Genomic DNA, 57,671 nt, shown 5'->3' on the forward strand with positions numbered 1-57,671 from the left:
GTTCGCAGAGCGGTTCGCTGAAGACGTCCGAAGGGGCCATGCTAGAGGAATTGGAGGCGTTGCGAAGCACGTTGGATGTTTCGTCGGCGTCAGAGAAGTTTGAGTTCTTTATCTATCACGACGCAACGAGCGGGACCTATCGCAAATTCAAATTGTGTTCGACAGTGCAGTTTGAAATGGATTTGTCGAATCAGAATTTGTTCACCTATTCGTTGGTGGTGCATGCGGAGAATCCGGTGTTGTATACGACGGCGCCTGGGGCTTGAGTGATAGTGGGCAGGGGGAGAAGTGGCCGGTGGCGAGTGGCCGGTGGGCAGTAGGTAGTAGGCAGTGGGCAGTGGGCAGTGGGCAGTGGGGGCGGGGGAGACCTTCGGTCGGGGGCTGTGCGGGGTCGGGAGACCCGCGCACAACGTAGACCCGTGCACAACGGCGACCGGCGTACGACGGCGCGTTTGATTTTTGGTTGCAAATCTCAGGCCTGTCCCCTCACGCCTCACGCCTCTTACAAAGGAACGTGACATGGGTTATCAGCGGCGGATTGTGCATTATCGTCCGGGGCCGGGTGATTTTCAGGCGGTGATTTCTGATCGTGCGATTGCTGGGTGTTGGTTTGAATTACATCGGCAAGGTGGCTGCGGGGCGGGGGAATTGCGGCTGAAGGATCGATTCGTGGATCGCGCGGGGATCGAGATCGGGGATTGGATCTCGATGGCGTATCAGACAGGTGACCGTTGGTACTTGGGGCGCGTTGAAGAACGCGTGGCGACGAGTCCGGCGGAGATCTCGTTTCGCTTGCAAGGGATGAGTGTGGAATTGGGTGAGGTGTTTCCCGGCGGATTCTCACCGGACCGCGCTGATGGCGTGCCTCCGCATCGTTATGCCCGGACCGATCTGTTTCCCAATGACCCGGACCGTTCGCTAGAAACGGTCGATGCGGTGAGTCAGCCGGATGAATTTGTGACGTTGTTGCTGCAACAATACGTGGTTCCGCGGACGCATATTTCACTCGATGCGGCGATGATCGATGCGGTGAATTTGGCCGACGGAGTGACGACGGCCAAGTTTCGGGGGGAGGAGAGTGTGCGTTCGATTCTCAAAGAAGAGGCGGTTCGAGCGTTTAATGCGTCGTGGGGCGTGGATGCTTGGGGGCGGTTTTTCTTTTTGCAAAAACGGACGTCGGTGATTGCCACGTTTCAAGAGGGGGTGGATGTTGTTGCGTTGGAAGAGTCCCGCGATCGGGATTTGTTGTACAACCGCGTGATGCTGACCGGCGGGTATATCTATGACGAGCAGTTGGGGTCGGACATTTTTATGCGGGGCTATTATCGCTGGCGGGGCAACTACATTCAGCCGGCAAGTCGGGATCAACATGGAGAGCGGCGGATACGGATTTGGATTCCTTGGATCCGGACGGAATCGGATTCGCGTCAGTTTGTGAAAGAGTTTTTCCGCGTATATGCGCAGCCGACGAGCCGGTATTTCGTTGAGGTGGCGGATCAGCACGTGCTGCCGGTGCCGTGGGGCGGTCGTATTCTGATCAAGGACCACAGCGGGGCGGAATTGATATCGGCGATGGTGGAAACGATCCGGGTGCAATTTGATCATGCGCCCCGTTTTCGGTTGGAAATCGGACCGGAAGATCCGCACACGCATTGGCCAGAACCGCCGCACGATGAGCGGTGGGAGATTCCGGGGAACCAAAATCAAAATGGTGGGCATGGAGGGAGCGAGCTTTCGTTTGATAGCAGCGACGTCGGTCCTGATTCGACCGATGCGAGTTCGTCGTCGGTGTCGGGCAGTTCCAGTTTCGGGGTGTCGAGCAGTTTGGAGTCCAGCGAACTGTCTGGGGGCGAATCGGTCGTGGAAACCGAAGGTGGAGGCAGCAGTGGGGACGAAAGCGAATCGGGCGGCGGGGAAAGTGGTTCGTCGGATTCGGGAGTGTCCAGCGGGGAGGAATCGAGCGGAGCGTCGGAGAGCGGGGAGAGCAGTGGCGGTGGGGAAAGTGGTTCTGGCGGCGAGAACAGTTCCAGTAGCGCGAATGACACGTGTGTCGAAAAAACAGCAACCGATTCGGACACCGTTGATGATGGTGGCGATGAGGAGTGGGAAAGGTTGGGTGGTGGCAGAGGTGAGGTGTCGCTGGGTCAAAACGACTCTGCCCAAACTCTGCGTTGTTTTGATTTCAATTTTTCGTTGCCATCGGGCAAGACTGTGGTGGGAATCACGGTGACGTACAACCTCGAGTGTTCGAACAACGCTGCCAACGATGTCGTGGGGGGCGAGGTGACTGTGACCAGCGGCAGTAAGTCGGGGACGAAGAGCTTGTTTGTGGGTGACGGTGTGTGGCCGGACAGCGAAACGGATGAGATCGTAGGCAGCGAAGGGGATACGTGGGGCGAATCCTGGACAACGGATGATTTCAATGCGTTTGGATTGCAGGTCGATTTGTCTGCAGTCGAACATTTGGGCAATGCGAACACTCGTACGGCGGAGGTCAATTCGGTGAAGCTCAAGGTCTGTTATGAAGAGTGACTGGGATGGCCAGTTAGCGGCGCGGAGTTGTATTCACAAACTCGCGGTGGGTTATTCAACCAGAGGATAGATAACCGATGACGACGTTGTTCTATCGACTGACGACCGACGGCCGGCAACTCCCTGCGGCGTTGGATGATGCATACTCCGGACCGGTGGCGTCGGCGTGTTGGTTGATTGGGGGCGGTCCGTCGTTGGCGGAGTTGCCGCACCGTTTGATCGATGAGTCTCCGGTGCCCAAGATGTCGGTGAATCTATCGGGGACACGCATACTGCGGCCGAATTTTTGGACCTCGTACGATCCATCGGCTCGGTTTCATCGGTCGGTGTATCTTGATCCGGGAATTTTGAAGTTCGTGCATCGGCGGCGGGCCATGGATCTGGTGCCGGAGACGACCTATAAAGTTTGCGAATGTCCGGGGACCTATTTTTTTGAGCGGGATGGCCAACGGGGGTTTCATCAATTTTTGTCGCCGACGTTCCCCGGTATTGTCGATTGGGCTGATTCGATGGTGCAGGCGATCGATATTTTGTATCGCTTGGGATTTCGGATGATCTATCTGGCCGGTTGCGAGATGCGTGTGCGATTGTCGGATGCACAGTTGCAATGTGCGGCAGCGGCGGGAATCGAATTTGCACCGGGGGAGTTGTTGCGCGATTTTCTGGGGCGGGCGGAGCAGGCGGGGGTGGATTGCGACACGTTCGATGCCTTGCCGGCGGGGCCGCACTATCACTTTGACGAGCAGAAGCATGTGCGGGCAGCGGCGAATACTGATGCGCATTATTTTCGCATCGCGCAATATCTGCGGTTGTCGCGACGGTCGTTGGCGTTGGCGGGGTTGCAGTTGATTTCCGTGACGCCCGGCAGTCGTCTGAATGACTATTTTCCGTATCGCACAGTCGAGGAGGCCTGCGGGCAGATCGCTCAGGTGGTGGGGGATCCACGAACCGAACCGGTGCGCGGGTTGTATCGACAGATGGATGCGCGACAACCGGCTGAGGTGGGACCGATGCGGGACTTCAAACCACACAATTGGAAGGCTCCACGCGTGGCGCAGGTTGAGAAGCCGGTTCCCGCGGATGGGGAATTGGTGGTGGAGGCGGAAGGTTATCAACAAGCGGCAGGCAACGCTCGTCAGGCAGCCCAACAACGACTGCGCGGCGCGCTGGATGCGGTGGGGGATGCGGAACCGGCGCTGCAGGAAATGGGATAACACAAAATTCACGATGCCCGATACGACCATCATCATCCCGCAGCGAGGACATGCGGATTTGACACGGGACTGTTTGACCAGTTTGCGCGAACAGGACCGTGCGGCTTGGTCGGTCGTTGTTGTGGATGACGGGAGTCCGCAGGCAGCGACGGGGTTAACCGTGGAGGATGTTTCTCCCGGACAATTGATTCTGCAACCGCACCGTGGGGTCTCGGCGGCTTGGAACCGTGGAGCGGCCGCGTCTGGGACGCAGTTTCTGGTGTTTTTGAATAACGACACGATTTCCACGGGTCCGTGGGTCGACGAATTGGTGCGGCCGTTGCGACAGAGGGAGTGTGTTTTGACCGGAGTCGCGATGCGCGCCGAGCGGGCGTTGCCCGAATCGCTGTTGGACCAGTTGGCGATGCGGACCTTTCTGGCAGGTTGGTGTTTTGCGATTTCCGCTTCGGTATTTCGCGAGCTGGGGGGCTTTGACGAGTCGCTGCGCGTGTATTGGTCGGATACCGATTTGCAGTTGCGGGCGGCATTGCAGATGAGGTGTGATTCCCGAGAGGTGCTGCGGGATGTAGCCGGGCTACCGTTGGTGCATTTGGGGCATCGCACAGCGCATGACGGTCGCTGTTTGCCGCGGCAGCGCGAGCAATGGTGCACGGATCGCCAGGGGTTTATTGCGAAGTGGCAGCAGCGACTTGCGGGTGGTGTGTTGGGGCCTTGACTAATTTTTCGTTCGGTTTTGATATCCTCTCTTTCGGACCGGGAGCAATGCTGTGCGCATGTTGCAGGTGTGTAATGTGGGGCGGATTATGGGGGGGACGGCGGCGTGCGCGTGGACGGTGGTCCGCAGTTTGCCGGAGTTTCAACACACGGTTGTGTTTCTGAGCCGCGTGGCTGCGGAGACCCGGGTGGAGTTTGGTGATTGTGAAATCGAACAATGGGACAAAGTGACAGCCGAGCGCGTGCGTCGCAGCGGCGCCGATGTGGTTTTGTTGCACAATACCTCCGCCCGTCGCGTGGAAGGTCCTTTACCTGTGGCGACGTTGCTGTATCAGCATTCGCGCATCACGCCGGCGGCGAGCGACTTACGTGTTTTTTGTTCGCGGTGGCTGGCGGAGTGTTGTGGCGCTGGGGCGGAGACCGTATTGCATCAAGCGGTGCCAACACCCGGTGGGCGGGAGCGGCAATTCGACACGCGCGCGTTGCGGGGCAGACCGGTGGTGGGACGATTGTGTACGCCGGCGCTGCGGAAGTGGCCGGAGTTGTTGGTGGGGTTTTATGTGGAACTGGCGCAGCGGCATCCGGAGGTCGCCTGGGAGTTCGTGGGCTGTCCGGACAAGCTACAAGATCCGCTGCGCACCGCTTGCGCGGGGCAGGCCCAGTTTTTTGAAGCGGCGTGGTCGGCTCGTGAACGTTTGTGGCATTGGGATGCGTTGTTGTACCACCATCCGACGCTGACCGAGTCGTTTGGGCGAACGGCGGCCGAAGCACTGCGGGCCGGTTGCATTCCGATTGTGGATCGTCGTGGGGGATTTCAGGAACAGCTTGTCGAGGGCTGCGGCCATTTGTGTACGGGGATTGAAGAATTCAGTAGCGCGATCGCAACGTTATCCGATCCGGGCGAAAAGTTACGTCAATCACGCCGTTGCCGTGCGCATGGTGATCGGGAGTTTTCGTTGCAGCAATTTCGGGACGAGTTGTTTACGCGGTTGAGGGCGTTGGCTGTTGGGGAAACGGTGTACTAAGTTCTCAGCGGCTGAAATTTGGTGTGTGATTGATGATGCAACATCAAAATTCAGAACGAGGGTGCCACTGGCTTTGCCAGTATTTCGCAATTCTCGCAGACATTTGCCTTTGCACTGGCAAAGCCAGTGGCACCCGTGCACCCGTGAAAATTAAAAAAAATGGGTTTTGCTACGAGTTGTTATTCCGTGGACAAATGCATTACCGTAGAGCCGCGCTCTCTGATTTTACAAAACTGTTTTTTTCGGCACTCTGCCCACTGACCACTCTGCGGAATCAATCACAACCATGGAGCAGGATTCGGATCGCAATTCGTTTCTCGCGATGGCGGCCCTTTTTGAAGGAGGGTTGGTTGTCGTTGCGCTGGCGTTGGGATGGGTGTTTGGTGTGCCGCCGCTGGAGAGTTTGGTCTGGGATCCCTGGGCGGTCTTGTGGGGTTTGGTCGGTGTGGTCCCGCTGTACGCCGGTTTTATTATTTTTGACCGCTATCCCGTCGGGCCGCTGCGGACGATTAAGGAGACGCTGAACGATCTGCTGGGACCGATCTTTGCCCGCTGTAGCAAAGCCGATTTGGCTGTGGTTGCGATCTTGGCCGGGGTGGGCGAAGAGGTTTTGTTTCGCGGCTTGCTGCTGCCATTGACCGGGGGCGGGTCGTTTGTGATCGGATTGCTAATCAGCAGCCTGTTGTTTGGATTGGCGCACGCAGTCACCACGACCTATGTGATTTTAGCGGCGGTGGCCGGATTGTTTTTCGGTTTGCAATGGCATTATACGGGGAATTTGTTGGCGCCGATCATCTCGCATGCGGTCTATGATTATTTAGCATTTGTGAAGATTGCCCGCGATTTCCGCGCGTCGCCGCTGGAATTGCCGCCTCAAATTCTCGATGGGGACTCCTACGAAGACTGACGCTAAACCGCTCTGGCTGATTATTTTTGAGCGGACCAGTTTTGAGAGAGCGGCTTTTTCTGCAGGAATTGGCTATCTCAAAACTGCTCGGGCTGTGGGCGATCGTCCGGAGTTGGCAGGCTGGAGTGTGTTGCCGGTGATTGCCCTTGCCAGTCTGTGGAATGCCTCTTAGAATCCGCCGCGCATTGAGATCGGTAGGAAGCGAGCCCAAAGCTGCAGGGGCGCGAACACCGATTGCAACTGTCGAGTGAATTTCCGATCACGATTTAATTTCTCCGATCGAATTCGGGTGAAACGTATAACACGGCCGCCCGCTCAAGGACGACTTCGCAACCTCCGCATGAAGCAACCACGCGACACTACGACTGATCACCCCTCAGTAACCCAAAATGAAGGTTGGCGATTACCTTGGTTGGGTGATTCGCGTTGGTTATTGCCGTTGTTGATGATCGTCACCTTGGGGCTTCGATTGGTGTTGGTCAATGCGAACGATGTCATCAGCCGCGACGGCCTGAATTACGTCGGCTGGGCGCATATGATCGAATCGGGCAACGTCGAAAAAATTCCCGATAAATATCTGCTCAACCCCTACCCACTGTTGATCGTGCTGGTTGCCCGCACGGGAATCAATCATGTCTTGGCGGGTCAATTGATTAGCGCCGTTGCGGCGACTTTGGCCTTACTGCCGCTCTATTGGTATTGCCGGTCAGCCTTTGGGCGGCGCGTCGCCGAAATGGCGGCGCTCATCTACACAGTGCATCCCACCATGGCGCACGTGAGTAGCGAAGTATTGCGTGAAGGTTTGTACTGGCTGTTTGGGTTTTCAGCGATCGCTGTATTTTGGTCAGCGGTGCAACACAATAGTTGGTGGCGTTTTCTGCTGGGAGGCGTGCTGTGCATTGTCGCCACAATGACCCGTGTAGAAGGCATCCTTCTTTTTGTGTTGGCCGGGATGTGGTGGACGGCTCATGTCTGGCCGGAGCGGCGGCGGTTGTTTTCGAAACTTTGGAAACCCGCGCTGACCGTTTCGCTATTGTTCGCTGCGGTCGTGACCACAGCTGTGACGGTGATTCCGGCCGAAGATTGGGGGAAATGGCAGTTGGTGGCCATGGCCCGCGATTATTCTGAAAAGCATCAATCCGCGAATGCCGGATTGACGCCGGCTGATGGTCCGGAAGCCTGGGGTATGATGAAACCGCGGCGGGGCTTAAAACATCTAGCGGAAAGTTTGCCCGCCTACCAGAATAAACAGACGCGTCTGGTGGACTTGGCGAAGGATCATCTCTGGTGGGTCTACATCGCCGACCTGTCCTACCATGTGACCAAGGCTTTTGAATTTCCGACGTTGATCTGTTTGTTCATTGGATTGTACTGGGGAGGGTCCCGGTTTTGGCGCAACGAACGGGATTGGCCGTTGGTGCTGCAATCGCTGCTGGTGCTAGGAATTTTGTTGCACCATCTGGCCACCGAACATGTGATCTCGTCACGTTACGCCTTTGCCTTGATTCCCTTTGTGTTGCCGTGGACCTGTTTGGGATTCTTTCAATTCACCGATTGGCTAGGCGTGCAGATGGAGCAGGTCAATCGCGGAGCCTTGGTGCGCACGGCGACCTGCACCATTGTTTGCTGCCTGGCAGTGACATCGGTCGGCCGCTCGTTCCATTACCTGCGGGACGGGAAGGCATTGGAACGGGAATTGGGTGAGCTGGTTCGCAAGACGAGCGGCAAAAAAACAAACATCGCTTGCACACAGAAATGGCGCCGCGTTCCCTTTTATGCCAAGTCGGAATACACAAAGCTGGTTGTCCCTCCTCGAGCGGATCTGAATATTTGGCTCAAAGAAAACATCGGATGGCTGCGTAGGAACAACGTGGAGTTTTTGTTGTTAGAACGCGACTACACCTTTTTTGCCGGCGTACGCAACCGGAAATTGGCGCCATCCAGCGAACTGCAACTGCTGTTTGAGAATGATCCGCGATTTCACAAAATGTGGATCTATCGCGTGGCCCAACCAACAGATCAGGTCGCCAAAGGCGCCCAGCCCGGTCGCCGAAAGCAGTAGCTGCCTGGCGGCTACTGAGCGATCCTCAACGGCATCGTTCCCAGCGCCCCTGTCTCCCCGTCAAGGTGATAGAAAAAGGGCTTGCCGGTCAACGGATCGTTCGGAATCGGTACCGCTTTGATCTCCGACAGCTTGTCCGGAAGCACTCCGTCGTTTTTCGCGGTATACATACGGATGGCTTCGAATGCTCGCAAATGAGCGATGCGAGCGTCCTGCCTGCCGATGGCGCGGGCCGCCCCATCCAGAGCTGGCAACAACAGCGCCGCGATCGGCACAATTTCGACCGTATCACTGTTTTCTTCAATCGAATTTCGGGCGTTTCTAAATTCTTCACCCGCCTCTGCCAATGGAACGTAAGCCCACTTGAACAAGTCGTCCCGGAAATGATCGAAGACTAACGCGGTGTACAACAGGATCGCCTGACCAGTCGCCATGGCCTTGGCCTCTTCCGGCGGATGTCCCATTTTGATCAGGCCGGTCTTCGCTTCCACCGCACGGGCCAAGACCGTTTCCTGGTCCGTTTTCTTTTTGATATCGGCCAGTTCGTCGGCATCCATGCCCCCCGTGTCGGCGGCGACCTTTTCGAATTTCTTCAAAAACGCCTCCAACTCCGCTTGCCATTGTTCGGGTGTCAGCGTTTTGGTTTTAGCTGCCAATAATTGCGGGAATACAAAGTACAGGCCGTTCCCTTCCAATCCCATCGACGGACGAACATCAATAATCGGTCGCGGCAGCGCTGTCAGAGGCCAGTACAGATTCGGTGCATCGGGAGCACGGACGAACGCGGCGACCTGATCGTTGATCATCGAGACGATGGCCACGCCGATGAGATCACAAATGATGATAGGCGGTTGGGAAACATGCCGCGCCATGGCATAAGTCGTTTGAAACGTCCGTACCGCTTGTTCGTAGTCGCTTGTGGCGATCTCCAGTCGCGATTTGAGCACCAACAGTCGTGCGATGTCGCGCATCTCCTGGATTTCAGGCAGTCTGAGGTAGTACACGTTTTCCTTATATTCCGCCTGCGGCAAATCCCAGTGACAGTCGGTCCGTCGAGCGGCAATTTCTATGCTATCCAAGACGGCCTGAAATGTTTTTAGTGTTTCTCGCGCTTTATCGACGGGAAAAGTATCCAGTGGCTCTGAAGCCCAATTCCGAATATTGGTCCACAAGTTAGGATCTTGATTGAGCCGATTCGCCTCGCTGAGAAACAACAGCGCGCGGTAATACATCGTCGCCGCATTGCCTTCGGTTTGGTCCAAGTAGGGCGGCATCAACGCATATTGCAACGCCGGCGTTTCCACCCGCTGCGGCGTAAAGCTCAACGGATCGCGTTTCGCAATCGCCTGCGGCGGCGCATCGTCAGCCCAGCAGGTTTGACAAATGATGAGCAACAGCCCGACAAAAACGAAACGCATCGTTTAGGAACTCCCGCAACATGAATGTAGGGTGCGTCGCGACGCACCTTTCCCGCTTAGTCGGAACGATGTCCCTGATCAAAGAGGACAACGCATACATGAACACCCGGGGGCAAGTCACATAAATTGGTAAGCGAATTGTCCTGCCTAGAAAGGTGCGTCGTGACGCACCCTACACCTACTATTTTGTGGTGTCGCCAATAGCTTGCATCGCTTTTTGCAGGCGGTCATTGAGTTTGGCTTTGACCGACATCACTTGGGGATCCACCGAGTCGGTCAAATTGTTTAATTCTTTGGGATCATTCGCCAAATAGTACAGTTCGTCCTGCCCGGCGTTGTGGAAATCACGGACCAATTTCCAGCGGGGTGTACGGAAAGCGCGTAAATCGGCGGCGTTTTGGTTCCAGTCCCACATGCGGTATTGCACGAACACATCGTCGTCCCAGTTGGTCTTTTTGCCTTGCAGTAGCGGCAAAAAACTACGGCCGCGGAGTGTGATGTCTTTCGGGCGGGCCATGCCGGCCATCTCGAGGATTGTGGGGAACCAATCCAGAAAAGTGACACAACGGTCGATCACGGTGCCGGGCTGAATCTGGCCGGGCCAGCGGATGATGGTTGGCGTGCGTAATGAGTGGTCCCAGAGGTTGGGCCGGGCGCCGCGGTTATTCTTTAAGATCCAGCGGCCGTTGCCCTTGTGCCAAATACCGTGGTGACCCAGGTTGTACCCGTGGTCCGAGGTATAAATCACGATCGTGTTGTCGTCCAATTTCAAATCCTCCAAGGCTTGGAGGACGCGGCCTACATTACGGTCCACGCTGGCGATCGAGCCCAAATACTCGCGGGTCATTCGTTTGACACGCGGAATGTCGAGATCCGGAAAATCGGACTGGGGAACCTGGGGGTCGAGATCGCGAAATGGTCCAAAGTCGGCTGCGGACAAGGGGAGCCAAGTGCGGTCGTTGTCGATCTTGTGCGCGTTGGCGTGCGGTGCCCAGAAGTGCAGCGAAAGACAAAACGGTTTGCCCTCGCCATTTTCTTTGAGGAATTGGAGTGCATGGTCGGTTAGAATGTCAGGAGTCCACCCTGCGACGCGTCGCTCGGTTCCGTCGATCTCCACCAGCGGATTTTGCGACGTCATTCCGCCGTGCCGAAACCCGGTGAAGAGGTCATAGCCGAATTTTGTGGGATGACAGCGGTCGGTCTCCCCCAAATGCCACTTGCCAATCAGAGCGGTCCGATACCCCGCCGCCGACAATAGACGCGGCCAAACGGGCAGCGTTGGATCGAGTCCCAGGTCGGGCATTCTCTCGGGGCTGAGATAATCGGTGATGCCGGTTTCGGTCGGATAACGACTCGTCATCAGCGCCGCCCGTGAAGCGCTGCAGACCGGCGTGGCGACAAAACAATTCGTCAACCGTGCCCCTTCACGACAGAGCCGGTCCATATTCGGCGTCCGCGCATCAGGATGCCCCGCCGCTCCGAACGCCCACGGCGCGTGGTCGTCGGCAACGATCATAATGATATTCGGCCGCTCCGCTAACAACGGCGATCCCACAACGAGAATGGCCCCGACAGCTATCAACAAACGTAACATGCGAGACGTCCTCTCTCCCCTGAACAGCACTAGCGACCATCGATGAGTTGAAGGGCCATTGTACGCCAGTGAGGGCAGCTGAGCAATTTGCTTGGGACGACGAATGCATGCGCAAAAAAAACACCCCCGATCCTATTACTAAAACCGGGGGTGCGAAATCACAACACGATCGACTCCACCTCGGCAACGAACCGTTGGGTATCGTCGCTGATAAACGCGGCAACCACGTTAAACACGGCGTCCGAAAATCCACCGATGTTCAAAATGTCACCCCGTTCCGGAGCCTGCGTCGTTTCATACGGTTGAATGTCGACACACACCAATTTTGGTGCGGCGATGTCGTGACCGCCCAGTCGCATTTGGTTCTTGATGAACGCCTGCCACTCGGTGATCACACCCGTCGAACCATATCGGCCCGTGCCAACCCAACTCTCATTGTCGCTCACCAGAATCGCTCCAGCAAAACGCCGGTCGCGATACATGGTGTTCGCAAAATAGAGCGGAATCGAACAGTCCGTTCCGCCCCCACCAAACTTCGCCAGCCGCTTCGACAGACTCAAAATCGAGTCGGCCGGATCGAACTGGGCGCTGTACGCCTGCGTGTCGAATGGAATCAACACGCTGTCCGGATTGCGACGCAACATCGCTGCAGCGAACAAGGCCGCTACATCGACACAGCGCATCGTGCTCGTTGCACCCCGACCGCGACGTCCCGTGATGGCCATCGACATCGAACCGGACGTGTCCAATCCGATCACAACCGGTCCCGGCAATTCCGGTACGTTTCCGCAAGAGATCTCTGCCGCCTGGTGCAGCGCTGCTTTGATCTTGTGCGGAACCTCAGCCGAGGCGTTCAAGGAGGCCGCCAAGTATTGGTATGGAAACTGACGCGAGCGGCGAATTTCGTCCACGTCGCTCAGGCGATTGGCTACGTAATCCACCATCTCGTTGTCCCGCCAACCCTTGCTGAATACGTGATGACGCAACAACGTGTTGAGGTTCATCCGCAGCGCCTGCGGTCCCATCTGACGGGCAATTGCCTTCCAGACGGCTGGACCGAGAGCCGCATCGGCCAACAGATCCCACCGCACCGACAGACCATCTCCGTCGAGCAGTTGAATCTGCGCCTCCACCGAATCTGCTGCGCGATAGGCGATTAACTTCCGCACCGTTTCCGGCAGGTCGCCTGCGGAGGCCGGAGCCCACTTGTCGAGCTCTTTGTCCGTCAACCACCCAAACAGCGCACGTCGCTGATTGTCCTTCGGCGTTGGCCGCGCCATCCGCAATACGTCGCGCAAGCTCGGATCGTGACCGATCGAAGCCGACAACAACTTACCGACCGATGCTTCGTTCAACCACCTCGCAAATGCGCGCTGCAGCGACGACGACAGGCTGTTCCGCCCGAATTGTCCCGAACGAATCATCTGAAACATCGTCCGCAGTACGCGTCCGTTATCGACCACACGATCGAAAACGCGGTGCATCAATTCCGTATCACGATTCGACAATGCGACCAGCAGCGCCGCCGGCATGTCCTTCATGTAGGCACGCTCGCGCGCATAAACAGCTAACTGCGCTAGGTACTGGTTGTCGTCGATTTTGTCGATCAACGTCCGCACCGTATCGAGTTGATTTTGAGCGCTCGCGTAGTACGCGCCGCCGAACGTCCCGGTGGCCGCCATTTGCGCCAGCGCCTGTTTCGGCGTCAACTGATAGGCGCGACCTCCTGCTTCGTTTTTTGCGAACGCGCGTGGGAATTTGCTTTTCAAGCTTGAGAAGAGTGTGTTGTTGGCCATCATGACCTCCGTGACAAAAATAGCATCCCCTGTGAAATGACGAGCGACATCGGGCGGGGTGCGGACAAAAAAACATTCGACGAAGTATTGGGCAGAGTTCCGGCCCCGTGCTAAAAAACATAAAGGGGGCCGGGCAGGAATCGAACCAGCTAAACCATGGACTCCACTCAGGCAGTCGAATGAAAAACGTTCCGACGAAGTTGTTGATCAGAAGGCATCCCCGTGCGGGGACTCATGTGCGTTATCCAATTACGCCACGGCACACAGTTGTGCCGGTGAGATTCGAACCCACATTCTCATGATCCGATGTATTCCAATCGGTCAGTCGAAACGTCTATGTATGAAAACTTGACCGACGAAGTGTTGAGCCAGAGACTTACGCTGCTCTGCCATTGAGCTACACCTCCGTCGAAAAAAAGTGGAGGTGGTAGGACTCGAACCTACAACTCGCGGGATATGGACCATGTACTCCGATTCGGCAGTCGGTCAAATTGTTTCAAAAAATCGCCCAACGAAGGTTTGTCGAGAAATAATCGGCCGTCCGTTGCGACAACACGAACGTCGTCGCCCGTTGACCGGCCCCTTTATCTGCGGCGAACATTATTGAAAAAGTCGCGCAGACTCCAGCGCCATTCACTAGCCGGTTACCCGGAATCGCTACCTTAGGACCGTCATGGATTCCCGAACGGCAGTTGGGCAATGTTCAAGACCACTCGACGAAGGATTGGTTCAGATGGTCTTACACAAAGATGTATTCCGAACGTGCAGTCGAGCGGTGAGAGACACCGGTGAGAATCGAACTCACTGAATAACTGTGTTGCAGACAGTCGCCCGGCCATCGAGCCTCGGTGTCGTTTTGTATTAATTGTCTTTCAGCGTCGCGGGAGGGCGAAGCTCCTGCTGAGCCGCTTTTTCCACTCAGCGTGGAGCGACCCAATGGGTTTGGTCAGCGTTTTGGTTCAGCGCTGCTCGGCGGGAGCCTCGCCCTCCCTTTTTAAAAACACGCGCTAAAATATGAATTAGTAAAGACGTTTCCAAACCCGGTTGTGCTTGTCAAACACGCGTTAAAACTACGTTGGACGCCCAGCATCAGAGGGTTTGGAAACAAAAAGTAAAAAGTGCCCCCGCCAGGAATCGAACCTGGTCTTCGACCTTCGCAGAGTCGCGTGCGAATCCAGCACACTCCGAAGACTGTGGGTGTTGAGGATGCCCAATGTTAACAGCCTGGGGGCGGACTTCGTCCGTCCGCCAGCCACCCGGTGATGAGCGGAAGGTGCGAGATTCGAACTCGCATTCCTTTGATGTTCAGGAAACCGGTTTAGCAAACCGGCCCGGCCAACCGTATCCGGCTACCTTCCGTATAGTTAAGGTGACCAAGGTGGGAGTCGAACCCACAAATTCACCAGGCTCTCGACCTGGCCGCTTTTCCCATTTGCGTACTCGGCCCTCTACCCTGTTGAGACGCGGGCGGCGCAAAATGGTTCGCGTGGGAAATCGATTGTAGCGCGACCCCCCGGCGGAGCCGGGGGCTGATGGAATCATTGCGGCGGCGCTTTTATACCAGCCTCCGGCTTTGCCGGGGGGGGAATTGGTGGCACTACGGTTGGCCCCAACGCACCACCGGCGGGTTTTGCATCGATTGCGGGCTGGTCGCTGCGCCCAACTGGTGGGGGAACGTGACGAAGTGAAACCAACTTCGCATCGTTTTTTCTTGACCCACCTCAGCGGCAAATGTTCGCCAAGCGGAGAGTGTGCCGTCCGCATCGATCGTGAGTTGTTCGTCGCCCTGTTTCGAAAACTCGCTGACGGCCAATGCCAAACAACGACGGCGGTCCATGACATGCGCCCATCCTTCAGCGAGCGCAGCTGATTTCAATGGGGCGGCTTCCATCAATCGCAACTCGCCCGCCTTGCCGCGCCACACCTGCCACGGAATGTCCAGCGAGGGCCGTGCCCGCAATTCCATTTGCCACTCCGGACGCAATGAGCCATACACGGTGCGCGATGCTCCGAAATCGACCAACGTCGGCTCCTTGGCGGTAGGCGGATCGAGATTCAGATGCAACTGCCATCCCAAAGCAGCGACGTGCTGTTGCGGATCGTCGACTCGCACATCGACCTCCATCCAACTCACGCGTGCGGGGAAGACTAGATCGACCGTCCAACTCACACCCGCCAATTCCGGCGCGGTTTCAGACTTCTCAAACCGCAACCCCACCGCCATCGGCCCCTGCCGCAGAACACGCGACTTGGTTCCCGCGCCTCCCATGCGATGTTGATTCCCCTGCGCATCGCGCAGCAACAAACCTTCGGCCTGTTGCAGATGTTCCAGCGGCGGATAACTAACCGATGCCAGCAGCCCGCTCAAATCGCGAGGAACTTTCCATTCAATATACGGCGCATTAGCAATGGAATACGCATCTTCATTTTCGCTCAGCACATGCCCCCGCTCACGCTCCGGCCCCGGTTGAGTATCAGGACCGTACTGAATCGTAAACGCCGCCGTTTCGAAGGGATCCAACACCCCAGCAAAATCGAGCCACCATTTGTCGGACTCCTGCCCCGGCGTCGCATTACGAAACTGCGCCCGCACTGGCTTGCCATCACGCACCAGTCGAAACGAAGTCCCCTCCGGCACCGCCACCGGCAACGTCACCAGTTCCCCCACCGGAATCCCATGCCGCATGATGCCGTACGGTTCACGGAGGGTGAATTGGATTTCATCGGCAGCGGTTGTGAAGGGTGCCGTGAAGAGGGCGAGGAGAATTAGGGGGAGGATTTTTTGCATGATGTCTGCCGGAAGAATAGAAGAGCTTTGAGGAGTCACTTGTTGCCGGTACCCTGCAACCATTCCAGACGCAATTCAACACGACGCGGTGCATTCATGTTTAATAACCGGACGGTGGCACGCCCGATCCCGGTCTTTCCAGCGACAACACCTTCGCAAACCTCAAAATGCTCATCCCACGTATGTTTTCGTGGATCAAACAACACCGAGATTTGGCCTGAATCTGGATCAATGCTCGTTAGATTCGGACCTTTATAAGCGTTGCATCGGTCACAAGATAACGCAAGGTGCTGGGGATCCTTGGTTGGTGAGGATACGTGCTGTTTGGCAATGATGTGTTCCACATGGAATGAAACAAACGGAGTGGCTTGTTGCGGGAGATGGCAGTATTCGCACTGATCTCCGGCGGGCGGCGAACGAGTTCACGCAGCCGTATGCTCATGGCGAGTCCGGGTACTGAGCGAGGAAGCGGCGTGCCTTGGCTTGAATGATGGAAACGACGTCGACCGCTTCAACGAATTCCTTGTATTCAGCATCTTCTTCAGGCGAAAGTGTTCCGTTGTTCCCCTTTTCTCGCAAGGTCTGGATCCGGGACTCCGACTCCGCATCGGCCCGTAATTCCACGATGGTCCGCGCCATCTCCGGCGTAAACGCTTCAGTCATCGGTTCCAGAAAACGGTCAAGATAAGTGGTCGTGGTGCTCATACGCGGATTGTACGGTGTTTGTGGTGGCAACGACAAGGTGTTTTGACAAGGTTTGGGCGAATGTCAGTGTCGTAGGGTCCGCTGTGCGGACCGGTTAATCCAAAATGCTATCGCACGATGTGCGATACGTATGTGACTGTGGTCCGCACAGCGTGCCCGACTTGCTAAGAATCTGGTCGGTGCACAAGTCCTGTTTGCCAATCGAACATGGTGACTCCATTTTTGAGGCCGACATCGAAGACATAGGGCACAGAAGCTTCCACCTTAGAAAACATAATTCCCAGCACTGCGGCTTGTTGGCCAAAATTATTGATTAACGGACCATCGGACCAAATTCCGTCATCGATTTGATCCTCGGGCAGGTCACAAAGACAAGGAAATTTATTCGTAAGCTCAGAATGAACTTTTATAAAAATAGGATGCGGTTCTTCCTCTATCGTGACCGATTCCGCCAGTGCATCGAATTGTTCAAATGCCTGCTGATTATCAGTGGGGGCGGAGGGAATTTGAAATCCGATCATGTAGGCCATTTTAGTCGTCCTGTGATTTTTGGATGAATGCCATTCCTTTGCGTTTCGTCATGCACAGCATGACCTACAAATTAGTTCTCCAACAGCACCCACACATCTAGAAATTTATCTCGGCTGAATAACGCAAAACCGCATTCACCACCCATCAACTCCCAACTTTCCTTACCGGAATCATAATACCAAAGTTCCGCATCGCTGGTGTAAGCGAACTCAAACCATTTGCGAAATTCCAAGTCCCGCTCTGCTGCGGTTTCCCGAAAATATGAATTGGGGTACTGCGCTAGGACGTCGTCCCCTTGTCGAAGAATTTGGAATGCATCATCCAATGAAAGACGTTGAGTTCGCCATACTACAATTTCGGTAGTCCGCGCAAGCAACAGTTCAGCTTTCTCTGCTGGTGTGGTTGCACGTGATCGACGTAAAGCTCGATCAAGGAGCTTCTCTGCAAAAAACGCCAAGGTAAAAAACAATGCCATCAGGAAATAAGCGGTGGTTGAATGTTTCCACGAACCCTGCGGCGTGAATCCACCTGCAGCCAGCGCCATCAGGACAAGGCTAGCGAATGCCATGATTGCGAAGAACCAACGATAGAGAAATTCGATGACTCGCATAATCATTTCGTCACCGTAGGGCCGCAGTTTCAAGATTTGGACGACCATTTCGTTTCGTCATGCACAGCATGACCTACCACATTCAGGCCGATGCACAATACCCACGCCGTGCACGACCGCAAGCGGTCGGCTTGGGATCTGACAAACATCCCGTACTTTTTCCTCTGTGCCTTCTGTGAACTCTGTGGCTAATCCGTTGCCGAATCCTCAACCCACCACCTTATACCGGATCCGTTTCGGCCGCAAATCTTCTTCCCCTAACCGTTCCTTGCGGCTCGCTTCGTAGCTGCGGTAGTTGCCTTCGTGCCAATAGACTTGGCTGTCGCCTTCGAAGGCCATGATGTGCGTGGCGATGCGGTCTAGGAACCAGCGATCGTGGCTGATCACGACGGCGCAGCCGCCGAAGTTGAGTAAGCCCTCTTCCAGTGAACGGAGTGTGTCGACGTCGAGGTCGTTGGTTGGTTCGTCGAGCAGGATCAAGTTGCCGCCGCTGCGGAGGAGTTTGGCTAGGTGCACGCGGTTGCGTTCCCCGCCGGAGAGTTTGCCGACCATTTTTTGTTGGTCTGAGCCTTTGAAATTGAAGCGGCCGACGTAACTGCGGGCGTGGATTTTTGTATGGCCGACAACCAATTGGTCGACTCCGCCGGAGATCTCTTCGTAGACCGTTTTCTCGTCGTCGAGTGAATCGCGGCTTTGGTCGACATAGGCCGGCACGACAGTTTTGCCGACGCGCAATTCTCCGTCGTCGGGCTGTTCGAGGCCCATGATCATTTTGAACAGCGTGGTCTTACCCGCACCGTTGGGACCGATGATGCCCACGATGCCGCCGCGGGGGAGGTCGAAGTTCATGTTTTCAAACAGCAACCGGTCGCCGAAGCCTTTGGAGACTCCTTTGGCGCGGACGACCAGATCCCCCAGCGCGGGGCCGGAGGGGATTTGGATATCGGCGGCGTCTTCGCGGGCGTCGTATTCTTGCGCCTGCAATTGTTCGTACCGTTCCAATCGGGCGCGGTTCTTGGTCTCCCGCGCCTTGGGCGAGAGGCGGACCCATTCCAATTCCTGTTTGAGTGTTTTTTGCCGTTTCGATTCCTGTTTCTCTTCGACAGCTAGTCGTGCTCCTTTTTGTTCCAGCCAGCCGGAGTAATTTCCTTCGTACGGATAACCATGTCCGCGGTCGAGTTCCAAAATCCAACCAGCGACGTTGTCCAGGAAGTAGCGATCGTGCGTCACAGCGACCACCGTGCCGGGGAACTGTTGCAGGAAGCCTTCCAGCCAAGCCACCGATTCCGCATCGAGGTGGTTCGTTGGTTCGTCGAGCAGCAGGATATCGGGGTTCTGCAGCGCCAACTGGCACAGGGCGACGCGGCGTTTTTCGCCACCGGAGAGCGTCTTGACGACAGCATCGCCCGGGGGGAGCCGCAGCGCGTCCATGGCCATTTCGACAAACCGTTCCAGTTCCCACAAATTGGCGGCGTCGATTTGATCTTGAAGTTTCCCCTGTTCTTCGAGGACCTCTTCCATCTCCTCGGGTGAGAGGTCTTCGCCGAGCTTCATGTTGACGTCGTTGTAGCGATCCAAAATCGCCTGCGAATGGGCGACCGCTGTTTGCACACATTCGTCGACGGTTGCTTCGGGATCGAGCCGAGGCTCTTGCGGGAAATAACCGACAGTCACCCCTTTAGCCGGTTTGGCTGAACCCATGAAGTCGGTATCTTCGCCCGCCATGATTTTCAGCAGCGTCGATTTCCCCGCTCCGTTGTTGCCGAGCACGCCGATTTTTGCGCCGGGGAAATAGGAAAGCCAAACATCGTGCAGTACCTCCTTCTGCCCGAACAATTTGGTGACGCCTTCCATCGTGAAAATGTAATTCTGTGCCATTGTGTTGTCTGTTCCGTTGATTATGTGGTGATTTCCCCCGGAGTCCCGGGGGCTGAGGGGTTTATCGAATTAGCAAAGCCTGAGGTTTGTGTGGAACGACATTCTAGACAGCGGGGCCTGCGTTATGTGTCGCTGAATAATTGTCCCAGAAATGCCACCGCGGCGGCGTAGATGCCCGGTTGTTGACTTTCGCGGGGGCCGGCGATGTTCACTGTGCGAATTCTATTCGTCGCCAGCCATTCCGCAACCGAGGCGACATCTCTGTCGCTATACGGAAAAGCGACGCGGCAGGGGCGTTGCTGTCGCTTGGCCAGTCGCTCAGTGAGCGCCGTGCCGCCGGTGAGCGGTCGTCCTGCGAGGATCAGCGTGCCATCGCTATCGCGGACATTCCATTCGGTGCGGACAACGTAATCTCCCGACTCGGTTTCGGTGAGCGGATAATGCAACGGCAGCGGCCCATCTTCAGCTTTCCGCCCCAGCGGACACCAACCGCCGCAAGCGATACCAGCCACAATGGCCATATCCAAAGCGGCTCGGTCAACGCCAGTCTGGCCGCCGGAGACAATTTTTTCCACTGTGGTCGGCAAAATGAGTTCCTGCGCCGCTTGGTGGCGCGCTGTAAGTGGAGGACGATCGAAAACGAGCATCATAACGGCCGTTTCGCTTGCGGGCCACTGGCTAATGGCGGTGGGTGGAAAGGGAGTGGCCGGTGGCTAGTGGCCGGTGGCCAGAAAAAAGTAGGCGGTAGGCAGTAGGCAGTAGGCAGTAGGCAGTAGGCAGTAGGCGCGGGGGAAGTCAGTTGCGTTGAGAGACGATGGGTGGCTGGGGACGGACGTAGTCCGCCCCCAGTGGGAGTGGGGTCGGGATGTCAAACGTCTGGGCGCGAGGTTTTGCTTGTTCCAGGCGCCCCACCTTCTGACTATCGAATTGAAATGGTTGACGCTCAAGATGGTCCTCTTGCGACTTTTGTCTGATGAATAACCCTCGCTCAGTGGGAATCACCGTAAAAATTCCTTGATTTTTCCCTGGTACGCAGTGGTAAACTGCTATCCGCCCAGCAGGCAATTATCGCCTAGCTTTTTGGCGGCGTTTACGTTCTCGGAGTCTAATAATGACCAACAACCAGCACGCGCACTCTGTTTATGAAACCTCTAACGGTCCCGCCCCGCGGCGACGCCGACGTTGGGGGTGGGCCTTGGTGATGGGGCTGGTTTGTGCCACCGCCGCGATCGCTGTGGTCTACATCTTGAGTCCTCCCCATTACGTAACCTCCTCGGTGATCTACATCGATGCGACTCCCGATGTCGTAATGAATGCCGGAGTGCGCGAGAACGAAGATTTTGAGACCTACAAGCGAACGCAAATGTTTCGGGCGTTGACTCGGGTGGTGTTGGACACCGCTTTGAATGAACCGGTCCGCAACACCGAACTGAAACGCTATGGATTTAAGGCGATCGCCGACCTGCCGCTGCTCAAGGCGCAAGTCTACCCGATAGATTGGTTAGAAACGAAGCTCTCTACCGTGGGGAAGCAGGAGGAATTTTTTGCGATTCAGATGGGGCATAGCGAAAAACCGGAGGAGTTGGCGGAGATCGTCAACGCCATCACGCAAGTCTATTATCGCGACATCGTGAACGAATCGAAGCTCAATGACAAAAAGCGGATTACTCAGTTGATGGAGTTGTCCGACCAGTACGAGCAAGAATCCAAGTTAAAACGTGACCAGATCAAAAAACTGAAACGGCGGCTGGGGGTAAACGAGGACGAACCGCAAACTTTGTTGGCCGTGGCCGAGCAGGAATTGACTCACGAACTCCAATCCAGATGGTTTGAGCAATATCTGGAACGCAATACGCTTAAGCTTCAAGCACAGCAGTTCCAAAAATCCTCCTTGGATGACGACGCGATCAAGACGAATCCAGAGACCAAAGAACTGATTCGCACAATGATCAAAGAGGAATTGAAGATTGCCGCGCAGGAGGTTGCCGCCGACCGTATGCGTGCGGATATTAAACTTTTGGAGGAAACGCTCGACGACAACGAGCACTCCAAACTCGTGCAGCTCCGCGCGGACTTGGCAAAACAAGAAACCAAAATTGCGGAATTGAATGCGCAGTTAAAGCCGACACTGGAAGCAACTCTCCGCGACTATCAGGTTGCGGTTCGCGAGCAACACCAAGCAACGCAAGCGGCGCGTGTTGAGGTGTTGGACGAATCGCTTGCCGCATTGGAGGAAGAACTCGATCGCCGCAAGATTCGCTCAAAGTCCTCAAGTGTCGATTCCTTTGAACTTGAGAAACTTCAAGCTGAGGCTGAGCGGCTTGAGAAACGTTTGATGGAGATTGACGACCGCATTGAGACGTTGAGAATCGAACTCAACGCTCCGGACCGGATTAGTATTGTGCAATTGGCCGAAAAGCCCGAATCCAAAGACTACACAGCGGTCTGTACGAAGAGTGCGATTGTCGGCGGCGGAGCATTTGTGCTCGCCTTCGCCCTCACGCTGTTGATCGCCCCACGCAAATTGGTGTGATTCAGCAAACATCCACAGTTGCTGTCGATTCATAAGCGCTTAAACGCGTCTCAAATAGGGGAAAGTCCCAACCCCCATAGGGTCCCCGGTCGATCATAATAGAGTTGGTCGTCAGTGCTTCGGCGGCCAAGTCATCTCAAATTGCCGATGTCCGCAGCTGCCGTGGTTCGATTTCCTCAGCCCGCACTGCCAAGCTCTTCCGGGGACAAACATGCAGATTCGACAGATGGTCGCCCCCGACCTCAAACGCGGTTTTATTAAAGCGCTCTGTGCTTTATCGGATGTCAATTTGACCTTCGAACAAGCGGTGCCGGTCTTTCAGCGACGGCTGAATTCCGGACTGCATACCTACGTCGCCGAAAAAGATGGCGAAATCGTGGGGACCGCCTCGGTGTTCATCGAGCCGAAATTCATCCATAGCGGTGGACTGGTCGGGCACATCGAAGATGTCGCCGTCGACCCGGAGCGACATGGCGAGGGGATCGGCAACGCGCTGGTGCAACATCTGATTCAGCATTGTCAGGATCTGGGCTGTTATAAAATCTTGCTGCAATGCACGCCCGAACTGTTGCCTTACTACGAACGCGAAGGCTTCCGGCAATGGGTCTGCAATATGCGAATGGACCTACAACCCACCTCCGCCCGCGCCGCCGCCAGTTAAACCGCAAATGTAGGGTGCGTCGCGACGCACCTTTCTCGCGTAGGACGAGCGACGTGCCTCTGAAAAGAGGTCGCGCGCAGAGACGCAGAGCCGCAAAGAAGAAAAAGAGAAAATATTGGAAACCCACGTTGTAAATCAGTATTGCCCGTTCCCAACCAAGCTGCGCGTCACGTAACAGATTGTATATTGCAAAAAAACTCTCTGCGTCTTGGCGTCTTTGCGCGCGGCATTTTTTGAAGGGTGTTTTGTTGATGAGAGTATCGCTCATGTTACGAAACCCCTCACCCCGTTCCGTTTTCAGAGGGTGCGGGAGGACGGTTGCGGTGTTTGGCTTTTCGGTAGGCGAATAGCGCGATGGCAAGCAGCAGTATGCCGCCGCCGATGAGCCATTTGAGTTGCTGATTATTCTGCCGAGCGGCTTGTGCGCGGGCGGCTTCTGTTCGGGCTTCGTCGATAATGTCTTGCGGCATGCCGAGACGTTCCGCTTCGGCCAGTTGGGCATCGTGTGTTGCCCAATCGCTCTCGCTGCCGGCGACCAAAGCTGCCAGGAAATGGCCCTGTTCTTCATTGGGGAATTTCTCGAGCAACACTTCCGTTGCGCGTCGCATTTCCGGGATGTCGTTTTCTCGCGCTGCGATGGTGGCAATGTAGAGGTAGGGGGTGGGATCATCCACCTGTTGTTCAGCTGCAAGCAGCGCCAATTTCATGGCACGGTCGCGGTAAGGGGCGAGGACTTCGCGGTCGATGTCGGTCTCTTCCAAAACCGAGACGGTGCGGCCCAGTGTGTGGAATGAGTTGGGATGCTCGGGCAAGGCATCGACCAGCGCGCGTCCTTCGTCGAGGTCGCCATTCATCATCAGAGCAATCCCCAACAGGCCCCGTGCTTCGTCCGATTCGGGAGCCAATTCGACCAGCGGCCTGAGAATCTCAATCGCGCGCTGCGGGTTGTTGGCGTCTAACGCGACCTGTGCCTGATCAATCTCACCAGCGACCATGCCCGGCAAAGCCAGCCCTCCTGGAAGATCTTCGCCCGCTTGTTGAGGCGGTTGTTGACCGTTGGCCATAATTGGCAGACCGGTCAATATCGCTACGGCAAAGGTGGTCAGCAAGCCAAAACTCAACGCCATCTCAAATCCTCATTCACGCCGGCAGGCGACAGGTTCTTGTCCTAAAAAACATCACGAATCAAGGACCAGTGTACCGAAATCCCGTTCCATAAACGTTCCCAGCCAGCCTCATTTCCTGAGAATTCGTCGCTATAGCAGCGGCGACACGAATTTTTGTGGAAAAACGGCCGCAGAGTTGTATTTCGCGACGAATACGGGAAAATTGAATCTCTCGGCGAAAATGCAGCCGCTGAGTTTTTCCCCTCAGTTTTCCCAGATCAGAAGACAGACGCACAAAAATCATGGCCCTCAAAAACTACGATGCTCGCCGCGATCAATTGGTGATGGAAACCAAAACCTACTGGTCCGAGGATATCGCCAAGGAGCTGTCTGAGGAAGACAAAGCGCTGATCGCCACCGCCATTCACCGCTCGCCGGAATTGGCTGAGCAAGTTGAATACGAGCGGACGCACACCGGATTTACGCGGATCATCACCGTGACAGTCAACGATTTGGAACGGTTGTACGAACAACGCGTTTGAGTCAGCGATTCCCTACGCCGGCACACGCACTTTTTAACGGCGAAAAATCCGTTTAACCGAGATTGTCGCGGATGGGCGATTCGGTTAAGATCCGCCGCCCGTGGCAAGGCGGCTGAGAGATGCGTCCGGCCAGCTTGTCTCACTCGCGGGATTTTCCGCATCGAAATTGAGATGAAATGGAGATTCCCGTGTCCCCCAGGGCAACCGTTTAGGCCCAGGATGGCAGCCTCGACCCCAAGGCCGCCGCACGAAACATGGAGGTTTCACCGATGCGCGCATCGTCTCACGGTCCGTTTCGGACATTGATGATGATCTTCCCCATGCTAGCCGTCGCAGGTTTAGCGTACTTGGGAGGATATCATTACCATACACTCGCAGCTTCACAGACGGCGCCCTCTTCAGAAGAAGAAGATATTAGCGGCGAGATTGTCAATCTCGGCGACGATACCAACGCTGCTCCCCAAGTGGGCGTCAACGAATTGTTTCCCAGCGGTCCGGTAACCACGGATGCCCCGCAAGCGGATGAGGCCGAGTACGGCCGGAATCCCAATATTACGGTCATCGAAGAAGCGCCGGCTGTAGAAACCGAGCGTCAACGTCGGCCAAGCCCTGCCCAAAATCGTCGCCCCCGGTCTTATCCCTCCGCCGCCATGAAAGGTTGGCAGGTTGCCGAAGATCCGGATTCGGCAGGCGGCGACGAGGAGCCGATCTTTGCGGAAACCACTGCGACACAAGCCAATGACCTCGACGCCCAGTGGGACGAAGCTTTCGATGAGCGTCCCCCGGCGAACTCCCGCGAAAGCCGCCTGCAAGCTGCCATTGATGCGCGGCGAAACGAATTCGCCCAGCGCAGTCGGCAGCGCAATCCGGCTGGTCGATTGACCTCAGCTTCTAGGACTGACGATCTACTGGACGGACCCGAGTCGACGTCTCGCACATCACCGCAACGCGACGTGCAACTCGCCTCGGCAACCGAGCCGGCTAATTTCGAAGAGGATTTTGCTCAGTTTGATGCCCCCTCCGAAAGCTCACAGGAACCGCCTGCCGCTAGTCCGCCGGTCTATCGCGATCCCCGCAACTTGAAGGAAGCCACCAAAATTCTTCGCACGTGGGGCATTCGAAAATTCAAACTCGAAGCGACTGCGGATGGTGCCGAGTTTCGGTTTTTGTGCGGCGTAACCGACATCCATAATCCCAGTATTCGCAGATTGTTTGTCGCTGAAGGGGACGAGCCATTAGTGGCGGTGCGCAAGGTGTTGCGACAAATCGAGGACTGGCGTGCGCAACAGTAATCCTACATTCCAAAAGCCGGTACGATTGCAGTCGACTGCTGCCGGGGGCTTTGGTTGGAATTTTCGTATCCGCCGAGAAGCGGAATCGCTTGAGCCACTCGCCACGCTCGTGCCGGGACATTTTCTGCGTGACGATAAAATGGCGCGGTTGGAAGCGGCCTTGTTCGTCTCGCAAGATGCATTGCCCGCCCGACGGTTGGCACATGTCGCCACGTTGGCCGATGCGACCGAAGTTCGAACGTTGATCAAACGCCTCAACGAATTCTACGACGCGTCACAGACCGCCTTTCGCATCGAACGGGTCGCCGCCGGGTACCAATTGCTGACCCGGCCGGAATTCGCTTTGTGGCTGGGGAAATTGCATCATCGTCAGGCGGAGTTGAAACTCTCGCCCTCAGCTATGGAAACGTTGGCCATCGTGGCCTATCGCCAACCGGTCACGCGGGCCAACATCGAAGCGGTCCGCGGCGTCCAGAGCACTGAGATGCTCAAGCAATTGATGGAGCGCAATCTCGTCCGTATCGCCGGCAACGAAGAGACGCTCGGCCGGCCATTTCTCTACGGCACCACGCGACTGTTTCTGGAACTCTTTGGACTGCAAAGTCTAGAGAGCCTGCCGATGGCTGATCGCCTGCGAGTCACAAAACCGGCTGCCGCCGATGTGAGCGAAGAACCAGAAGCGGAACCCGAAATCGCCGGCAGTATTGGGACCGACGCGAGCGAAGCGGACGATGAACTGAAACAGAGCGCCTAGTGCGGCGGCGGCTTTGCGTCGACGCGCATTCACTTGGCGATCGCCTGCACGATTTGCCAAACCTCATCCGCAATCGCATCAACAGGGCGAATCTCGCCTTCGGCGATCCCGTCGATGACCTGCCACCGATCATCGCCTTGGGCGACGTCGAGATAGACCTCGTGCACTTTGGCCAGATAACCCGCATCGGCTTCTTGAATGTCGGCGGCATCATCGGTGTAGTTGCGGGGGGCTTTGCGGGCGATCAATTCCTGCGCGCGGGCGGGCGGCAGGTTTAAGAGAATCGTCACATCGGGCCGCGGCAGCGCGTAAATCTCATATTCGATCTTGTTGATCCAGGCGATGATTTCTTGCCGCTCTTCACCAGTGACTTTCGACGCCTGATGACCGATGTTCGAGGCCACGTAACGGTCCAGCACGACGTAATCATTGTCGCGCTGCGCCGCCAGCAGCAGTTCGCGCGATTCAAAACGGTCACCGGCGTACAGCAGCGCCGCCAGGAACGGGCTGACTTGATCGAGCGCGCCGAATCGTCCGTTGAGAAAATCGCCAATCGATTTGCCAAACAGCGTGTCGTCGTAACGGGGAAAGCTAAACAGTTGGGCCGTCGCTCCCGTAGCACACAGACGTTCGCACAACAGTTGCGCCTGTGTCCCTTTACCCGATCCGTCGATTCCCTCAATGTTCACCAGCAGCGCCAAAATTAATCACTCCCCATCCGCACCACGCATGTCGCCGTAGGGTGCGTCATGACGCACCTGTCTACATTCCCAATCACGCGTTGCCTTATTGTTAATATTGTTTGATTGACGTGTTTGTTTGCTTTGTTGAATTGGATTGGGCGCGTTTTTCGTACTGCATAGAAAGGTGCGTCGCGACGCACCCTACGAAAAGGCCGCGTGCAGAGACGCCAGGACGCAGAGAGTTGCGTAACCTTGATGGGTATCGCGCGGCATGGTTGGAAACCGGGACTTCTGATTTATCGACTCGGGTTTTCAACAGTTTCCTCTTTTTCTTCGCGTCTCTGCGTCTTTGCGCGAGTCTTTTTATTTAGAGGCTCATCTCTCGTACTACATAGGAATGTGCGTCGCGACGCACCCTACAGAACCTCGGCGATGACTCCGTGATCCGCGGCGGAGGTTGCCTGCACTTTGACAATTTGTCCGATGGCTGTGGCATCGCCCGGGATGTCGACCGGGGCATAACGACAAGCGGTGCCGCTGACCCAGTCGGGGCGATCGCGGGATTCCCGTTCGACCAAAACCTGAAGGTCGCGTCCGACGAGCGACTCATAATATCGGCGGGCCAAACGGTCGCCCAACTCGGCCAATCGTTGCCCGCGCTCTTTTTTGACTTCGGGAGAAATCTGATCCGGCAGATCGGCCGCCGGCGTGCCCGCGCGGGCACTGAAGGGGAAGACGTGAATCTTCATGAAGCCCGCTTGTTCACAAACATCGAGCGTCTCCTGAAACTCCGCCTCGGTTTCGCCGGGAAAGCCGACAATCACATCGGTGCTGAACGCCGGATTGTCGAGCCGACTGCGGAGTAATTCCATCTTGCCCAAAAACATGTCGAGGCTGTATCGCCTCTTCATCCGCAACAACACATTTCGCGAGCCGCTTTGCAGTGAAGGGTGGAAATGCGGGGACAGTTTCTCGGTGGAGGTCACGACATCGACGAAATCTGGGGAGACTTCCGCTGCTTCAATACTCGACAACCGCATCCGCCAGTCGCCGGGAATGCGGTCCAGATTTTCGATCAGATGCGCTAACCGAAACGGAGCTTTGCCGCTACGGCCGCGCGTGGCATCGACGCCATAGTGCCCGAGATGAATTCCGCAAAGCACGATTTCCTTGTGGCCGTTTTCAATCAGCCGGTGGACTTCCTCGTCAATGTCTTGCGGGGGACGGCTCCGCAGACCGGGTCGGACTTGGGGGATGATGCAGTACGTGCAATTTAAAATACAACCGTCTTGGACTTTGACGTAGGCACGCCGCCGCCCTTCAAAGGTACTGATCCCGGTCGGGAAATCATTCACGCCGACACGCGCCAATACGTCTGGCAGTTCGCGTTTATCTTCAACGACTTCCAACACATTGGGGAGTTGGGCCAAGGTCTCTGGTTCACGAGTGGCGTAACAGCCCATTACGATTGTTCGCGAGCCTGGGTTTTTGCGGGCCAATTGGCGGATCAACTGCCGACCTTTCGAATCCCCGGTGGCGGTCACCGTACAGGTATTCACCACGCAGAGGTCGGCATTTTCCTCTTCCTCCGCTTCACGATAGCCGCCGCGAACCAGCGCTTCTTTGACCAATTCGGTTTCGTATTGATTGACCTTGCAACCCAAGGTCACCAAACGGCAAGTTGGCTGTGACATAACAAAATACGCTTTGTAGAAATTCAAACTGTCTAATAACCGCCCCATCAGTCAGCGATCAGTCCCTCTCCCTCAGAGAGAGGGTGAGGGCCGCCGACCAGACCGTTGGCCCAATGTCTGCAGCAGAACCAGCGAACCTACGTCCACCAGAAAAACCCGTACGATCGGCCCAATTCGCTCGACAACTCCTGCGACGATGAGGATCGCACAGTATAATAGTCTTAGCTCCCCACGGCGAGTCCGTTGGATAGGGACTTGTTCCGGCGCTCTTCCATTATTGACGCAGCGAGACAATGACCACAGCCGAGTCGACTCTCAGAAAATACGGGAAATCAGTTGATATGATGACTTTGAGACGATGTCTGGCTTTAATCGTTGGTCTTGCCATGACAGCGGCGGACGCGAATGCCGCTGAACAAGAATCGGCCGCGGTTTATCAAAAATACGTCGTCGCCGCCGATCATCCCGCCGCCAGCCAGGCCGGATTGGAAGTCCTGCAGCAGGGGGGAAATGTGGTAGATGCCGCTGTAGCGACCTCATTTGCGTTGTCGGTGGTGCGTCCCGACAGTTGCGGCATCGGCGGCGGTGGCTTTATGGTGATCTGGAACGCCGAAACCAAGTCGTCTGTCGCCATCGATTACCGCGAGCGGGCACCGTTGGCTGCGACTCGGGATATGTTTGTCACCAAAAATAAGAACGGCCGGAAACTCTCCAGCCGGGCCGGAGGAGCTGCCGCGGGAATTCCCGGTACGGTTGCCGGCCTGTGTCACGCTCACAAAGAATTCGGCAAACTCCCCTTGGCCGATGTACTGGCTCCGGCGATTCGTTTGAGCGAACAGGGTGTTTTGGCCGATGAACACGCCATCAGCGCGCAGCGTACGGCGCTGTTGCTATTGGCGATACAACGCAACGGGAAAGAACGTTTCGCTGCCCTGTACAAGCAATACCTGAACTCCGGCCGGATGTGGACGAAACAGGATCGCATTTTCTCCCCCCAAACCGAGGTCCTCAAACGGATCGCCGCCCAGGGGCGTGACGGGTTTTATCGCGGGCCGGTGGCTGAGGCCTTGCTAGAGGTCGTTGCCGCACAAGGCGGTATTTGGCAGCGTGAGGATCTTGAGCAAATGGATGCCGTGCAGCGACAACCGCTGTCGGAGAAATTTGGCGAGAATACGGTCCTGACCATGCCACCTCCTTCCAGTGGTGGGGTGGCGCTGTTGGAATCCTTGAACATTATCGAGGCCTTTGAACGAGATCATCCGCAACGCAAGTGGCTAGGCAACGGTCCGCACAATGTGTCCGCCGTGCATCTGGTCACCGAGGCTCTCAAACACGCCTTTGCCGACCGTGCGGAGTATCTGGGGGATTCCGATTTTGTGTCCGTGCCCATCGCTCGCTTAACCAGCCGAAAATACGCCGACAAGTTGGCGGCGAAGGTCGACCCGTCGATAACACAACCGCCCGAAGCGTACGGCCGGTTCGAAGGAAAAACCGATAGCGGAACGAGCCATTTTTGTGTGATCGACGCAGAAGGGAACGCTGTCTCCTGCACCGAAACAATCAACACCACCTTTGGCAGTTTGGTGGTCGAACCGAAGTTCGGGATCGTGCTGAATAATGAAATGGACGATTTTGCCGCTGTGCCCGGAAAACCGAATGCGTTCGGGCTTATTCAAAGCGAAGCCAACGCGGTCGCTCCCGGCAAACGGCCGCTTTCGAGTATGACGCCCACGATCGTAGTGCGCGACGGCAAAGCGGCGTATGCACTGGGGGGATCGGGGGGACCGAAGATTATCAGCGCGACCCTGCAGGTCTTGCTGAATATGATGCGGCATGGTCAGGATGCTCAAGCCGCGGTTGCGGCGCCGCGATTTCACCACCAGTGGATGCCCAACGCGCTGTATGTGGAAGAGCCGCTGCAGAAGAAATTAGCGGCCGACTTAACCGCGTTGGGACACTCAGTCCGTTTGCAAAGCGCGATCGCCGCTGTGCAGGCGGCCACGCGCGATGAAACAGGATTGCGAGCCGCGAGCGACCCCCGCAAGGGGGGGCAACCGGCCGGCGAATGACGGTGGCTAACAACGGCGGTTTATGACCGCCGTTTCCGCCCACCGCCGGAGCGCTTCGATGACGGTTTTTTGGTCGTCGTCGAACCCGAGGAACTGTCACTCGACGACGACGTTTTCTTCTGCGCTTTCGTCTTGGTCGGCGCCGCTGTCGGTGCATCCGCCGCAGTTGTTTTCTTCACCGGATTGAGTACGAAGGAGATCGCATCTTCCCAGGTCGGAACGTCTTGATACTTCTTCTCGTCCGACTTTTTCGGTGGTTTTCCGTAGGAAGTCTCGTCGTCGTCTTCCTCATCGTCGTCGTCCAGGTCGGCGTCATTGGCTTCGATGGCATCATCTTCGACGGCATCGTCCTTGGCGACAGTCTTCTTGGTCTCGTCGGTGGCTTCGACTGAAGATTTCCCGCGTCGCCGTCCGCCCCGTTTTCGGCGTCGGCGTTTTTTGGGGGCGGGTTCTGCGGCTGTGTCTTCTTCAGAGTCCTTATCAGCAGCAGCTGCAGTCTCGTCGGCGACGGATTGTTTTTCTTCGTCGGCTGTCTCTGTCTCCTCATTTACCGATTCTTCAGTTTCAACCGTTTCCGCAGCTTGCTCCTCGACCGACCGTCGTCGACGGCGGCGTCGGCGGCGCGGACGACGTTGTTCCTCGGCTGGTTCTGCCGTTTCTTCGTCCGCGGCCTCTTTCACTGCTTCGACTGCAGCCGGCTTTTCGTCTTTTGTCTTCTCCGCAGGTTCGTCAAACAGATCAGCGGCAAAATCCGAATCGTCGGAGACTTTGCTTGGCTTTTCGTCCGGCACCAACTCAGCCAGCACCTTGGTGCGCTCGGCTTCGGTCTTTGGTTTCGGTTTGCGTTCCGAGCGGCGGGGCTTGCTTTTGGATTCAGATTTAGCAGGTGATACCGATTTCTCGTCGCTTTCCCAGTCCCAGTCCGCCAGAGCATTCCAAAACGGATCGTCGACTTCATCCTCCACATCGGCCTCTTCGAGGTCGTCGTCAGCGTCCTCTTCTTCGTCCGATTCGTCTTCGGCAATAATCCCGAAATCATCGTCCGGAGTTTCATCGGTCGCCTCGACGATCTCGGGGCTCTCTTCGACGTCCTCCTCAGCGTCGACCGCTTCCAGCGACTCTGTGGAATCGGCGCTAGTGGACTCAACCTCTTGCGGCGCATCGGGTTTCGGCTCGGGCGGCAGTCCTAGCAGGTTTTCGGCTAAGGCGCCCCAATCGTCGTCGTCGTCGTTTGACATGTTTGCGTCTTTATTCATGCCCAAAAATTAACGCACACCGGACTGATTGACAAGAGCAGCGGCAATTTGCCTCAGTCGTCGCAAAGCGTCTTCAGAAGATAGTTTACGGGGGAGTCCACAATGGTTTCCGCGAATTTTCCCCGGCAATACGTGGAATTCGCCGCGATTTCATCCGTAAATAGGGGGCGACGAACAATCCTCGATGCCGCCAGCTGCCCAGTGGGGCCTGCGGGTCACCCCGATACGGCTCGGTCAAATCCTCGATTACGAAACCCGACCGGCAAAGTCCGCCGACCAATTCCTCCCAGCGGTGTAGAAATTCCACCGTGCCGCTTTCACGATACGATTCGTCCTCCACCAGCGGCAACGAGCTGTCCTGATAATACGGCAGACCCAACACGTAGCGGTGCCGTTCGTCGCGCTCGGTGATCTGCAGGCTGGTCGGTTGTTTGTGTTGACTAATGTACAGGCCGTCGTCGCGGAGCACGCGGGCGATTTCGCGATACACAACAGTCACGTCCGAGACGTAACAAGTGCTGACCGGTTGATGGACGATGTCGAAACACTCGTCGGCAAACATCTGCAGATTGTCCATCGAAGCTTCGACGACGCGAACTTTGTAATTGCGGCGGTTCGCTTCCTGTTCGTCCTTTTTGAGCATCTCCGGACTGAGGTCGACGACTGTGACGTTGGCTCCGGCGGCAGCGTAGAGAATCGATTGCCATCCCCCGCCGGCGGCCAAGCAGAGCACGTCTAGTCCCCGCACGCTGGCCGGCAACCAACCCCGCCCATCTAAGGCCTGCAGGGGATCACGGCATTGCTCGTCGGTGGCCACCTTGGCGAATTGGCTACCGGCTCGCACGAGGCGATCCCAGGCTGCGCGGTTGCGTTGGACAAATGACATCGAACTACGATTGCGGCAATAAGGTGGATTTCACTCGTTCCTCAACTCCGGCCGGGGAACGGACTGTCGCGCGGTTTCGCTTCGCTGATTGAGACAGATGGCCAAGGGGGGGCTTGACTCACTCGAAGCGGAGCTTCGAGAAATGGGGTTCCCAAACTGGAGTTTGGGAACCAGGGACGTTCGACCTTGGGGCGGGTGCGGTTTCAGGGAGTTCTGGCTTGTTCCACGAGTGCGGCGGCGTATCCGACGGGATCGTGTTGCGCGCGGCTGACTTCCATCAATTTATCATACCGGCCTGTTTCGGCGCACAGTTCGGCGAACGAGAACTCGAGTTGATCTTCGACGCTCAACAAATATTTCGCAGCGATGTCCAAGGCATCCTCGGTGCGGTCGATGCGTCTCAGCAAATCCACAAGATGATAAGCGGTCAACTGTTTGTCCGAATCGGGGGCATCTCCCGCGAGTTGATCGCGAAAGTAATCCAGTGCTGCATCGCGATCCGTGTCTGTCAACGCATTGAAAAAATGGTGATGCGCCGTGTAATAATCTTCAAACGGCGGATCGCCCGCATAGCGATATTGCGGCGACAATTGTGCGCCGTATTCGGTCAGCTCTGTGGCAAGTCGGACTTCGTCACGGTTGGCGTCCAGGCTGCGGCAAAAGCGGATCACCGCATGCAAATGCGAAACGTCGATGTGATAGTTGTCTTCGGCGAACAGCCACTCTCGTCCGGTGATCAATTCGCGGAGCGTTTCTTCCGTGGGGGCGGAGCCTTGTTTGCGTTCGACTTCGTATTTGATCGTCGCCGTCAAATCCCGATAGATCGTCTGTGCTAACAACGCCGCACATTCCTGACGGACTTGCGGTTCCAACTGCATAAACTGCTGGTCGAGCACCGTAATGGAATTGCACGTCCCGTGACTGGCAAGCAGCATCTCCAATCCCTTGGCCGGCGCAACCCCTTGGTAGAGTGCGATGTCGACAAGTTCTTCGTCGACGTCCTGCGAGATTTCCAGCGCGTTGATGGCAGCGACGATGGGTTCCGGTTCGCGAATGGTTCGCAGGTAAATCCAGGCACGGGGAATCGAACCTGCTTCCAGGTGCAGCGAACCGATTTCGCGGGCGGCGTTGACGTAATGCTCTTCGAATTCCGCGCGGCGGTCTTCGGGCAGGTTGTCAAACGATGTGGGACGCACGACTGGCACACCCATCTCGAGCCGCTTTTTCAACAGCAGCGCATCAAACAGCCGGTCATAATTCTTGTCGTCGCGGAGCGTTTGAATGAGTTGATCCACGGTGGCGACCGCGCCCCCCGATTCGTGGAGTTGATTCATCTCGTTGTAAGTGTCTTCGTTCATTGCGCCGCCCAACCGTCCACGTTCTGTAGATTTCTTAAAGAAAAAATTCCAATCCGCCTTGCGTCGTCTACTCGACGAGCAGCAAGGGAGTCACGTCGCCATTTTTATCAAACTGCCCCAACACTGTTTCATCAAACGTCTGAAAGCCGAGCACTGTCTGCGGGAGATCCGATTTTTGAAGTTTGCGATAGGCCAGCAAATGTTGCTCGCCGAGCCTCACGCGATACCCGGCGGAGACGTCGCCCGGCAAAATGCGACCATCCTCGGTCACCGTCAGTTTACGCCACTGCACCGGCTTGCGGCGGCGGTCGGGATGCCAGTCCAAGACGATCGGGGCATACAAACCTTGTCCAGCCGCAACGTGCTTGAGCACCAAATCGTCGCCGAAGATGCCACACCCGCCTGGCGTACCGTGCACGCGATCCTGTGGCAAAAAGAGCGGAAAGACACGTGTCAGGATCGGACCATCTTTGAGACGCGTTTCACGATCACCCGAGTCGGATTGCGTATCCAAAGCATCGCTCAACGGCAAGCGGGATGAGTATTCAATCTGTTTGCCGGAAAATCCGGTCAAGGAGTCGGCGAACATGGCGGAGTGCGTTGAACGCGATAACCAAATTTGTCGCTCCACCCGACCACCCGATGCAAACGTCTGTTGCAGCTCTATATAATCGCCATCCTCGTCGGTGTTCCAACAGATTGCCGTCCATTGTCGTTTGACGGAAACCGGTTTGCCATCGACTTGGATCTTTAAATCCCAGTTCCCGTTAATCAGGGCGCGGCCCAAGACGGTCATGTCGATTTGTGGAAACTGTCCGTTATGGTCGACGACGATGCTATCGCATTCCGTTTCCCAATCGCTGCGCAGACAGGCCAAGTTGGCCCAGTCCGACTGCGACGACGGCGCTAGTTTCTTCAATCGCGGTTTGGTTGATGCTGATGCTGATTTTTTGGATTTGGCTTTTCGCTTCCGCGTGTTCGACGGAGCTTGATCCCACGCGAAGGCCAAATCGGCAATTTTGAATTCGCTTCCCGCCAATTGTGACGCCGCCCGAAACAACGAGCGCGGCGATGCCGAGAAGCCGTTGCTCATCGCCCAGGAGTCGGAGGGACGGTACAGTCGGATGGCTTGTTCCAATAGGTCATTGAACAGCATCGACAAATCGTCGTCCCACAATGTCGCCTGAAAACGGTTGGCCCATTGTCCGCTGCGAACCAGTGCCGCCAACCAGTACCCCAAGCGAGGCAACAACGTGGCGTGCGGCGTGCCGTCGCCATCGGTGCGGTCTTCCAATTCCCGCCGAATGACCTTACGCCCGCGGCGGCGAATCTTGGTGGAGCCTTTGACATCTCCGAACAGCAGACCCACCCGCCACGGCAACTCACCCGCCTGCAACAACTGTTCGTCAGCCGTTTGCGCCGGGTCCCCTTCGTCGGTGGTCGAGGGATCGTTTGTGAATTCACAAGCAGCGGCCAACGTTGTTCGCCACAATAAAAACAGTGTCGCCTGTTCCAACGAAGCACCGTTACACGCGATCAACTCTGTCAACGCATGCAGGTCAGCGGGTGACGTTTTGTAGTTTTTCTGCGCCACGCTATTGAGAACCTCTGCCAAGCTGGCAGCCTCCACAGCTGTCGACTTCCCGGTCTTCCGTGTGAAGTGGCCGTTGGATGTGTGCAACAACTCTCGCAACGGTTTGGCAGGGGGCGCCGGTAAATATTCCGCCGTCGCCAAGCCGCCTTGAATGGCGGGACGTTTTTTTGTGGATTTGGTGGGAGGGCTTTCTGCGGGCAAGCATTGCAGTAATCGCGCCGTGAACGCCGAGACGTCACCCTTTCGAGCGGCGCGGACCAAGTCCGCATCGGCTGATTTTCGCCACTGGATAGACTGCAAAAATGCTGTGTCGGAGAGATTCGCGACCCCGCCCATGCTTCGTCCAAAAGCCACAACCGAAGTGGCGGCCGATCCCGACTGATCCGTTTTACTCATAGATTACTCGCCCTGCCGGGGGCCGTGGATGACCACACGTCCCGGTCCATGCCGATTGACTCCTGGTTTCGCCCACTTCAAGAGGCGCTCACCATAAGGTACTCGACACGAGCAGATTTGCCAATCACACCGGTCAGCAAGTCGTCACAACCCCAGCAGCGATAGAGGCAACGGAGCAAAAAACAGCGTCCCGGGAGGGCGAAGCTCCCGCTGAGCCGCAGCGGTACACGAAGCAGGGCACGCCAACTCATCAAGCCAACCACCAATCCAGTCGCCCAGCAAGGATCTCGCCCAACCTCTCTCCAAAGCAAAGCGCCCAACGGAAGCGGCCTACCCACCCCCGAGCGGAAGCTCGAACCTAGCGGCTGTGCCGCCGGAAGCTCGGACCAAGCGGTTGTGCCGCCTTATTGGGCGGCGCGTTGTGCTTCGCGGCGTTTTTTGCGGAGCTCTCGTTTTTGTTTTTTGGACAGCCCTTTGAGCTCATCAGCGGTCACTTCGTCGATTTGATCTTCGATCGGTCTTTGCGAAGCGCGGGTTTTTGCTTTTTTGGGTGGAGTGCGACGCTTCGGGCGCGGCGGCGATTGTTCCGCCATGGCTTCTGTCGTTGCCGATTGCGGAGCAGGGGGTTCGATGTGCGCCGGTTCGGTCCGCGTTCGACGTGATGATGCCTTTTTCTTCTTCGGAGCCGGTTGGACCGCTTTGGTCGCCACTGGCGGAACGGGGGCAGGGGCCGCTTCGCGCGGTTTGCGTTTTGGCAATTTCAGCTTGGGCAATTTCAACTTGAAGGTGGGAAACTTCAATTTGAAAGTCGGTAACTTAAGTGCCGGGAATTTGAGCTTCGGAAGCTTGAGCGTTGGTTTCTTAAAGGTGAGGAGCTTCCAATGCAGAAATTTCGGCAAACGCAAGAACCGTGGTCGACGCAGCCGCGGGCGACGCAACCGGGGGAGCGGCAAGCGGAATTGTCGCACGGCCGACGTAGGTGGCTCTGGGTTGATATGCACGACATAGCGAGCATGCAAGGACATCGTGGTGAACAGCAGGATGTTCGCCGCAGAGAACGCGATCAGATCGATCGGCATGCCCGCGATCAGCGGGGGGAGCATCGCCAGAGATCCGGCGAACAGCTTGATGGAGGCGAGCAGGGGGACCAAATAACACAAACAGCTGAGATACAGTAGAACGCACGTCGGACGATGTTCGCGCATTTCTCGTCCCAGTTCCAACAACAGCAGCCCACCAATGGTCAACACGGGGACCTGCCAGGTGATTGATGAGGTTACTAAGTCAGGCCGATTCAACAGTGCCGCCACGATTCCGCCTGCTAAGTGGTGCAGGTTGAGAAAGATGGCCGCACAAGCGAGACCGCTGGCAACGACCACCCAATTCCACAGGCGATAGCGGCCGTCGAAATCATTGCGGCTGCGTCCGCGGACTTGTCGAATGACCACACAAATTTGCATGGTGACGAACAAGCACAACCCGGCCATCACGCGCTGCGACTCATCAACAACTTGTCGCAGTTGCGAGATGTCGACAATGTGATTGTGCGGCAGGGCATCGAGGGCAGCGTGGCTACCAAAAGCCAACATCGCCAAGACCAGGGCGACACCGATGTGCGGCCAAATGGAGCGGGGAATGAGGGCCTGGATTGCCAGCTCAACGAGCGCGATCGCATCCAGCTCTTTGTTTGCTTCTCTGGTCGTCGTAAACGATTTGGACTGCGCGCCATCCTGCTCGACCGCCAAACGCCGCCGCCGCCGTTCATCAGAATGTTGAGACCCGGCAAACCCTGTCACGCAACCAGCCTCATTCGGAATCGCAAAGTTTTAAGAGAGCGGACGGACCACGCACCAATCACTACGGGTTCTATTCATCGGAGTCCTGAGGTCCGCGCGGCGAATGAATGCGGTTTTGCGACGTCGCTGCAGGCATCTCAGTGAAATCGAGCATGCAAATCTTGCCTAACAGTCACAGGTGGATCACGGATCATCCGCCAGACTGACATGCCTGTTGTACTTGTGGTGCTGCCATAATGGCACTGCCTGTCGCTTTGGGTGGGTGCTGCCGATATGGCAGGTTCCGGGTCGGTTTGCTCAACTGCCATAAATGGGTTCTCGGGGATTTTGCCGAGAGGGGGTATGATTGGAATGGACTGTGGGGTGTCGCTGTAAGTGTTTATTTAGTATTGGGATATGGATATTGTTTCTGCTTGGTTTAACGTGATTGGACGATCTTCTACTGGGATTTTTTGGCAAATCGTTGCGGCGATAACAGATCGGCATGGAGGTTGCATTAAGGGTTGTCATCGGGCATTTGGAAGTCACAAGTCTCTGCCTGCTGCAGTGCGGAGACAGATGTTCGACGAATTCATCGTTACGACTGAAAGGAAGGTGAAATCATGCTGAGCACTTCATTTCGAAAACATTGGGATCCGTGGCAAGAGTTGAATCGTTTGCCGGTGGACATGAATCGAATTTTTTCCGGGCTTTCCGACGCGGTGCGGACCGGAGCACAAGTTTTTCCGGCGATGAACGTCTTGTCGGGTGAAGACCGTTTGGTCGTCACCGCCGAGGTTGCTGGCGTCAATGCGGACGACATCGACATCACGGTCGAAGGTGACATGCTGACGATCAAAGGCAGTCGCTCTGTCGATGCGCTGGGAGAGGACGAGAAGTATCATCGTCGTGAACGGGGCACGGGCGAATTTTCGCGAACGTTGCGATTGCCGTTTGAGGTCGATGCGGCGCAGACCGAAGCGGAATACGCGCAAGGCGTATTGACGATCGTTCTGCACAAACCGGAAGCGAGCAAGCCCAAGAAGATTACGGTCAAACGCGCTTCCTGAAGCGCAATGACCAGCATGGGGATTGTCATGGGCGTCTGTTGATCAGGCGCAAAAGATAGAAGAAGAAAGGGAGGATATCATGACTCAAACACAAGAGGCTTTGACCAAGAGTTGTTGTACGGCGGACAAAACCACAACGGAAAAAACTACCGAAGAGGTGTTGAATCCGCGCGTGGATATTTCGGAAACCAACGAGGCATTGATCCTGACGGTCGATCTGCCCGGCGTCGCTGAAGAAGATGTCGACATCACGTTGCACAAACAGGTGTTGACGATCGAAGCGAAGAAGTCGGAATGCATACACGAGGGGGTCAACCCCTACTACGTCGAGCACTCCGCCGGACTTTACCAACGGCGGTTCAAACTGACCGAAGAGGTCGACCGGGACGGCATTGATGCGACGCTCAAGGATGGCGTGTTGCGATTGACATTGCCCAAGGCGCAAGCCGAAGTGGCGCAGAAGATCAAGGTCATGACGGCGTAAGTCCCAGGTCGAGGACATGGGGAATATGCCGGTAATTGCAGGGCGGCGCGAAAAGATATGAGTCGCGCCGCCCGCGGTTGTTCTTTGGGGCGTATCGAGTGTGGCTAGAAAAAACGCGTCCAGGAGGGTGGCAGCGATTGCGAAGCAATCGGTGTGCCGAAGGCACAAGACGCCGCAATTCAGCGTTCCTGGGCATTGCCGTCGGCATCTTGATCCGACACGTTAATCGCGGCTTCTTGCCGGCTGCGCCGGCCCCGATTGCGGAAAGCAATCGCGGCCACCCGACCATCTAGAACAAACTGCCGCCATCCTCGTCGTCGGCTGGTTTCTTTTTGGCCGACTTGCGAGTTTTTTGTTCCACGGTCGATGTGGCATCGAAGGGGGCGGTGGTGAGGTTGCCTTGTTCGTCGACAGCGGTGAGCAGTTCGATTTTTTGCTCTGCTTGCTCCAAAGTCTGATAACAGGTTCGCAACAGGCCGATGCCTTCTTCGAAGCGTTTGAGCGAATGCTCCAATCCGCCGGAACCTTCTTCGAGTTCGCCGACGATTTGCTGCAATTGCTCCAGGGCTTCTTCAAACTTCGGGGCTGCGTTTTCTTTTTTGGCGCGTTTGGCCATGTTGGGTTTACTCCAAAAAGTCTTGCGGTTGGCCCGCGTCTGTCGATTCGATTTTACTAATGACCCGGCCGTCGGCGAGCAGCGACTGCAAGGTCGCTCCCGCCGGCGCGTCGTCGATCGTTTTGAGGAACTGAGTGGAGCCCGCGATCTTGCTGAGTGAATATCCGCGGCCCAAAACGGCCAACGGGCTGAGGGCATCCAGCGATGCGGATGAGGAGGCGAGTTGTTGCTTTGCGGTTTCCACAATCCGCTGCACCGCACGGCGGTTGCGGGCCTCGAGTTCGTCGAGGAGTTGTTGTAAATCGTGGATCCGTTCAGCCGGTTGTGTGAAGACGCGCCGCGAGGCGAGTGCGTCGAGCTGTCGCCGTGCGGTGACTGCTTGTTGTTTCAAACCGCTGATCAGCCGGTTACGCATTTGTGCGATGCCCGCGCGGATGTCACGCACGTCGGGAACGACCAATTCGGCCGCTTCGCTGGGAGTCAAGGCCCGACGGTCGGCCACCAAGTCGGCAATCGTCACGTCGATTTCGTGCCCCACGGCGCTGACAACGGGAATCGGGCAATCGTAAATCGCCCGTGCGACGATCTCTTCGTTGAACGCCCAGAGATCCTCCAGACTGCCGCCGCCCCGGCCCGTGATCACAACATCGACGCCCGGTATCTGTGGCACGGACCGCAGCGCGGCCGCAATTTCCGCTGCAGCACCCGGCCCCTGAACCAGGACCGGCAGAATCAAAATCTCCGCTGCCGGCCAGCGACGTGTGAGGACCTGCAACATATCGCGGACAGCGGCGCTGGTGGGACTGGTCACCAGCGCGATACGTTGCGGAATTGCCGGCAACGGTTGTTTGTGTTCCGGGTCAAACAGACCTTCGCCTGCCAGTTTTTCATGCAGTTGGCGAAACGCCAGTTCCAGCGCGCCCAACCCCTGCGGTTCGCACTGTTCGATGATCAATTGATACGAGCCGCGGGCTTCGTAAACTTCCACGCGACCGGCGGCGACGACTTCTAACCCGTCGTGGAGGTCGAATTTCAAGCGATTGGCAGTTCCCCGCCACATGATCGCCCGCAACTGTGCGGAGTCGTCCTTGAGCGTGAGGTAACAATGCCCCGAGGCGGCGCGTGAAAGGTTCGAGATTTCGCCCGAGACCCAGACGAAGGGAAATTCGATTTCCAGGCAGTTTTTGATCTCCTGCGTGAGCTGGGAGACGGTCTTCAAGGGGACGTCGGGCATTGCGAAATCAGCTTGGTTGATCGGGGCAAACGAATGTTTTTCCATTACCGGCGGACTGGCAGTGTATCGTGAACGGTAACGCTTGAACACTATTGCTGCCAGGGGCAATTTGGATCTTCCGAGTGTCCAAAACGGACACTGTGGCAACCTCACAGCACATCGCGTCGAATTTTTGCATTCCGACTTGATTCGATAACAGCGTCGGCAACAATAAACGCGGGAGGGCTCAAGCTCTTCTGGTTCAATCGCCCGCGGCTGTTTCATGGCGGCACAGCACGGAGGAAATCTTCCTTAATTTTTATGGAGAAACAGTCATGCTTCGCCGACGCGTCAGCACAGTGGCCTTTTTGATGACGGCTTTGATTGCCCAAGCCGCGGTCGCCTCAGCCGCCGACACTGGATTTTTGGAACGGGTTTATACCGACGACGCCGGCAACCACAAATATACGGTGTTCGTTCCCAAGAATTATGACGAATCGAAACAGTGGCCGGTGATTTTGTTCCTGCATAGTGCGGACCAGCGCGGGAATGATGGCCAAGCACAGGTTGAGCAAGGTTTGGGACCGGCGATCAAGGAGCAGGCGGACACCTTTCCCTTTATTGCCGTCTTTCCACAAGCTGAGGATACCAAGGGGCGGATTCTCACCGCCTGGTCGCCCGAATCGCCCGATGGGGCGCGGGCGTTGAAGATTTTGGAGAGGGTCGAAAAAGATTTCCGCGTTGATCCCCAACAGCGGATCGTGACCGGCTGGTCGATGGGGGGCTACGGTACGTGGCTGATGGGGGCGGCGAAGCCCGATTTCTGGTCCGCCTTGGTACCGATCTCCGGTGGCGGCGATCCGGCAATTGCCAAAACGATCAAAGACATCCCCGTGTGGTGCTTTCACGGCGCGAAGGATCCAGTCGTTAAAATCGCGGACGACCAACAGGTCATTGACGCCCTGCGCAAATTGGGGGCGAATCCGCATTTCACCGTTTATCCCGAGGCTGAACACGATGCCTGGAAACTCGCCTATCGCGATCCCCGCTTGTATACCTGGATGCTCGATCCCGCAGCCCCTGTGAAATCGACAGCGCCGCTGTTGGCCAAACCGCGCGATCGCTCAGTCGACGAGCAAAAAAGTCGCGATGCGGAACCGTTCGTTCCGGCATTGGAGATCCCGAGCGCAATCAGTGTGCGACTGGGGAATGACCTACTCAAGGCGATGGCTGAGACGATTCCACAAGTCACTCCGCCGGATGTGACGCGGGGAGTCATCGCCAACATTGGGCAAGGATCATCAGTGCAAGGTGTCTCCTTCAGCACAACGCTGTATGGCATCAACTATTCCGGCCGGCTCGTGCGGGCGCGGGTCAAAGCGTACACCAAGGACAAGGTGAACGTGCAAGTCGGGCTGAGTGATGTGCGGATCAATATTAGCGGGGCCTCGATTACCGGATCGTCCGGACCGCTGGGAGGCGGGCGTTACGCACAAGCCGGACCGATGAGCATCTCGCTGGGATATCGCCGACCGATTTGGATCAGCTTTGACGTGACGCCTTATATTGTGAATCAGCAATTGAAACTGCGCTTGCGCGGCACATACTTCCGCATTCCCGACGACAACTGGTCGGTGAGCGGTCCCAATGGGATCTCCGCGAGTGGTTTGGGCATGGATGAAGGCCGCATCGCCAGCAGCTTGCGCAGCGGGTTGTACGGAAGTAAGAGCCGTATCGAAAACGAAATTCTGGCGGCGATTCCGCCGATGGTGGCGGAGTTGGAAAAGAAGATTGACCTCTCGCCCGCCGGGAAACTGGTGACCGGATTGTGGCCGTTGCCGGTGTACAAACCGCGCGTGCGGGTTTGGCCCCAATCGGTCAGTACCGATGACAAAGGAATCTCGATCGTCTTGGGCGCAACGGCGGCCGCCATCAATGCCCGTCAAGCGCCGCCGCGGCCCCGTGTGATTGCGGCGGTGGGGCCCGATGCACAGCAGGTTCCCCAGACCGAGGAGTTTCAATTTGGCCTGGCGCCAAACATGCTCGGCCCGTTGACGCAAATGCTGATCGACGACGACGCGGCCCGGATTCATTTGCTGGATACGCCGATTGAAAATTTCAAAAAGTTGGCGGACCGCCAGTTTTTGTCCGAGGTGATTCCCGACTTGAAGCATTACGGACCCGACGTGCAGATTTGGTCGGAGTTGATCATGACCGAACCGCTGCAGATCGTCGATGCCCCCGCAAAGTCCGGTGGCGAAGAGGATGTCGCGCAATCGACAATGCGACTGCAACTTCCGCGATTGTTGATTTCGCTGGCAATCAAAACCGATGCGTCCAGCGAGACCTGGACACCGTACGCGGAGCTAGAATTCTCCGCGTCACAACGAGTGATTCCGACATTACAAAAACCGACGTCGCTCACGCGGGCATTGGCGCTGCAATGGCAAGGGCAACCGGAGTTGAATCTGCAAGCGCGGTTCGCACCCGACTTGAAGCCCGAAGATGACACGATTGATTTGCCGCGGATTCGCGAAGTGTTGTTGGCCGGTTGGGCGGAATTGACGGACGGCGGGACCGCTTCGCGGGTGGACATCGCTGATTTCGATCTCGGTTACAGCAAGCTGCGCGCCAATGACATCACGTGGGCTCCACCGCAAATCGTCACGACCTTCGGCGCTCCCGGCGTGAAGATCACGAATAACTTCGACCAGCCACTCGTCTATGAAACCAAAGGCCCCTATAGCGACTGGAGCGCGCCCTATACATTGCCGTCGGGCGAGTCGCACTATTTCGCCATCACGTACCCGTTGATGTACCGCCGCCAAGTCAACGGCAGCTACCAGGTCTTCACTCTGCCGGTCGGATCACACTCCGCCTATTCGGCGCCCCTTGCAGGAAAACCACCGCAACTGTATCAGGCAAAAGAGCAACCCCAAGAAAATCCGACCAACGGCGAATCACCTATGAAGGACTCCGACGTGCAGAGTGCGACAGCGGAGTGATTGTTGTTTCGTTATCTTTAGCCACGGATTGAACACAGATCAAACACAGATTTAAAAGATGCTGGAGCTTATCCAAATTCAAACTGATATCGCCCTGACGCATTTCGATCAATTTGGGCAACGCGTAACGATACGATCTTTCCGTTTTAATCCGTGTTACTAACGTTTCAAAGTTTTACATGCTGCGCAAATTTTCGTGTGGCGAGGCTTTTTGATGTTCCGGTGCATAGAAGCCATTTGAAAAATCGATGCTGAATGATCCGACAGGTTGTTTTACGTCGGAAATCATTCGGCCACCGTTCTTGACAAGGATCGCCGTGCACGACGACAAGCCGTCGGTTTGGGACTTTGCGGTTTCACTCCCGCGAATCTGTGTTTTATCTGTGTTCAATCTGTGGCTAAATAAACCGTCCCTTTGAGGAAACCAATCCGCGTGTTATTTCGTTTGATATTGTTGTTCACGATCGTACCGTTTGCCGAACTGGTGTTGTTGTTGTGGCTTAGTGACGTCACGAGTTGGCAATTTACGGTGCTGTTGGTGCTGGTGACCGGTGTGGTCGGCGCTTGGTTGGCGCGACTGCAGGGGTGGCAGACGTGGCAAAAGATTCAGCGACAACTTTCCAGCGGCGAAGCACCCGCCGGGACGCTGGTCGATGCGCTGTTGATCTTTGTTGCCGGAGCACTGTTATTGACGCCGGGAATCTTGACCGATGCGGTCGGTTTCAGCTTGCTGATTCCCCCCGCGCGAGCCGTGATTAAGAAATGGTTGTCAGCCAAGTTTCGCGGCAGCATGGTGATGCAAGGGCAGGGGGCGGCGGCGCAATTTTGGGCCGGGACGCAGAATTCGCAAAACCGGCACAACGAGCAGATTATCGAAGTTCAAGCGACGCATAAAACGGACTCGGACCACGACTAATCGCCCGTTGAATACCGGGGAAACCCTGCTGTCCAAGCCAGCTGAGGCATCTGGCTGCCGGACCGGGGCCAAAATTTGCCTTATGGGAATTCGTGAGCTAGGTTTGTCAGAACCGAAATTCGGTATGCGGACCAACCCCCCTCTCTGTCGTGACAGAAACGAGAATTCCGATGAGTGAATGGCCGGAATATTACTACAAAACGCTCATGCACAGCTGGCGCACCATGGGGCCAGCGGAATATGGTTACGTCCTCGTGACGATCGGCATCATCGGCTATCTGATGATGAAGAGTACGTCTAAGTAGGCTTGAGGCTTGAGGTGACAGGCTTGAGGGTTGGCCGTTGAGAACCAAACGGCGCAGGCCAAAATTTGGTCCACGCCGCCCCTATTCTGGCCACCGGCCACTGACCACCGGCCACTAATTTCTGCCTACTGCCTACTGCCTACTGCCTACTGCCTACTAGCACGTCACCCAATCTGCTTAACCGCTTTGCGGACGTTTGACAGACAAACTTCGATGTCCGAGACCGGATTCTCGTGGTTTTCTTCGTACTCCACTGCCAGCGAATACTTGTAGTCATTCTTTTTGAGCAGTTTGAGGCAGCCGACTACGTCCAGGTCTCCTTCGCCGAGGATCGTCATGATTTTGGCATCCTTGACGTCCTTCAGGTGTACGCCGTATAGGCGGTCGCTCAGGCGGTCGATGGCTTCTACGGGGTCTTCATTGCTCCGCAGGAAATGCCCCGTGTCGACGCAGGCTCCCACGCGGGGATTTCGCCCTTTAACGATGTCCACCACGTCGTCGATCTTGTCGTATTTTGCCCCGGGACCGTGGTTGTGGATGGCGATGTTGATGGCGTATTCTTCGACCAACTTGTCTAGCAAATCGAACGTCGCTTTGTTTTTTTCCGGGTTGGCACTGAGTGTTTCGACGCCAATGGCTTTGGCAAAATCAAAAAACGCACGGGCCTGTGTTTCGTCTTTGCTGAACGGCAGCACACCGAAGGCAATCAACTTGACGTTGGCAGCGTCGAGCATTTTTTTGTATTTGGCTACCTGGGCGGGGACCGTACTGACCGGTATGTGATTGGGGTAGGCTTCCCAGTAGTGCAGTCCCAGTTTGTCCGTCGTTTCCAGCGCTTTGGTCACGTCGAAGCCGCGAAGCGAATAGCTTTGAATCCCCATGCGGAAACCGGCATAAGGATCTTTCTCGGCGGCGAATAGCGGCGAGGTGATGCCGGGGACCAAGGTGGCGGCAGCCGCGACGGCGGTCGTCTTCATAAATTGTCGGCGCGAGGCGGGCGAATCAACGGTTGGGGACATGTTCTTCTCCAAAATGGGGGGATGACGCAAATTGTCGGTCGGTTCATCATAACCAACTTTTTAGCCCGAGGGGATGCTGCCGCACGATTTCTGGGGCGTGGCAGGCGACTTCCCTGGGTGAGCCGCCTATAATACAGGGGTCCTGCGCTGGACGTGCGCGCAGCAACACCATGATTCACAAGGAGCACCCCCCGTGGACGGCGACCCAGCACCCCTCGCGGAATTTCCCGAATCCGACCATCAAGCAGTCGCGCGGCTCCGCGAAGGCTACCAAAAAGTCAAAGACGAACTCGGCAAGGTCATTGTCGGGCAGGACGAAGTCATCGAGCAGTTGTTGATCGCGATTTTCGCTCGCGGGCACTGTCTGTTGGTTGGTGTACCCGGCTTGGCCAAAACGTTGATCATCCATACGCTGGCCGAAACGCTGAGTCTGTCGTTCAATCGCATTCAGTTCACACCCGACTTAATGCCTTCGGACATCACCGGCACCGAAGTCATTCAAGAAAATAAGTCGACCGGCGACCGCGATTTCAAATTTTTGCCTGGACCGATCTTTGCGAATGTGATTCTCGCCGACGAGATCAACCGCACACCCCCCAAAACGCAAGCAGCGCTTTTGGAAGCGATGCAGGAACATCAAGTCACCACCGGCGGTGAGCGGCGCGCTTTGCCGGAACCGTTTTTTGTGTTGGCGACACAAAACCCGATCGAGCAGGAAGGGACCTATCCGCTGCCCGAAGCGCAGCTGGATCGCTTCATGTTCAACATCTACGTCGACTATCCCGACGAAGAGGAAGAATTTCAGATCGTCCGCCAAACCACGGCGCTCGGAAAGTCCCAAGTGGAGAAGGTGCTTTCCGCCGAAGATGTCGCCGTGCTGCAGGACATCGTGCTCAAGGTTCCCGTCGCCGATCATGTCATTCGGTATGCGATGCAGTTCGCGCGATTGACGCGCAAGCAAAAAGGGAACGTTCCTGATTTTGTCGACGAATATGTCAATTGGGGCGCCGGCCCGCGAGCCAGTCAATGTTTAATCTGGGGCGCCAAAGCCCGCGCCATGCTGCATGGCCGCGCCTATGTCAGTACCGAAGACGTCGCCGCCGTCGCCTATCCGGTGATGCGGCATCGTATTATCACCAACTTCAACGCCGAAGCCGAAGGGGTTTCGCCCGATGAGATCGTGCGGCGGCTGACGGAGTTGATTCCCCAAGACCCGGAGCAATTGGCCGGTGGCGGAAAACTATCGGAAATATTTAGATCCGCAGACGCTGTCTAAGCTGCAGGGCTTGGAAATCAAAGCTCGACTGATCGTCGAGGGGTTCGTCTCTGGATTGCACAAAAGTCCCTATCACGGCTTCTCAATCGAGTTTGCCGAGCACCGAGAGTACGTACCAGGGGACGACCTGCGGCACGTCGATTGGAAGGTCTTTGGCCGCAGCGACCGCTTTTATCTCAAACAGTATGAGGAAGAGACCAACTTCGCCTGCCACATCCTGCTCGACACCAGCGAATCAATGCGGTATCGCAGCGACCAGGCGGCGATGTCTAAGTTGGAATATGCGCAGCACGTGGCCGCTGCCATCGCGTATTTGGTACTGCAACAGCGCGACGCGGCAGGGTTGGCGACCTACGACGATGCGTTGCACAATTTCATCCGCGCGTCGAGCCATCCCTCGCAGATCAAACAACTGTGTCACGTGATGGAGCAGAACCCAGCAGCTGGCGAATCGGCAATGGGGCCGATTTTTCATGAGGTCGCTGAACGGATCAAAAAACGGGGGCTGGTCATTATTCTCAGCGACCTATTCGACGATGTCACCTCGTTGATGCACGGATTAAAACATCTGCGCTACCGTCGCCACGAAGTGATTGTGCTGCACACCATTGATCCGGCAGAGCAGGATTTTCCCTTTGAGGATCCCACGCTGTTTAAGGGACTGGAAGGCTTGCCCGAACAATTGACCGAACCCCGCGTGTTGCGTGCCGCCTATCAAGAGGAGTTCGAACAATTCCTCCGCGACGTCCGCAAAGGCTGCCGCGACATGCATATGGATTACATGCTGCTCAGAACCGACCAACCGCTCAACATGGCCTTGTCGGCGTACCTTTCGGGTCGGTCGCAGCATATGCATAAGACGTAAGATTTGAAGTTCACCACGGAGGCACGGAGAGGGGGGGAGGCTGTAGGCTTTAGACTGTAGGTTTTAGGAAAAGATTTCAATCTGACTCGTTCCCAAACTCTGTTTGGGAACGCACCCTAGCGAAGCTCCGCTTCGCACGATGTACAAGTGACTGTTACCAAGTTAAGTAGATAACCAACTTCACCGAAGCAGAGCTTCGGGGACGTGGGTTCCCAAACAGAGTTTGGGAACCAGTAGAACCACTCAATTTAGTCGTAGAACCAGATCTCGCTCATGGAATTCTTTTTGAGTCCTTGGATGTTGTGGGGAGCAGCGCTCGGGGCTGCGCCGATCATTATCCATTTGCTCAACAAGCGCAAGTTCCGTGAATCGGAATGGGCGGCGATGCGGTTTTTGATTCAGGCGGTTCAAAAGAAATCGCGACGGATCCGGCTAGAGCAATTGCTTCTAATGGCGATCCGCGCGTTGATTATGATTCTATTAGCGCTCGCGCTGGCGGAGCCGCACTTCCGGAGTCTAGGTCTCACGTTTCCCGCCGATGCACCAACCCACCGAATTGTGGTCATCGATTCAACCTTCAGTATGGGTTTTCAGCAGGGGAACCAAAGCCGCTTCCATCAGGCCCAAGAAGTCGCCCGTCAAATCATTGACCAGTCGGGGCAAGGGGATGCGTTTAATTTACTGCGCATTGCCGAAGCGGCGCCGCAAGTGATTGTAGCGACGCCCTCGTTTCGCAAAGAGGATTTGGTCGAAGAGATTTCGATGCTCGAGTTACCCCACGGACGGGGGGACGTGGCTCCGATTTTGGAGAGCATCAAAGAGCTGCTGGAGGAAAAGAGCGGAGTCCCCGAGCGCAAAGAGGTCTATTTTATTAGCGACTTTCAAAGCGCCGGATGGTTGCCGCGTTCGAATTCGCAAATGACCGAGTTTCGCAATCTGATGAAACAGCTTGGACAGGATGCCCAACTGGTCATGATTGATCTGGGTAAGCAGAGCCAGGAGAATACGGCGGTGACGTCGTTGCGGACGTTGCAGTCGCACGTGGCGATGGGTCGTCCCGTGCAATTCGAGGCGACCGTGCAAAACTTCGGGCGGATCCCCCAAGATAGCCGGCTGCTGGAATTTCTTGTCGATAACAAACTGCAAGCGACGCGCCGCGTGAATTTGGTGCCCGGAACGGCCGCCAGTGAGATCTTTACGCACACGTTTTCCGCCGGGGGGGAACATCGCGTGGAAGTTCGCCTGCAGGGAGACGCGCTCGATGTTGATAATCGCCGTTGGCTTTCGGTGCCGGTGCGTGAGCGGCTGAACGTGCTGTGCGTCAACGGCAGTCGCTCGGGACGCGAGATGGGTAATGCGACCGACTTTCTGGCTTTGGCATTGCAACCGAGCGAACCATCGACCGGATCCACCAGCCCCTTTTCGCCGCGGGTGATTGGCAGCGGCGATCTCGTTGGCCAGGACTTGCAGGATTACGATTGTATTTTCATGTGCAATGTCGCCCTTGTCACGCCGGCCGAAGCGAAACTGTTGGAATCATTTCTCAAGAGCGGCGGCGGCGTGGTCTGGAGTTTGGGGGATCGTGTCGATGTCGAGAATTACAACGCCACATTGTACCGGGATGGGAAGGGTATCTTGCCGGTGAAAATCGGGCCGCGTCGCGGTGATGCTGCAGAACCGAGCGAAGCGTTCTATTTCGATCCGGGCGATTATACGCATCCGATTGTCGCCGATTTTCAAGGCAATCCTCAAGCCGGTTTGGGCAATACACTGACGTACGAATATTATCAATTGACCCTTCCACCCCGTAGTCCGTTTCGCGTGGCTTTGCGGTTCGACACCGGGGACCCGGCGATTATTGACGGGACCATCGATGGCGGTCGCGCTTTGGTCGTGGCGACTTCGCTGGATGACAGTTGGGGGAACTGGGCGTTGTGGCCCAGCTATTTGCCCATGATTCGCGAGATGGCGCAGTTGGCCTGTAGCGGGCGGACCGGGCAGCGCGATTTTTCCGTCGGCCAGTCCATCGAGCGTGTTTTGCCGGCGCGAGCGTTTGATGTCGACATCACGGTCGTCCGGCCCGGCGGGGGGACCACACCGGCGCGGATCACACAGTCCGAATCGATCAGCGAGTTTCAGTTTGCCGACACGCAAACCTCGGGAATCTACGAAGTCAATTTTGGTCCGCCCCTTTCAGACACGGAGTTATTCGCCGTCAATGTGGATACTGCTGAAAGCAATCTTACGTCACTCTCTCGCGATGAGTTAGCAGCCGAATTGTTGCCCGGCATCGATTTTGATTATCAAACCGACGTCATCCAGAACATCACAAACGAAACCGGAACGGTCGCCGAACGGGGCGGCCTCTCTCGCGGCCTGTTGTACGCGGTGCTGTTTCTTGTGTTCGTCGAACTGCTCATGGCCTGGCAATTCCGCTACGGCCTGTGGCTGCTTTTTCCACCGTTGGCGGTCATCGCTGCATATAAATATTGGCGGGGATAAGCATCGCTGTGTGCCCAATTTGCGGGGCCAGGGCGTGTGCGACGCGTCATTCGTGCGGACTGAGCCGCAGTCCCTTGGGGACCAGTCGACGTTCGGCCAGTTCAAAGAAACCTTGAGCCAGCAAGGCCATGACGGCGGCGGGGATGGCACCTTGCAGGACCATCGACGTATCGCCGCGACGCATGCCGGTGAAAATCGGTTCTCCATAACCGCCGGCGCCGATGAATCCACCCAGCGTAGCGGTTCCCACGTTGATCACCGTCGCGGTCTTAATACCGGCTAGGATGGATCGCGCGGCCAGCGGTAACTCAATCAATCGCAACTGTGCCATGGCCGGCAATCCCAATGCGGTGGCCGATTCACGCAGCGGCTGGGGAATGTCGTGCAATCCGCTATAGGTGTTGCGCACGATGCCGAGCAAGCTATAGAGAAACAGTGCGATGATCGCAGGCACGGGACCGATGCCGAAGAGTGGAATCAAAAACACAAACAGCGCCAATGATGGAACGGTTTGCACGATCCCGACGGTTCCCAAAATCAACTGGCCGAATAGTTTTTGTTTGGCGCAAAAAATCCCCAGCGGAATCGCCACGATGATCGCCGAAAACAGCGACATCCCCGTTAAAAACAAATGTTGCAGCGTATGTTTCCAAATCGAACGCGCGATGCGTTGAAAGGAACTTTCCGAGTCGTCAGTGACCGGGCGGACAGCGACGCCCAACTGATCACGCACAAAGTCCGCTGCCACCTGCGCTTCGGTCTGATTATGTAGTTTGACCTGCGCGTTGAGTTTTCGCATCTGTTCAGCGGAGATCTGCTCTTCCAGCTTCAGCATCGCCGCCAAGGCCTTGGGCGCCTTGTCAGCTAGATCGCTGCGGTACAGCAGCACGGCATCGTAGTTGGGAAAGTAATTCCGATCATCGATGAGCGCGCGGAGTTGATACTGTTCGATCTCCGCGTCGGTCTGATACATGTCGGTCACTTCGAGCGCGCCGCTTTCGATGCCGCGGTATGCCAGGTCATGGTTCAAACCGCGGACGTCTTTTTGGGGCAGTCCGTAGGCCGCTCGCAATCCCGGCCAACCGTCGGCGCGGTCTATGAACTCGCTACTAAACCCCATTTTGAGTTGCGGGTGAGCGGCCAAGTCCGAAATCGTGCGGATGTCCAATTTCTGGGCCAATGCTTCGGGCATGCCCAGGACATAGGTGTTGTTGAACCCCAACGGGCGGCTCATCACGATTCCCTGTTCGGCCAAAGCGGCGCGAGTTTCGGTCTGGTTGTTGAGTTTCAACTTGGCCAGGATCTCTTGGGTGATTGTGCCAGTGTAATCGGGATAGATATCAATCTCACCAGCAACCAGCGCCGTCCAGGCTTGTTGAGTGCCACCCAGTCCGGCGATATGTTCGGCGTTCGCGCCGGCTGAGTCCGCCAAGGCTCGCAGCATTTCGCCTAATACGACCGATTCGGTAAATGCCTTCGAAGCAATTCGCACCTGCGGCGGTTCCTCGGCCGTGAGGCGATTTTTGTAAACGGCCAACACCAATAAACCGGTGAAGAGTATCAGAGCGCCCCTGCAAAGCCGTCGGCGGATTGGATGAATGCAGCTGGCGCGTGAAAGAATCGCGATGGTCCGTTTCATCGCTCCCCTCCCGATAGGGCGGCGAGCGGGGAGCGTTGTGCATTGATGAATCGTGTCACAAACGGATCGGCCGGTTGATTGACGAGTTCGTCCAGCGTGCCGGATTGGACGATGTTTCCTTCGCGCATCAGAATAATGCGATCACCGAAGAAGCCTGCCTCCCCGATATCGTGCGTGACCAGCACCACGGTTTTTTTTAAGGCGGCAAAGATCTCCCGCAGTTCGACTTGCAGGTCGGTGCGGATCAGCGGGTCGAGTGCGCCCAACGGTTCGTCCAAGAGCAACAAATCGGGGTCGAGCATCAAAGCCCGCATCAAGCTGACGCGCTGTCGCTGTCCGCCGGAGAGCTGAACGGGATAGCGATCCAAACCCTCGACGGGAAAGTGAGTCAATTCCGCCAATTCCGTCATCCGCGCGCGAACGGCCTCTTCTTTCCAGTTCAGGTGCCGGGCTAAGAGCCCCACGTTTTGCTCTGCGGTCAAATGCGGAAACAGGCCGCCGTCTTGAATCACGTAACCCATTTTATGTCGTAGTGACTCGATGTCGGCCTGGCTCAGATCGATGCCCTCGAATTCAATCCGTCCCGCATCGGGCGCGATCAAGCCGATCATCAATCGCAGCAGGGTCGATTTGCCGCAACCGCTCGGCCCGATCAATACGGTGATCTTGCCCGATTCGACGTGCAGGTCCGTCGGCGCCAGCACCTGTTTTTTGCCGTACGATTTAGAAACGCCGCTGAGATTGAGCATGCTGAGGAGACGGTGGTAGCCATAAAGGTCGAAAACTGGAAAATGGTTCAGTTGATCCTAGAGGACCCATCACCATTCGTCCACCACTCCGGGAATGATCGGCAACATGTCAAAACGCAATCTAGGAGCGCAAAGCTCAGACCAAGCGTCGCGGGTGAATGAACTCATCGCGGATAAAAAAAATTGGCAGAGCCCGGCGTGATGGGACTCTGCCATGAATTTTAGACCTGTCTTTCACAGGGGCAAAAAACGGTGGGGCTTTTTGCACCTGCTTTCGCATTTCGCGCTCGGATACCTTCAGACCACGCGGGCTGCGAGCGCCGTGCGGCGGAAACGACCGTTCCGCGTGGGTGCGGGGGGCGCTTTTTCGCGTTCCTCGGCCGCCTTTTCCGGATCGTACGGTTTGCGGGGTTCGAAGGCATCGAAATTGGGCACCGTATACGGCTCAAGCAGACCGTTGATGCGGATCTCGATATTCGTCAGTTGTTCCCCTTCTTCGGGGGTGACGAATGTAAACCCGCGGCCAAGTTCGCCATTCATCCGTCCCGTCCGGCCGATGCGATGCACGTAGTCATCGCAAAATTCCGGAATGTCGTAGTTGATGATGTGTGAGACGCCGCTGACGTCGATACCACGTCCCATCACGTCGGTCGCAATCAACAACCGAATGTTGCCTTCGCGAAAACCATTCAGCACGCGATCTCGCTGCCGCTGTTGCAAGTCGCCGTGAATCACCGCGATTTGCTTGGTCAGTTTGCGCGACAACCGCTTCAATAGTGCATCCGCGCCGCGTTTGGTTCGTGTAAACACGATTGCTTGTCGCGGTTTTTCTTGAAACAAAACGCGCGTCAGCAGTTCGTATTTGCGATTGCGATCGACCGTCACGCAGAATTGCTCCACGGTGGTGGCGGCGATTCCTTTCGTCGACAGATCGACCCGTTCCGGTTCGTTCATGAACCGTCGTGCCAACCGTTCGACCGGCGGCGGCATCGTGGCGGAGAGCAATAACGTTTGCCGTTTTGCGGGACAGCTGCGGAGGATCTTTTCGATGTCGGGACGAAATCCGATATCGAGCATCCGGTCCGCTTCGTCGAGGATCACGATTTTCAGTGTTGAGAGATCCAGCACGCCGCGGGAAATCAAATCCAAAACCCGTCCGGGGGTTCCGACCGCGATTTGTGCACCACGTTTGAGGTCGGAGATCTGCTTGCGGATGTCCTTGCCTCCCACACAACTGGTGGTGCGGCATTTGGTGCCGTGGCAAAGCCGCTGGGCTTCCGCATTGACTTGATCGCTCAATTCGCGTGTGGGCGTGAGCACGAGCACTTGTGTAGCGGGAATGCGATCGTCGATGGCTTGTAGTGACGGCAGTACAAAAGAGGCCGTCTTGCCAGTGCCCGTTTGGGCCTGTCCCATGCAGTCCTTGCCGGTCACGGCAATGGGTATGAACGCTGCTTGAATGGGACTGGGGGTTTCGTAATTGACCTTCTTTAGAGCTTTGAGGGTCGTCTCGCTGAGACCGAAGTCTGCGAAGCCTTTGGTTGGCTTCTCCGTTTCGTTGGACAATGAATTCTCCTGGTTGTGGCTTCGCGATCCGTCGGCGCGCAATATCTCCCCGAAAAAATCGAAGGATGCAAGATCTGCCTGCGGGGCTGGAAGCTCATTTTGAATTTTTGCCGGCCATCAATTTCCGGCTTCGCGTCAGTTCACTGACAATATTAAACTTTTCGAATCCATTCCTTCGTAGGGCATCGGATCGCAGGGTTTACCCCCGCATCCGCCACCATGACCGTCATTCGCCGGTTTAGCAACGAACAAGACTCGGTCCGCCCTCGTACGAAACGCCGCGTTCAAAGCCGCAGGTGACACGAAAGCACGTCGACGTAGTTCCGAAAAGACAAAACACGTAAGGGTATGGCAGGTAAGAGCTTCGGCGAAAAAATCACCGCATGGTGCTGTGTTCAGAAGAACACAACCGCTGATTCTAGAGAAAGCATCTAGGGCTGCCCCGCCCACCCGAGAATCAAGCAATCTCTGCCATACATCAATCGGTGCTGATACTATAGCCCGAATTGGAAGATGAGTCAATCCAGGCTGGTTTTTCAGGGGATTTCACGAAATGTAGTGTGTTACTGGCACTCCACGGACTAATTCCAATTTGTCAATTAACTGGTGTTGTGACGTTGAAATATATAAAATCAGATGGCTATCGATGTAACGCAACAAAAGCAACAAATAAACAGGTAGTCAAAAGTGGATGGCGAAACTGTTGAATCACGCGTTTTCCAGTGGCTCGAAAAATATTACCCTGATGGTGTCGGCTGGCAGAATCCAGATAGTGATTGTCTCGGCGATGCACCAATCGAAATCAAATTGGTCGCGGCAACCAACACGATTGAGTACAACATCAGTAATGGGGGCTGGGGGCAGTTTCTTTGGAATTGTCACGGTACTTGGCGGCGTCTCCTTGCAATCGGCCACGAAGGATACAAGCTTATCGGAGCAGATGCGCAAGCGGACGCACTACAGGAACTCGGCGTCCTCTGCGAACGAGACATTGAAGAGTGTCGCGAATATATTCGCCGCGCAGATGCCGAGCAAGACTTCAAATACCCTGCATCATTTACTGCACAGAGAGTCTTCTTCGAAGAAGACCATTGGACAAATTTGTTCTATTCGACGTCCGGGGTTTATGAGAAACGCCTTGAATGGCTGGAGAAAAACCAGGAGCGAGTTCTAGAAGCGTTGATGTATGTTCCGGGATAACACGACTCACCATGCGGCTCTCAATCAATCCCCACCCGCAAAACGAATCACATGCACCGGGGGGAGATGCTCCGATACCGTTTGCCATGACTCTCCCGCATCGCTCGACACCCACAGCGAACCGGTGGTGGAGCCCATCACCAGATTGCGACCGGTGGCGTCGACGTCCAGGGCGTGTCGGTAGACCAGGTCGTAGGCATCGGTCGCCGGGAGACCGTCGCTCATGATGATGAAGGATTGTCCGCCGTCGTCGGTCCGCGTCACGACCATTTTACCGGCGACCGGAATGCGGCATTCGTCTTTCACAGCGGGGACGAACCAAGCGATGTCGGGATTCTGCGGATGCACTGCAACGGCAAATCCGAAACCGGACGGTTGCACGCGATCCAGTTCTTGCCATGACTGACAGTCGTCGGTGGTACGAAAGATGCCGTTGTGGTGTTGCACCCAAAACGTATCCGGATCAGCGGAGCAATTGACCAACCGGTGCGGATCCTGAACGTTGCCCGCGCCGGCCAATTCGGGGGGCATATATTCGGCCCGCATCCCATCGGCGCAAAGGTCCCACGTTTCGCCACCATCGCGCGTGGTCCACACGCCGCCGCAGGAGACACCCACGGTGACGTGCGCGGAATCGCGCGGGTCGACACAGACCGAGTGGATGCCCGGATCGTCGTACCCGCCGCCAAACCATTGCAGCCGTTCCGGACGGTCCCACAATGAGCGTAGCAGTTGCCACGACTCACCCCGATCGGGAGAGCGAAACAATCCGCCGGGGATCGTTCCCGCCCACAGCACACCCGGTTGATCCGCTCCGGCCGACTCGAGCGCCCAGATTTGTGAAAGGCTCCATGAGTTGGGCCGTCCTTCTTT

46 protein-coding genes, 3 tRNA genes and 1 pseudogene (2 of these 50 only partly in view) are annotated in these 57,671 nt (G+C 56.3%); 22 read left to right on the forward strand and 28 right to left on the reverse strand.

Features of this window, described 5'->3' with window-relative positions; genetic code table 11:
- The 7 genes from Mal52_RS05040 to Mal52_RS05065 all read left to right on the forward strand — a co-directional run.
- On the forward strand, nucleotides 1–266 hold the 3' portion of the coding sequence (locus Mal52_RS05040) for a hypothetical protein (RefSeq protein WP_145374621.1). Its footprint begins 187 nt before the window's first position; 266 of the gene's 453 nt are visible here — the last part of the coding sequence; the start codon falls outside the window, past its left edge; its stop codon occupies nucleotides 264–266.
- A gap of 253 nt (nucleotides 267–519) precedes the next feature.
- Nucleotides 520–2,532, forward strand: a complete 2,013-nt coding sequence (locus tag Mal52_RS05045) for a hypothetical protein (RefSeq protein WP_145374622.1) — start codon at nucleotides 520–522, stop codon at nucleotides 2,530–2,532.
- A gap of 77 nt (nucleotides 2,533–2,609) precedes the next feature.
- On the forward strand, nucleotides 2,610–3,746 hold the full coding sequence (locus tag Mal52_RS29575) for a hypothetical protein (RefSeq protein WP_197534669.1): 1,137 nt from the start codon (nucleotides 2,610–2,612) through the stop codon (nucleotides 3,744–3,746).
- A 13-nt stretch (nucleotides 3,747–3,759) separates the two neighbouring features.
- Complete coding sequence (locus Mal52_RS05050; protein ID WP_197534670.1) at nucleotides 3,760–4,461, forward strand: glycosyltransferase; 702 nt, start codon at nucleotides 3,760–3,762, stop codon at nucleotides 4,459–4,461.
- A 58-nt stretch (nucleotides 4,462–4,519) separates the two neighbouring features.
- Complete coding sequence (locus Mal52_RS05055) at nucleotides 4,520–5,485, forward strand: glycosyltransferase family protein (RefSeq protein ID WP_145374624.1); 966 nt, start codon at nucleotides 4,520–4,522, stop codon at nucleotides 5,483–5,485.
- Nucleotides 5,486–5,771: 286 nt separating this feature from the next.
- Entirely contained in the window at nucleotides 5,772–6,392 is a 621-nt protein-coding gene (locus tag Mal52_RS05060; protein WP_145374625.1) for a CPBP family intramembrane glutamic endopeptidase, read from the forward strand.
- Between the two features lie 340 nt (nucleotides 6,393–6,732).
- Nucleotides 6,733–8,454, forward strand: coding sequence for an ArnT family glycosyltransferase (locus Mal52_RS05065; protein ID WP_145374626.1), 1,722 nt, complete (start codon nucleotides 6,733–6,735; stop codon nucleotides 8,452–8,454).
- Nucleotides 8,455–8,465: 11 nt separating this feature from the next.
- Here the strand turns inward: Mal52_RS05065 and Mal52_RS05070 are convergent, their stop codons facing one another.
- From Mal52_RS05070 to Mal52_RS05120, 13 genes and pseudogenes are all read right to left on the reverse strand, one after another.
- A complete protein-coding gene (locus Mal52_RS05070; RefSeq protein ID WP_145374627.1) occupies nucleotides 8,466–9,872 on the reverse strand; it encodes a hypothetical protein in 1,407 nt (468 codons plus the stop codon).
- A 181-nt stretch (nucleotides 9,873–10,053) separates the two neighbouring features.
- On the reverse strand, nucleotides 10,054–11,466 hold the full coding sequence (locus tag Mal52_RS05075; RefSeq protein WP_145374628.1) for a sulfatase family protein: 1,413 nt from the start codon (nucleotides 11,464–11,466) through the stop codon (nucleotides 10,054–10,056).
- A 158-nt stretch (nucleotides 11,467–11,624) separates the two neighbouring features.
- Nucleotides 11,625–13,262: a TROVE domain-containing protein gene (locus Mal52_RS05080; RefSeq protein ID WP_145380548.1), complete on the reverse strand. Its 1,638-nt coding sequence runs from the start codon at nucleotides 13,260–13,262 to the stop codon at nucleotides 11,625–11,627.
- 780 nt (nucleotides 13,263–14,042) lie between these two features.
- A tRNA-Cys gene (locus Mal52_RS29580) sits at nucleotides 14,043–14,115 on the reverse strand.
- A 414-nt stretch (nucleotides 14,116–14,529) separates the two neighbouring features.
- Nucleotides 14,530–14,620 (reverse strand) — tRNA-Ser (locus Mal52_RS29585).
- Between the two features lie 12 nt (nucleotides 14,621–14,632).
- Nucleotides 14,633–14,708: transfer RNA gene (locus tag Mal52_RS05085), tRNA-Leu, on the reverse strand.
- Nucleotides 14,709–14,859: 151 nt separating this feature from the next.
- Nucleotides 14,860–16,050, reverse strand: a complete 1,191-nt coding sequence (locus tag Mal52_RS05090) for a hypothetical protein (protein ID WP_145374629.1) — start codon at nucleotides 16,048–16,050, stop codon at nucleotides 14,860–14,862.
- A 35-nt stretch (nucleotides 16,051–16,085) separates the two neighbouring features.
- Nucleotides 16,086–16,433: pseudogene (locus tag Mal52_RS30440) on the reverse strand (hypothetical protein); the annotation flags it as partial.
- A 55-nt stretch (nucleotides 16,434–16,488) separates the two neighbouring features.
- The gene (locus Mal52_RS05100; protein ID WP_145374630.1) at nucleotides 16,489–16,755 is read right to left on the reverse strand and encodes a hypothetical protein; all 267 of its coding nucleotides are present in this window, start codon (nucleotides 16,753–16,755) and stop codon (nucleotides 16,489–16,491) included.
- Between the two features lie 164 nt (nucleotides 16,756–16,919).
- Nucleotides 16,920–17,285 carry a hypothetical protein gene (locus Mal52_RS05105; protein WP_145374631.1) on the reverse strand — a complete coding sequence of 122 codons (366 nt, stop codon included), beginning with the start codon at nucleotides 17,283–17,285 and terminating at the stop codon, nucleotides 16,920–16,922.
- A gap of 71 nt (nucleotides 17,286–17,356) precedes the next feature.
- Complete coding sequence (locus tag Mal52_RS05110) at nucleotides 17,357–17,896, reverse strand: hypothetical protein (RefSeq protein WP_145374632.1); 540 nt, start codon at nucleotides 17,894–17,896, stop codon at nucleotides 17,357–17,359.
- Nucleotides 17,897–18,103: 207 nt separating this feature from the next.
- Nucleotides 18,104–19,774, reverse strand: coding sequence for an energy-dependent translational throttle protein EttA (gene ettA / locus Mal52_RS05115; RefSeq protein ID WP_145374633.1), 1,671 nt, complete (start codon nucleotides 19,772–19,774; stop codon nucleotides 18,104–18,106).
- Nucleotides 19,775–19,896: 122 nt separating this feature from the next.
- Nucleotides 19,897–20,424, reverse strand: a complete 528-nt coding sequence (locus tag Mal52_RS05120; RefSeq protein ID WP_231962530.1) for a putative molybdenum carrier protein — start codon at nucleotides 20,422–20,424, stop codon at nucleotides 19,897–19,899.
- A gap of 461 nt (nucleotides 20,425–20,885) precedes the next feature.
- Between Mal52_RS05120 and Mal52_RS05125 the strand changes: the two genes are divergently transcribed.
- Both Mal52_RS05125 and Mal52_RS05130 read left to right on the forward strand, forming a co-directional pair.
- Complete coding sequence (locus Mal52_RS05125; protein WP_145374634.1) at nucleotides 20,886–22,307, forward strand: GumC domain-containing protein; 1,422 nt, start codon at nucleotides 20,886–20,888, stop codon at nucleotides 22,305–22,307.
- 211 nt (nucleotides 22,308–22,518) lie between these two features.
- The gene (locus Mal52_RS05130) at nucleotides 22,519–22,968 is read left to right on the forward strand and encodes a GNAT family N-acetyltransferase (RefSeq protein ID WP_145374635.1); all 450 of its coding nucleotides are present in this window, start codon (nucleotides 22,519–22,521) and stop codon (nucleotides 22,966–22,968) included.
- A gap of 281 nt (nucleotides 22,969–23,249) precedes the next feature.
- Here the strand turns inward: Mal52_RS05130 and Mal52_RS05135 are convergent, their stop codons facing one another.
- Nucleotides 23,250–24,095: a tetratricopeptide repeat protein gene (locus Mal52_RS05135; RefSeq protein ID WP_145374636.1), complete on the reverse strand. Its 846-nt coding sequence runs from the start codon at nucleotides 24,093–24,095 to the stop codon at nucleotides 23,250–23,252.
- Nucleotides 24,096–24,376: 281 nt separating this feature from the next.
- Between Mal52_RS05135 and Mal52_RS05140 the strand changes: the two genes are divergently transcribed.
- The 3 genes from Mal52_RS05140 to scpB all read left to right on the forward strand — a co-directional run bounded on the left by Mal52_RS05140 (nucleotide 24,377) and on the right by scpB (nucleotide 26,662).
- A complete protein-coding gene (locus Mal52_RS05140) occupies nucleotides 24,377–24,616 on the forward strand; it encodes a hypothetical protein (protein ID WP_145374637.1) in 240 nt (79 codons plus the stop codon).
- Nucleotides 24,617–24,885: 269 nt separating this feature from the next.
- Complete coding sequence (locus Mal52_RS05145; RefSeq protein ID WP_145374638.1) at nucleotides 24,886–25,908, forward strand: hypothetical protein; 1,023 nt, start codon at nucleotides 24,886–24,888, stop codon at nucleotides 25,906–25,908.
- A complete protein-coding gene (scpB, locus tag Mal52_RS05150; RefSeq protein ID WP_231962531.1) occupies nucleotides 25,895–26,662 on the forward strand; it encodes an SMC-Scp complex subunit ScpB in 768 nt (255 codons plus the stop codon). Before Mal52_RS05145 ends, scpB begins: the two co-directional genes overlap by 14 nt.
- 29 nt (nucleotides 26,663–26,691) lie before the next feature.
- On the opposite strand, the gene Mal52_RS05155 is transcribed toward scpB, so the two are convergent.
- Together Mal52_RS05155 and mtaB are read right to left on the reverse strand one after the other, a co-directional pair.
- Nucleotides 26,692–27,363 (reverse strand): nucleoside/nucleotide kinase family protein, encoded by a 672-nt coding sequence (locus Mal52_RS05155; RefSeq protein ID WP_145374639.1) that lies wholly within the window; start codon nucleotides 27,361–27,363, stop codon nucleotides 26,692–26,694.
- Nucleotides 27,364–27,761: 398 nt separating this feature from the next.
- Nucleotides 27,762–29,039 (reverse strand): tRNA (N(6)-L-threonylcarbamoyladenosine(37)-C(2))-methylthiotransferase MtaB, encoded by a 1,278-nt coding sequence (mtaB, locus tag Mal52_RS05160; RefSeq protein WP_231962532.1) that lies wholly within the window; start codon nucleotides 29,037–29,039, stop codon nucleotides 27,762–27,764.
- Nucleotides 29,040–29,380: 341 nt separating this feature from the next.
- Here mtaB and ggt point away from each other — a divergent pair, with 341 nt between their 5' ends.
- The gene (gene ggt, locus Mal52_RS05165) at nucleotides 29,381–31,108 is read left to right on the forward strand and encodes a gamma-glutamyltransferase (RefSeq protein WP_145374641.1); all 1,728 of its coding nucleotides are present in this window, start codon (nucleotides 29,381–29,383) and stop codon (nucleotides 31,106–31,108) included.
- Between the two features lie 20 nt (nucleotides 31,109–31,128).
- Here the strand turns inward: ggt and Mal52_RS05170 are convergent, their stop codons facing one another.
- The 5 genes from Mal52_RS05170 to Mal52_RS05190 form a co-directional block, all read right to left on the reverse strand.
- Nucleotides 31,129–32,346 carry a prolipoprotein diacylglyceryl transferase gene (locus Mal52_RS05170; protein WP_145374642.1) on the reverse strand — a complete coding sequence of 406 codons (1,218 nt, stop codon included), beginning with the start codon at nucleotides 32,344–32,346 and terminating at the stop codon, nucleotides 31,129–31,131.
- A 103-nt stretch (nucleotides 32,347–32,449) separates the two neighbouring features.
- Entirely contained in the window at nucleotides 32,450–33,250 is an 801-nt protein-coding gene (locus tag Mal52_RS05175; RefSeq protein WP_145374643.1) for a class I SAM-dependent methyltransferase, read from the reverse strand.
- Nucleotides 33,251–33,453: 203 nt separating this feature from the next.
- Entirely contained in the window at nucleotides 33,454–34,608 is a 1,155-nt protein-coding gene (locus tag Mal52_RS05180; protein WP_145374644.1) for a hypothetical protein, read from the reverse strand.
- A gap of 67 nt (nucleotides 34,609–34,675) precedes the next feature.
- Nucleotides 34,676–36,598, reverse strand: a complete 1,923-nt coding sequence (locus tag Mal52_RS05185) for a hypothetical protein (protein ID WP_145374645.1) — start codon at nucleotides 36,596–36,598, stop codon at nucleotides 34,676–34,678.
- A gap of 404 nt (nucleotides 36,599–37,002) precedes the next feature.
- On the reverse strand, nucleotides 37,003–38,394 hold the full coding sequence (locus Mal52_RS05190; protein ID WP_145374646.1) for a hypothetical protein: 1,392 nt from the start codon (nucleotides 38,392–38,394) through the stop codon (nucleotides 37,003–37,005).
- Nucleotides 38,395–38,996: 602 nt separating this feature from the next.
- On the opposite strand from Mal52_RS05190, the gene Mal52_RS05195 reads away from it, so the two are divergent.
- On the forward strand, nucleotides 38,997–39,443 hold the full coding sequence (locus Mal52_RS05195) for an Hsp20/alpha crystallin family protein (RefSeq protein WP_145374647.1): 447 nt from the start codon (nucleotides 38,997–38,999) through the stop codon (nucleotides 39,441–39,443).
- Nucleotides 39,444–39,522: 79 nt separating this feature from the next.
- A complete protein-coding gene (locus tag Mal52_RS05200) occupies nucleotides 39,523–39,927 on the forward strand; it encodes an Hsp20/alpha crystallin family protein (protein ID WP_145374648.1) in 405 nt (134 codons plus the stop codon).
- A 289-nt stretch (nucleotides 39,928–40,216) separates the two neighbouring features.
- On the opposite strand, the gene Mal52_RS05205 is transcribed toward Mal52_RS05200, so the two are convergent.
- Together Mal52_RS05205 and xseA are read right to left on the reverse strand one after the other, a co-directional pair.
- Entirely contained in the window at nucleotides 40,217–40,543 is a 327-nt protein-coding gene (locus tag Mal52_RS05205; RefSeq protein WP_145374649.1) for an exodeoxyribonuclease VII small subunit, read from the reverse strand.
- Nucleotides 40,544–40,550: 7 nt separating this feature from the next.
- Complete coding sequence (xseA, locus tag Mal52_RS05210) at nucleotides 40,551–41,777, reverse strand: exodeoxyribonuclease VII large subunit (RefSeq protein WP_145374650.1); 1,227 nt, start codon at nucleotides 41,775–41,777, stop codon at nucleotides 40,551–40,553.
- Between the two features lie 314 nt (nucleotides 41,778–42,091).
- On the opposite strand from xseA, the gene Mal52_RS05215 reads away from it, so the two are divergent.
- The 3 genes from Mal52_RS05215 (at nucleotide 42,092) to Mal52_RS30345 (ending at nucleotide 45,982) form a co-directional block, all read left to right on the forward strand.
- Entirely contained in the window at nucleotides 42,092–44,761 is a 2,670-nt protein-coding gene (locus Mal52_RS05215; RefSeq protein ID WP_145374651.1) for a carboxylesterase family protein, read from the forward strand.
- A gap of 433 nt (nucleotides 44,762–45,194) precedes the next feature.
- Complete coding sequence (locus Mal52_RS05220; RefSeq protein ID WP_197534672.1) at nucleotides 45,195–45,677, forward strand: FxsA family protein; 483 nt, start codon at nucleotides 45,195–45,197, stop codon at nucleotides 45,675–45,677.
- Between the two features lie 170 nt (nucleotides 45,678–45,847).
- A complete protein-coding gene (locus Mal52_RS30345; RefSeq protein WP_261342855.1) occupies nucleotides 45,848–45,982 on the forward strand; it encodes a hypothetical protein in 135 nt (44 codons plus the stop codon).
- A 164-nt stretch (nucleotides 45,983–46,146) separates the two neighbouring features.
- Here Mal52_RS30345 and Mal52_RS05225 read toward each other — a convergent pair whose 3' ends face one another.
- Nucleotides 46,147–47,001: a sugar phosphate isomerase/epimerase family protein gene (locus tag Mal52_RS05225; RefSeq protein ID WP_145374653.1), complete on the reverse strand. Its 855-nt coding sequence runs from the start codon at nucleotides 46,999–47,001 to the stop codon at nucleotides 46,147–46,149.
- Between the two features lie 193 nt (nucleotides 47,002–47,194).
- On the opposite strand from Mal52_RS05225, the gene Mal52_RS05230 reads away from it, so the two are divergent.
- The 3 genes from Mal52_RS05230 to Mal52_RS05240 all read left to right on the forward strand — a co-directional run bounded on the left by Mal52_RS05230 (nucleotide 47,195) and on the right by Mal52_RS05240 (nucleotide 51,644).
- The gene (locus Mal52_RS05230) at nucleotides 47,195–48,277 is read left to right on the forward strand and encodes an AAA family ATPase (RefSeq protein WP_145374654.1); all 1,083 of its coding nucleotides are present in this window, start codon (nucleotides 47,195–47,197) and stop codon (nucleotides 48,275–48,277) included.
- A complete protein-coding gene (locus tag Mal52_RS05235) occupies nucleotides 48,231–49,142 on the forward strand; it encodes a DUF58 domain-containing protein (protein WP_145374655.1) in 912 nt (303 codons plus the stop codon). Before Mal52_RS05230 ends, Mal52_RS05235 begins: the two co-directional genes overlap by 47 nt.
- A 273-nt stretch (nucleotides 49,143–49,415) precedes the next feature.
- Entirely contained in the window at nucleotides 49,416–51,644 is a 2,229-nt protein-coding gene (locus Mal52_RS05240; RefSeq protein ID WP_145374656.1) for a BatA domain-containing protein, read from the forward strand.
- 46 nt (nucleotides 51,645–51,690) lie between these two features.
- Here the strand turns inward: Mal52_RS05240 and Mal52_RS05245 are convergent, their stop codons facing one another.
- From Mal52_RS05245 to Mal52_RS05255, 3 genes are all read right to left on the reverse strand, one after another.
- Entirely contained in the window at nucleotides 51,691–53,283 is a 1,593-nt protein-coding gene (locus tag Mal52_RS05245) for an ABC transporter permease/substrate-binding protein (RefSeq protein ID WP_145374657.1), read from the reverse strand.
- On the reverse strand, nucleotides 53,280–54,032 hold the full coding sequence (locus Mal52_RS05250; RefSeq protein ID WP_145374658.1) for an ATP-binding cassette domain-containing protein: 753 nt from the start codon (nucleotides 54,030–54,032) through the stop codon (nucleotides 53,280–53,282). Before Mal52_RS05250 ends, Mal52_RS05245 begins: the two co-directional genes overlap by 4 nt.
- 297 nt (nucleotides 54,033–54,329) lie before the next feature.
- The gene (locus Mal52_RS05255) at nucleotides 54,330–55,598 is read right to left on the reverse strand and encodes a DEAD/DEAH box helicase (RefSeq protein ID WP_145374659.1); all 1,269 of its coding nucleotides are present in this window, start codon (nucleotides 55,596–55,598) and stop codon (nucleotides 54,330–54,332) included.
- 687 nt (nucleotides 55,599–56,285) lie between these two features.
- Here Mal52_RS05255 and Mal52_RS05260 point away from each other — a divergent pair.
- Nucleotides 56,286–56,798, forward strand: coding sequence for a DMP19 family protein (locus tag Mal52_RS05260; RefSeq protein WP_145374660.1), 513 nt, complete (start codon nucleotides 56,286–56,288; stop codon nucleotides 56,796–56,798).
- Between the two features lie 24 nt (nucleotides 56,799–56,822).
- Here Mal52_RS05260 and Mal52_RS05265 read toward each other — a convergent pair whose 3' ends face one another.
- On the reverse strand, nucleotides 56,823–57,671 hold the 3' portion of the coding sequence (locus Mal52_RS05265; protein ID WP_145374661.1) for a WD40/YVTN/BNR-like repeat-containing protein. The gene runs 279 nt beyond the window's last position; only the last 849 of its 1,128 coding nucleotides appear in the window; its start codon lies beyond the right edge, outside the window; the stop codon is at nucleotides 56,823–56,825.

Source organism: Symmachiella dynata, assembly GCF_007747995.1.
Lineage (GTDB): Bacteria > Planctomycetota > Planctomycetia > Planctomycetales > Planctomycetaceae > Symmachiella > Symmachiella dynata.

Excerpts from the sequence above, each read along its gene's own strand:
- Mal52_RS05175 (WP_145374643.1), bottom strand. The coding sequence starts at position 33,250 with ATGTCATTTGTCCAACGCAACCGCGCAGCCTGGGATCGCCTCGTGCGA.
- Mal52_RS05070 (WP_145374627.1), bottom strand. The coding sequence starts at position 9,872 with ATGCGTTTCGTTTTTGTCGGGCTGTTGCTCATCATTTGTCAAACCTGC.
- Mal52_RS05090 (WP_145374629.1), bottom strand. The coding sequence starts at position 16,050 with ATGCAAAAAATCCTCCCCCTAATTCTCCTCGCCCTCTTCACGGCACCC.
- Mal52_RS05080 (WP_145380548.1), bottom strand. The coding sequence starts at position 13,262 with ATGGCCAACAACACACTCTTCTCAAGCTTGAAAAGCAAATTCCCACGC.
- Mal52_RS05195 (WP_145374647.1), top strand. The coding sequence starts at position 38,997 with ATGCTGAGCACTTCATTTCGAAAACATTGGGATCCGTGGCAAGAGTTG.
- Mal52_RS05135 (WP_145374636.1), bottom strand. The coding sequence starts at position 24,095 with ATGGCGTTGAGTTTTGGCTTGCTGACCACCTTTGCCGTAGCGATATTG.
- Mal52_RS05060 (WP_145374625.1), top strand. The coding sequence starts at position 5,772 with ATGGAGCAGGATTCGGATCGCAATTCGTTTCTCGCGATGGCGGCCCTT.
- Mal52_RS05075 (WP_145374628.1), bottom strand. The coding sequence starts at position 11,466 with ATGTTACGTTTGTTGATAGCTGTCGGGGCCATTCTCGTTGTGGGATCG.
- Mal52_RS05170 (WP_145374642.1), bottom strand. The coding sequence starts at position 32,346 with ATGTCAAACGACGACGACGACGATTGGGGCGCCTTAGCCGAAAACCTG.
- Mal52_RS05250 (WP_145374658.1), bottom strand. The coding sequence starts at position 54,032 with ATGCTCAATCTCAGCGGCGTTTCTAAATCGTACGGCAAAAAACAGGTG.
- Mal52_RS05100 (WP_145374630.1), bottom strand. The coding sequence starts at position 16,755 with ATGAGCACCACGACCACTTATCTTGACCGTTTTCTGGAACCGATGACT.
- Mal52_RS05050 (WP_197534670.1), top strand. The coding sequence starts at position 3,760 with ATGCCCGATACGACCATCATCATCCCGCAGCGAGGACATGCGGATTTG.
- Mal52_RS05245 (WP_145374657.1), bottom strand. The coding sequence starts at position 53,283 with ATGAAACGGACCATCGCGATTCTTTCACGCGCCAGCTGCATTCATCCA.
- Mal52_RS05200 (WP_145374648.1), top strand. The coding sequence starts at position 39,523 with ATGACTCAAACACAAGAGGCTTTGACCAAGAGTTGTTGTACGGCGGAC.
- Mal52_RS30345 (WP_261342855.1), top strand. The coding sequence starts at position 45,848 with ATGAGTGAATGGCCGGAATATTACTACAAAACGCTCATGCACAGCTGG.
- Mal52_RS05180 (WP_145374644.1), bottom strand. The coding sequence starts at position 34,608 with ATGAACGAAGACACTTACAACGAGATGAATCAACTCCACGAATCGGGG.
- Mal52_RS29575 (WP_197534669.1), top strand. The coding sequence starts at position 2,610 with ATGACGACGTTGTTCTATCGACTGACGACCGACGGCCGGCAACTCCCT.
- ettA (WP_145374633.1), bottom strand. The coding sequence starts at position 19,774 with ATGGCACAGAATTACATTTTCACGATGGAAGGCGTCACCAAATTGTTC.
- Mal52_RS05130 (WP_145374635.1), top strand. The coding sequence starts at position 22,519 with ATGCAGATTCGACAGATGGTCGCCCCCGACCTCAAACGCGGTTTTATT.
- Mal52_RS05105 (WP_145374631.1), bottom strand. The coding sequence starts at position 17,285 with ATGGCCTACATGATCGGATTTCAAATTCCCTCCGCCCCCACTGATAAT.
- Mal52_RS05120 (WP_231962530.1), bottom strand. The coding sequence starts at position 20,424 with ATGATGCTCGTTTTCGATCGTCCTCCACTTACAGCGCGCCACCAAGCG.
- Mal52_RS05110 (WP_145374632.1), bottom strand. The coding sequence starts at position 17,896 with ATGCGAGTCATCGAATTTCTCTATCGTTGGTTCTTCGCAATCATGGCA.
- xseA (WP_145374650.1), bottom strand. The coding sequence starts at position 41,777 with ATGCCCGACGTCCCCTTGAAGACCGTCTCCCAGCTCACGCAGGAGATC.
- ggt (WP_145374641.1), top strand. The coding sequence starts at position 29,381 with ATGATGACTTTGAGACGATGTCTGGCTTTAATCGTTGGTCTTGCCATG.
- Mal52_RS05125 (WP_145374634.1), top strand. The coding sequence starts at position 20,886 with ATGACCAACAACCAGCACGCGCACTCTGTTTATGAAACCTCTAACGGT.
- Mal52_RS05185 (WP_145374645.1), bottom strand. The coding sequence starts at position 36,598 with ATGAGTAAAACGGATCAGTCGGGATCGGCCGCCACTTCGGTTGTGGCT.
- Mal52_RS05205 (WP_145374649.1), bottom strand. The coding sequence starts at position 40,543 with ATGGCCAAACGCGCCAAAAAAGAAAACGCAGCCCCGAAGTTTGAAGAA.
- Mal52_RS05145 (WP_145374638.1), top strand. The coding sequence starts at position 24,886 with ATGCGCGCATCGTCTCACGGTCCGTTTCGGACATTGATGATGATCTTC.
- Mal52_RS05045 (WP_145374622.1), top strand. The coding sequence starts at position 520 with ATGGGTTATCAGCGGCGGATTGTGCATTATCGTCCGGGGCCGGGTGAT.
- Mal52_RS05225 (WP_145374653.1), bottom strand. The coding sequence starts at position 47,001 with ATGTCCCCAACCGTTGATTCGCCCGCCTCGCGCCGACAATTTATGAAG.
- mtaB (WP_231962532.1), bottom strand. The coding sequence starts at position 29,039 with ATGTCACAGCCAACTTGCCGTTTGGTGACCTTGGGTTGCAAGGTCAAT.
- Mal52_RS05065 (WP_145374626.1), top strand. The coding sequence starts at position 6,733 with ATGAAGCAACCACGCGACACTACGACTGATCACCCCTCAGTAACCCAA.
- Mal52_RS05215 (WP_145374651.1), top strand. The coding sequence starts at position 42,092 with ATGCTTCGCCGACGCGTCAGCACAGTGGCCTTTTTGATGACGGCTTTG.
- Mal52_RS05055 (WP_145374624.1), top strand. The coding sequence starts at position 4,520 with ATGTTGCAGGTGTGTAATGTGGGGCGGATTATGGGGGGGACGGCGGCG.
- Mal52_RS05240 (WP_145374656.1), top strand. The coding sequence starts at position 49,416 with ATGGAATTCTTTTTGAGTCCTTGGATGTTGTGGGGAGCAGCGCTCGGG.
- Mal52_RS05140 (WP_145374637.1), top strand. The coding sequence starts at position 24,377 with ATGGCCCTCAAAAACTACGATGCTCGCCGCGATCAATTGGTGATGGAA.